The sequence below is a fragment of the Hyphomonas sp. KY3 genome, assembly GCF_017309975.1.
In the GTDB taxonomy this organism is placed as follows: domain Bacteria; phylum Pseudomonadota; class Alphaproteobacteria; order Caulobacterales; family Hyphomonadaceae; genus Hyphomonas.
The window spans coordinates 331,563-389,233 of sequence record NZ_CP022271.1 but is presented as its reverse complement, the minus strand read 5'-3'; the positions used below and the strand labels follow the sequence as shown (position 1 = coordinate 389,233).

The following is a 57,671-nucleotide window of genomic DNA, read 5'->3' as shown; positions in this document are numbered from 1 at the left end:
TCGGCATAGCGTGTCGGTCCCGCGTTGTAGGCGGCGAGGAAGCCCGGCGATCCAAAGCGGTCATGCAATTCGCGAAGATAAGCGGCGCCCGCGAGAATGTTGTCGCGAGGATCGAACGGATCGCGCCCCAGACCGTACCGCGCGCGCAGCTCATCCCATGTGCGGGGCATGATCTGCATCAGTCCCATCGCGCCTTTCTCAGGACTTACGGCGTGTGCATCGCCGGCGCTTTCCTTGCGGATGACGGCGAGGATCCAATGCGCCGGGATGCCGAATCGCTGCGCAGCTTCGGCGACATAGGCAGCATAGAAATTGCCGCCCTGTTCCGTCCCGGACGACGCGGTTTCTGCTGATACGGCGTGAGAGACAACCACGCCGGAGAGCAGACCGCAGAGGAGGAACTTCGCCATCGTCGCGCAGCGCCGAGACGGTCTAGCCGCGCTCATCGCGTTTCTCGGGACGCTTTGCGGGGCGATTCCAATAGAGCGCCCAATGTCCGTCTTCTGCATCGGTTTTGAAAAGATTGGCGCGGATCGGAAACGCAAAGGTCGGGTCGTCGATCTGCAAAGAGATGTATTCGCCGGCCTTCTCGCCGGTGCGTTTCCAGCCGGCGCCGATCTCCGGTCCGTCGTCATCGCCGTGATGGATGCGATAGTCGGGCGCGTTTTCGCTGTCTGATGGCGTTGCAGGAACGAGCGTGAGTTCTCGGTAGAAAATGAGCGTGTGAAGGCGTCCGGTGAAGCCAGTGTCCGTGCGGGTGAATTGACCGATCTGAGCCATAGGGAAGTTCCTTTCATTTGCGGTCGGATGAATTTGGAAGAGCGTCGGCGTCGCGATCGGCGCGCCAGACATAGCGGTCGTCGCCGTCTTCATCGGTGAGGATCGGAACGGCGCGTCCGATCACGGCGTCCGCCGGGAGCGCGCCGAAATAGCGACCGTCGAGACTGTCGGGATGGCTGGGATTCAGGAGGAAGAGTTCCGTCTTGGCGACGATGTGGCAGCCCTGCCAAACGGGCAGATCTCGGCCGAGGCGGTCGCTTGGCTGCGCCTGCGCCACGGTGATGTCGTCGACAGTGACAGCGGCGCCATCACGGCAGACACGCTGTCCGGGAAGCGCGGCGATATGCTTGAGAAGAGGCACGCCTTCGGGCAGATAGCCGCGCTCGTCGAGATAGATCGCAAGCGATTTCGGCGGATCGACAACGACAAGATCCCCGACGGATAGGTCATCATCCGAAGCAACGGCGTAGAGGCCGATGGGCGCGCTCGCGGAGGCGTTCCAGATCAGCTTGGGGCTTACATGGACGAAGGCCAGTCCGCCGATCGCCAGCACCGAGAAATAAGTCGACATGACGTAACCGAACCTAGTCATGACGCGCTCCCCGCCGACGCGGCGCGCCGCCTCTGTGGATCGGGCGGACAGGTTTGGCGCAGGAGCCAGGCGCGATGTTGAGCGGCGGTGTAACAGCGCGGCTCCATGCCCACAGACAGTCTGTTGTGGGCGTGACGCCAGTAGTCCGGCGCGGCGTCCGCCGGGTCGATGCCGAGGGCTTCAATCGCATCGATGATCTGGAGAACCCGTTCGACCTTGGGCCAGCCAGATAGGCGCAGCAGACTATCGCCGCCGGGCGTCACCTGCGGCACGGTCGCATAGGGTTCACCAGCTCGCGGCGCGCGCAGGATGTCGATCCGGCTTTCCGCTGTGCCAAACTCATTCGCTTGCCAGCGGACGAAGGCGAAGACGGCGCCGGGGCCGAAATTGACGGTGCTGCGACTGCGGCTCTGGATCGTTGTCCGGACGATCCGGCCGAAACGAATCCAGTGCTCGACCTGCTTCTCGATCCAGACGAGCTCGGCTGTGGTGCCGCCGCTCATGAGCGGGCCTTCCGCGCATAGGCGGGCGAGATCGCGGCATGCCGCTTGGCCGGCAGGACTTCGTCGCCGGTGTCATCCGAGGTCGAGCTCTTCTCCCCGCGGCTGACCCAGGCTTGCAAATCCTCGATCGCGTAGACGACACGCCCGCCGATCTTCGAGTAGCGCGGTCCCGTGCCGTAGGTGCGATGTTTTTCGAGCGTCCGCCCCGAAAGGCCGAGAAAACGGGCCGCTTCAGGCGTTCTTAAATAGCGTGGGGGAAGTCCGGCATTGGGATCGGGCATGGGTCGCGTCTCCGGTTAGGCCATCCCGCTGCGGGAAGCGCGGGACTGTCGGAGACGAGAAAAGCGTAAGATGCGCGCCGGGAGGGATGACGATCAGAGCGGACAGAAAACGTCACCCCAAATGATCGGCGGTATCGGTGTTTCGTCAGACTCGATCAGAACGGGATTTCGTCGTCCAGGTCCGCGGCCGGCGCCCGCCGGGAAGCTTCGATGCGTTCGATAAACGCAAGCGATGCGAGGACACTGTCGATGATGAATTGCGCTTCCGAGACGTCGAGGAGCTCATTGTCATGGGCGAAAGAGCGCTTGTTGCGCGCCTGGTTCAGACCGTCGAACAGTTTGTGCTGGACGCGCAGCGTTGGCAGCGCGAACTCACTGACGGCGCCTTCATCACGCAACGCCTTGCCGTATGCGCCGAATATGGCGTCGAGTGGGGTCTTTGCATCGACGGCCTGACTGCGCGATGCGAGCAGATCGCGGAAGCGTTTGACGCAATAGGTATGCACACGGTCCAGCGCGACATCGGGCTTCTCTGCGACAAGATCAGCGGCGATGGACGCACGCAGTTTGGGAAGCGTGGTGTCGCGTGAGAAGTCCTTGAATGCGTCGTCGAGGTTAAGCGCAGACGCGTTTTCCAACTCGTTCGTGAACTGTTCAAGCCATGCTTTCAGGCGCTCTTCCTTGGCAGGATCGGTCTCCACATATCCGTCGAGACCGCAGCGATACGCCCACAAGACGCGGAGAACTTGGGCGACGAGGCGCGGTTCGGCGACCTCGACAAATCCTCGGAGTGTCTTGCCTTTGCTGGCGCCTTCCACTTGGAAGCGTTGTTGGAAAATCTGAATGTCGAAATTCTCCTCAAACCACTCAGCCATGGTTCGGTCGGAGAAATCGAGGACATAGCCGCCGCCACTGTGAAAAATTTGGTCGAAGACAGCCCGTTGCTGGGATGGTAGCCGGCGCGTGCGTCCCATAATCCTCGGGAGGCTTGAGTCGAGTGTTGGCGAAGGTTGAATCATCCGATGAACATAACGGAAACTTCTCGAATGACACATGCGCTGTTAGATAGCAGCAGTTTCAGTGGTATGTGCCCTTAAGAAGCTGGCGGTAGCCGTGATCGATCATTCTTCGGCCGTGCATGGCGAGACGTGCAATTTGCGCCTTAAGCGAGCTCGTTTTCCAGGGTTCAGCGGCCACGCGATCGGCGCCAAAGAAAACTGTGGCGACGGCGCGATAGCTGGCGCCGCTCTGGCGTCCGTCAATTGTTCGCAGGGCGCGTTTCAGGCGGTTGCGTCGCTGCCGCGTGATTGGCGGATCGGCAGCGCGATCGATAAGTTGGTGATACAGTCGATCAGCAGCGGCGAGCCGAACGGGCCAGTCGTCATCGAGCGGAAGTAGGAGGCCAACAGGCCGATCACCGACCTGATCGCCGACAAGATTGACACCATATTTCAGCCGAATCCATGACAACCCGTCGCCGTCGATCTTGCGATCCACGATATGTTCGGGAGGTATGGATGTGGTTAAGCCGATGTCCGGCAGAACGGCGATGAGTTGGACCACGGCAGGCGCAGCGGATGGGAGCCAGTAGATCGGTGCGTTGAGCGCATTGAGCTTTGGATCTGCAGGGAAATCGTAACCCCCAGTCGGCTGGAGCGCCGCCGCCCTCCCGCATCAGGTCATAGTCCTCGCGATAGTGCAAGTTCCGCCGAAGGCATTCCCAGGCCAGTCCGGAAATGCCGAGATCATCGAAATGATCGTATTGGTGATCGTCGCGCCAGTCGGTCGGCATGGCGAACTCCTCCCAATCACGCGCCGAAATGTGGAGCAGCATCAGTTGTTTGGGATGTTTCTCAATAAATCTGCGATTGCATAGTATGGCCGCAGGCATCGTGTGATGCGTTGGACGCATCAGCGCACTTCTCAGCCTGTGGGAAGGCCATTCTTCAGAAGGTCTCGATAACCTTGCTCGGTCATCCAGCGAGCGCGTGACAGGTGACTGTCATGGACACGGCGGGCGCGTTCCGGTTCCTCATCCGCATCAATGCCGAGTAGAAGCGACGACACTTCTTCTAGCGATGCGCCAGCGTCGTTCGCGTCGAGAAGCCGCATGTAAAGCGCGAAGTGATCACGGTCATAGACGGTTACGGCCGCGTCGTTCGGCGGGGTGTCGGCGATCGTGAGCTGGGTGGCGGGCATCGGTGTCCTTGCGGGTCTGGCGCGATTTATTAATGAACCGGAAACCATGAAATGCGCAAGCGCCGGCCGGTTGAAACTTCCAGTCCTGGCTGCGAGCAGCCCGACGGGCCAGCTCCAGTGTCGCGTATTATAATACGTCGCATTAAAATACGCGATCCGCATTTTACTGGCGGATGGATATTCGGGAAGTTTTCGGCGCGAACCTTCAGTTTTTTCGAGAGAAAGCCGGTCTGAGCCAAGCCGCTCTGGCGGACAGGATGGGCGTTGACCGTGCGCATATAAGCGCGATGGAGCGTGGCCAGCAAAATGTGACGATCATCACGCTCTGGCATGTGGCCGAAGCGCTCGACGTCAAACCGGCGGCGTTTCTGGACGATCAGCGAAAGAGCCGAAAGGCATGATGACAGCCCCGCTCGGCAAGACCGGGCAGGGCTGTCGAAAGCGTTAGTCGCCGTTCTGGCGACGGGACCGCGACCAGATGAGGCTGTAGCTCTCTTCGCCCTCGATGACGGTGTCGTCGAAGAGGTTGGCGTAAATCGGAGCGGTGAAGCTCGGATCGTCGAGCTTGAGGCTCAGATAGTCGCGGCCTTCGTTTGAGCGTTTGGACCAGGCGGCGCCGATCTCGGCTCGGCCGACGAAGACGCGGTGGCTGGGGGCGTTGTCGTTCACGCGATCCTCTTCCCGGATGATCCGGACATTCTTCGCCTGAACGCTGAGGGTGACAATTTCGCCGACGAATTCGTTGGCGGACTTCTTGAAGGTTCCGATGGTGGCCATGTCAGTTCTCCTTTTGGCTTCCGAGCCCGCGCCCTTCGCGGCCTCGATGGTGATCGACACGGCCGGGACGACCGCCGACGCAGTCCATGGGACCTGCAGCGCAAGCGGAGGACGGCGGAGGCGGAGTTTCTTGTTCCGCGAGGAATGGGCGGAGCCCAGGGGAAGAAAGTTCGCCTCCGCCGTTGCGGCCAAGGCGGTCGAGGCGTCAGCCGTTCCCGGCCAGATCAGTCCATGAGAGGCCGTGATGGGCGTGGGTGATGAGGCTCAGGAGAAGTTTGTCAGTGGCCAACGATGACCGAGAATTGCCGGCAACATGCGTCTGGCGATGAGCGATCAACATGGTTTCAGATAGAGAGATGGGATCAGGCCGGTGAGGGTTGAACGAGATCGCTTCATCCCGGCTTCGCGCGCTAAGAGCCGGATTAGGCCTGTTCTGTCAACGCGCGGAAATGCCCGCGAAATGCGCCAGGCGCGACTCCGGTATCCGCTCGGATGCGCCTTGATCGCAGAGCGACACGTTAGATTGGCCTGAGCGACTCAGCCTTCTCGGGCCGCGTATCCAGCATGATGCGAGTCGACGCCGCCGGACTGCGTCTCCGATCCTGCAAGGGATGCGATGCGCACCCATGCCGTCGCGCCGACGATGATCGCACCGATGCTCGCGAAGATGAGGGTCCGCGCCTCGCCTGCGCCGCCGGTCTCAGAGAGCCCTTTGACCGCGTGAAAGCCGGCCAGCCCCGCCGGCAAGGCATAGAGCGCACCGATCGCCAGGCGGATGGTCGGTGACCGGATCGTGGCGAACGCGACTTGCCCGAGGATAAGAGCGACGGCACCGGCGACCAGGGCGACGGCGATGGCGCTGATCGGCCCCGCGCCGTTTTCAAACGCATAGTAGCCGACAGTGACGGCGACGAAGAACGGAAGCGCATAGACCGCCAGGCTGAATAACAGCCAGCAGAGAAAGCCGAGGCCGACAACGCTCAGCAATGCGGACAGAAACATGGGCGGTCTCCTTCATGGATGGAGCGCCTCCACCAACCGCCACGGCGCTTTTCGAAGCATAGCGCAAAGCGGCGCGCGCCGGAACCTTCCGGCGTGCGCATCAGGTGATGCATCCTAGGCATCACGCTGCCTGCGCAGTGTTTTTCTTCGGCCTGAAATCGAAGAGCGGGACGCCGAGTTTCTTGGCCTTGTCGGCGAGATTGTCGGTGATCCCGGAGCCCGGAAAGAGGATGAGGCCGATGGGCATCGCCTCAAGAAGCGCGTCGTTGCGCTTGAACGGCGCCGCCTTGCCGTGGCGCTTCCAGTCCGGCTTGAAGACGATCTGCTGGCATTTGCGGTTATCGGCCCAGCAGGCGGCGATCTTCTCGGCGCCTTTGGGCGAGCCGCCATGCAGGAGCACCATGTCGACGTGCTTGGCTTTCACACGGTCCAGCGCATCCCAGATGGCCCGATGGTCGGTGACGTCGAGCCCGCCGGAAAACGCGACCCGTGGTCCGGTCGGCAGAAGCGGTTCGATCTCGGCGCGACGCTTCGCCGTCAGATAGTCTCGGCTGTCGATCATGGCCGCGGTCAGCGTGCGGTGGCTGATCCGCGATCCCGAATGCGGACGCCAGGTCTGGCCGATATGGGTCTCGAAGTGGTCGGCGGCGACATCGCGCATGAGCTCGTAAGCGTTCCGCCGCTCGATCAGCGTGACGCCCTGAGCCGTCAGGGCTTCAAGTTCGACGGAGCGTACTTCCGAGCCGTCCTGTTCGCGTTGCGATCGTTTCTGGGCCTGCTCATTGTCGTCGAGGTCGCGGTCGACGCGGGCTGCTGTGCGATGAAACAGGTTGGTCACGGACCAGAGCAGGTCTTCGAGATCCGGTTCGAGACGCGTGTCTTCCAGCGTGTCGGCGAGCGCGTCGAAGATGTCGGCTATCGCACCCTGGAGGGCGTCGGCTTCGGGCAAGGGTCTCGGGTCGGGTTCGTCGGCGAAAGGCCGATAGCCATAAAGCTGCAATTCCTCGAGTACAGCCGCAGTTGCGGAGTTGGCCATTGGTTCGGTGGTCTCGGCGGTCATTGGATCGTCTCCTGTTCGGCGTGGGCCGCGCCTCTCGCGGCCTTCGCGAGCGACGGGAAAGCGGGGGCTGGCCGGGACTGCACCGCCGGTCACGGCGGCCGGAGCCAGCGGCGGAGGACGGCGGAGGCGGCGATCTTTTGCTTCGCGATGCAAAGCCGGGCCTCTATGCCCGGCTGCGGAAAAGAGTGCCGGCGCAGCCGTTGCCGGCCCGGCCAGTCTCCGCTCCGTCTCGCTCCTCCCGGAAGGCCGAAGGCGAGGCTCTCGAATTAGGAGGTGATCTGACGATAGCGACCAGACCAGTGACGGGCCTGCTCAGCCGCTCAGTGTTCGTTGGAAAGCAGCCGTGAGAAATCGGCCGTGGCCAGTTGCTGACCCAGATGCGTCCTTAGGTCGTCCCGTCCGAGCTTGCGGAGGTCTTCGTTGAAGTCGCCGCCAAGAGAAAAAAGCCGGATTGTTTCGACACCGACGGCTCCTGCGCGTTCGATCAGATTGGCGGTGGCCATGTCGCCTGCTTCGTCGGCGTCGGTGGCGATGTAGAGACGCTGAAGCCCGGTCGGCAGGATCAGCGCGGCGAGATGATTGGCCGACAACGCGGATATGACGGGCATGTTGGGCAACGCCATGCGCACGGAGAGCGTGCTTTCCAGCCCTTCGCCAGCAGCGAGGATGTCGCTCGCGGTTCCGATTCGCACGCCATGGCCGAGCAGGTTCCCCATCGCCTTGCGTGATGGATCGAGGGGCGCCTTGCGAGCCGTCACCGGATCGAGCCAGGTGCGATGGACGCCGGTCAATTTGCCGTTCCCGTCCGTGACCTTCGCGAGCAGTGCTGGCCAGGTCTCCGGTGGGGTGTTTTTGGGCTGACCTTCGCGCCAATAGTAGCAGTGCGGATGAAATCGCAGCGCTGCCGCATCGCCAAGCCCGGAAAGACCGCGTCGATGAAGATAGCGCTCGGCGAGCGTTCCACCGACCGGTCTTCCCATGGCGAAGAGGCGCCGTGCAGCCTCCGGCGATCTTCTGGGCGCGACCACGCGTTCGCGAGTTGGCGGTTCAGGTCGTGGGAGGCTCAGGAAGATCCTCGCCTCATCGAGTGTCTCGCCGAAGGATTGCAAATGATGCGCGGCGGCAATGAGATCGAGCAGATCGCCATGCTCGCCCGTGGCGGCGTCGGTCCATTTCCCGGCGGCGCCCGGACCGTGGGCTGGTCCCGTCAGGCGAACATAAAGACTGCGTCCGGGCGTGTTCTCCACATCGCCAACAATCCAGTAGCGGCCCTGCCTGCGGCCGTTGGAAAGATAATGACGGCAGACGGCCTCTGCTTCGCGCCCGAGCCGTCGCGCAATATCGGATGTTGTATCGGTCATGCACGCCTCCACGGTGACGCAAAAAAGGAGCCCGCCACGATGGGCGGGCTCCAGGGGCGGCTGCGGGAGCCACGGGGGGATGGCTCCCGGTCACTCGGCCGCAGTGGCGAAGGCGTTGCCGGTGACAGGTTCATCATCGGCGACGACGGCGGAATCGCCCATGGCCGTTTCGCCGCCGTCCTCCGCCGATTGCGCTTCGCTCTCGGGAAGAACCGGCATGCGCAGGACTTCGGGCAGCCAGCCGGTTCCTTCGAGTACCTCTTCGGCCGCCGCGACCATCTCCGGCTTCTTGAGACCCGCGATGCGGGCGGCTACCTCATCGCCCTTGGCTTCGCGCACGGCTTCGAGGATGCGGGCCTTGGTGACGCGCGCGAGATAGCTCTCGCCCGTCGGCGTCCAGCCTGCCGCCGCCATGTCGAGCCCGAGCGTCGCCGCCAGCACGTCCGCGTGGGCGAGTGCTCGCGGTCGGCGATTGTAGGGCTCCTGAAGGGCATTGACCGTCATGGCGACGCAATGCGCGAACAGCGCCTCACGGCTGTCGCTGTCGAAACCGACGAGTGCGTCCCACAGATCTTCAGGCGCCTTGGGAAGCGTCGTGAGCCAGCTCTTCGTGCGCGCATCGACGCTGAGCGCATAGGCCGTGTCGCCTAGGCCCGGCGCCTGGGCGCCGAAACCGGCACTGTGCGGCGTGATCTCGACACAGCTATCCAGCGGATAGTGATAGAAGAGCCGCAGCGTCATCGCATGCAGGGCGGCGAGGAAAGCCGTCTGCGGATCGTTGGCCAGCGCGTCGCGAAGGGCGAGCGTGCGATGCGCCGTCAATTCCATGACGAGACGATCGGAGAGCGGCTTCAGACCATCGTCTTCCTTTTCGGCCTCATCGCTGGAATGCGCAGGCGTGGTGTCATCGACCTCCTCATCGGCGGAGGTGTCGATCCCATCGGCCTCATCCTGCCCATCGGTCTCGACTTTGGGTTCGTCCTCTGGACGGACATAGCCGCGCTCGACGCGCAGGCGGCCGTCATGACCGATGCTAACGAAGACGCCCGCCATAGCGATTTCGTCCGGCTCGAAGCGGACGGGCCGCTCCTGCAAGGCTTCCATTGCCGTTTCGATCTCGCCGAGCCGGATGTCGATATCTTCCGGGAACTCCTCGGCGTCGGCGTACTCGTCTTCGAGCTTGTCGTATTCGGCCTTCAGCGCGTGGAAGCTCGCGATCTCGTCCTCGCTCATCGGCTCGGTCTCGCCGATGATCCGGCGCAGACCGTAGGTATGGCCGTATGGAAAATCTGTGCCGATCTCGATCCATTTCCAGCCCTCGGCGCGGATCGCTTCCGCATCGGTTTCGAGCTTTTCATCGACGAGTTTCGCAAGCAGGCCTACATCCTGCAGCCAGCCGCCATCATCGGACTGGAAGAGATCGCGAAGGATGGCGCCGCCGGCCGCCTCATAGGCGTCGAGCCCGATGAACTGCGCCCGCCGGTCGGTGGCGCGCACGGCGCCTTCGGTCAGCATGCGGCGGATTTCATAGGGCTGCTTTGCGTAAGTCCGCTTGATCGACTCCCAGACCTGTTCCTGGCGCTCATGGTCGGGATTGACCGTGAAGGCCATGAGCTGGTCGAGGGTCAGTTCCTCCTCGGCGTAGACCTCGAGAAGCGACGGCGCGATGGCGGCGAGCTTGAGCCGCTGTTTGACGACATTCGTCGAGACGAAGAAGGCCGCCGCGATTTCTTCCTCGTGTCTGCCTTTCTCGCGCATCGCCTGGAAGGCGCGAAACTGGTCGAGCGGATGAAGCGGCGCACGCTGAACATTCTCGGCGAGACTGTCTTCTTCGGCGAGGCCGTCCGTGCGCACGATGCAGGGCACGGGCGCAGTGCGGTTCAGCCGCTTCTGCTTGACCAGAAGTTCGAGCGCCCGGTAGCGGCGTCCGCCGGCCGGGATCTCGAACATGCCGGTTTCAGCGCCGTCCTCGTCCAGCACCGGCCGGACGGTGATCGAAGACAGAAGCGTACGCCGGGCGATATCCTCGGCCAGTTCCTCGATCGAGACGCCAGCCTTCACGCGCCGGACATTAGACTGGCTCAGCACCAGCTTGTTGAAGGGGATGTCGCGCGAGGCGCTGAGAGTGATTTTCTGAAACTTGGTCATGTCAGTTCTCCGCGACGGGCTGGCCGAAAGCCTCTCTCTCGACCTCCAAACCCGTCACGAAAAACCCGGCCCGCCTCTTCCTCTTGAGGAAGCGACGGACCGGAGAGGCGGAGCGCTGGCCGCAGCTACGCCGCGCGCTCCAGAAGCTTCTTCGCCTTGCCCTCCATATCGAGCCGGGCGTCCTGCTGCGGTTTCGAGCGGGCGACGGCGGTGATGCCCTGCACGAAGTCGAACACGGACTCGGGTGGGCGGCCTTCCTCGGCGAGGACTGTCTCGACGATCCTGGCCGTCTCCGCCTTGGAGAAGCCCCGCTTGCGGAGGAAGTCGGTGCGGTCATCGTCACTGCGGGCGACGATCCGCTCGCGCGCCGCACGGATACCTTCGACGAAGGGGCGTGGCGAGGAATCGGCGAAGCGGGTCAGAGCCGGCGCCGCCTCGTGTGCGAAGCGATTGGCGGCGTATTTGGAATGCCGGATGCTGATTTCCTGGAAGTCCTCAACGCCCCAGAGATTTCGGTTCTGGCAGACGGCGCGCAGATAGAAACTGGCGATGCCTAGTGTCTTGGCGCCGACCTCCGAGTTCCAGCAATAAAATCCCCGAAAATAGAGATCGGGCGATCCATCCGGCAGCTTGCCCGCCTCAATCGGGTTCATGTCGTCGACCAGGAAGAGGAAGACGTCGCGATCGGAGGCGTAGAGCGTCGTCGTATCTTTGGTAATGTCGACCATCGGGTTGTAGACGCCGCTCGACCAGTCGAGCGTGCCCGGCACTTTCCAGCGCGTGTCACCGGTTCCGTTGCCTGCGATCTTCTGCACGGCGGCGACGAGTTCGTGGTCGTAGATGCGGCCATAGTCCGGGCCGGTGACGGCGCGCAGCTCCGTGCGCCCATCCTCGGTTTCCAGCGTCTTGATCTGCTCGGCTCGGTGCGAGGTGAGCCCGTATTGCAGGTTGATGCCCGCAAGCGGCGCCGGGAGCTGGCGCAGATAGGCCGCCGGCGCGCTGACCAGGCTGGCGAGCTGGCCGAAGCTCCAATGGGTGGCGTGGACCGGCGCGTCGGCTTCGGGCAGGACAAGCGCCAGGTTTTCCGGATCGTCGCGATGGGCTTCGACGCGGATCGCCGCGCTCTCGACCGTCCGCGTGCGGCTGCGCTCGGCGCGGCTCTTCACCGAGGCGTAGAGCTCCGACAGGGACAGATAGCGCTCGTCATCCGGCCGCGAAAACCATTCCGAGGAGACGCGGCTGATCCGCTCTCCGCTCGAGATATCAACTTTGTAGCCGCCGCTCGCGTCGCGCCGGCCGTACAGGGTTTCAAGGTTGGTCATGGGTCAATCTCCGCGACGGGCTGGCCGGGAGCCTCTCTCTCGACCTCCAAACCCGTCACGGCGAAAGCCGCCGAACTCTTACTCTCTGGGGGCGTTGCGGGGTCTCCCCGCAGAAGGGGTCGGCCGAGACCTAGGCTCGGCCGCAGGGGAAGGCTTTCCCCAGCCAGACTTCCAACCAGCGGTCAACGAGATACCAATCAGCGGAACATTGGCTCCCAATTAGCCGAAGCGGTGCTTCCGCCCCGCCCACAGCCCGGCCCGGAGGGCGACGCCCTTTCTTCTAACGATCTCGGACAGGTTCCCTGAGTGGGGCGAGGCTTTGTCTTTCCTTTCGCCATTCCATGTGATACAAAACCTCACACTATGGATGCTGAAGTGCGAGAATATATATCGATGTCCCGAACTCGGTCCCAACGCGAGATAGCCCGCGATCTCCTCGCGGCGCGTGGGATTATGCGCCTCGCGGAACTCAGAGAAGCCGGTGTCACTGCCGCAACCGTCAGCCGCATGGAGAAGGATGGCGAGGTCATCCGCCTGGCGCGCGGGCTCTACCAGCTTCCCGACGCAGAGCTCGATGCAAACCACAGCCTCGCCGAGGCGGCCAAGCGCTTCCCCAAAGGGGTGATCTGCCTCGTCTCGGCGCTCGCCTTTCATGGAATCACGGATCAGCTTCCCAAGAAGGTGTGGATAGCGATCGGCCGGAACGACTGGACGCCGAAGCCGAGCGATATGCCGATCCGTGTACTGCGTTTCTCGGACGATCTGCTTGCCGAAAGCGTCGAGACCCACGTGATCGAAGGCGTATCGGTAAAGGTATTCGGCGTGGCAAAGACTGTCGCAGACTGTTTCCGTCATCGCGGCAAGATCGGTCTCGCCGTCGCGCTCGAAGGCCTGCAAGAGGCTCTGCGGCAACGTAAAGCCACACCCGCGGAGATCGCGAGGGCAGCGGATACAGGCGGGGTCGGGACCGTGATCCGCCCCTATCTGGAGGCACTGACCGCCAATGGCTAGGGAGATCAAGAATATCGGCGCCTCGGTGCGCGCCCGGCTTCTCAGGCTCTCCAAGGCGAACGGGCAGAGTTTCGATCTCGTGCTCACGCGCTTTGCGCTGGAACGCCTTCTCTTCCGCCTCAGCCGGTCGCCCCATGCCGATCGTTTCGTGTTGAAAGGCGCGATGCTGATGATGAGCTGGTTCGACGATCCGCACCGCGGCACGCGTGATCTCGATTTGCTGGGTTTCGGCGATCCGAGCGAGGACGCGATGATGGCGACATTCCGGGAAATCCTCGCCCAGGATGTCGAGGACGGCGCCGTGTTCGATCCGGACACGCTACGCGTCGATCGCATTCGCGAGGATCTCGACTATGGCGGTCTCCGGCTGCGCGCCATCGCTACGGTTGGCGGCGCCCGGATCAACCTCACGATCGATATTGGTTTTGGCGATGCGCTAGAGCCCGGGACGGAAGTCGTCGACTACCCGGTCATGCTCGACCTGCCCGCGCCGAGGCTGCGCGCCTATGCGCGGGAGACGGTTATCGCCGAGAAGTTCGAAGCGATGGTGGCGTTGGGCCGGGCGAACAGCCGGATGAAGGACTTCTACGACATCTGGATTCTCAGCCGCTCATTCAGTTTCGATGACGACAGGCTTGCGCAGGCGATCGCCGCGACCTTCGCGCGGCGCGAAACGGCGATCCCGTCCGAACCGCCCGACGCGCTTACGCCGGCATTTGCGGCGGACGAACAAAGGCAGCGACAGTGGCGCGCCTTTGTCGAAGACGTTGCCATTGATCCAGGGCCTCTTGCGCCGGTCCTTGAGGAACTCGCTGACTTCCTGATGCCACGGGCCAGGCGGGCAAACGAACTGAGTCAGTAGTGACAGAGTGGATGGTTGCACTGAGGAGAACACTCAGGGACGAAAGGATTTAAGGGGGGCTTATGCTGAATCGTGGATCGGAGTGGCGGAGATGGGAGCCACATATCCATGCGCCGGGTACCGTCATGAACAATCAGTTCAGCGGGCCGAACGCATGGGACGACTATCTCACGGCGCTTGAACAGGCGACGCCGGTCATCGAGGCGATTGCCGTCACTGACTACTACGTGACCGACACTTATCGGGAAGTCCTACGACACCGGGATGCGGGCAGACTCCCGAACGCAGCCCTCATCTTTCCGAACGTGGAGGTGAGGCTCGACGTTGCGACTTCGAAAGGTGGCTTCGTCAATCTGCACCTGTTTGTTAGCCCCGAAGATCCCCAGCACATCGATGAGCTGCAACGGCTATTGTCTCGTCTGCAGTTCAACGCGATGCAGGATCGGTTCGACTGCACGCGGGCCGATCTGATCAGGTTGGGTAAGAAGGCGGATCCGAACATTGCCGACGATGGAGCCGCACTCGCCTATGGCGCTAGCCAGTTCAAGGTCAATTTCCAGCAGCTTCGGGAAGTGTATGCGGAGAGCGGCTGGGCGAAAAAGAACGTTCTGATCGGCGTGGCAGGCGGGGCGAACGATGGAACATCGGGCGTTCGAGAGGCCGCCGATCAAACCATCCGACGTGAGATCGAAGGCTTTGCCCATGTGATATTCGCCAGTAGCGAAGCGCAGCGGGAATTCTGGCTAGGCCGCAAACCTTCAATGTCTGCCGATGAAATTCGTAAAGTGTACGGTGGCCTCAAGCCGTGCCTGCATGGAAGCGATGCACATGACCTCGAGAGTGTTGCCTCGCCGTTCGGGGACCGCTTCTCCTGGATCAAGGGCGGGCTCGAATTCGACGCGCTGCGGCAAGCATGTATCGACCCGGGCGACCGGGCGCATGTCGGGAGCGAGCCGCCAGCGTCGGCAACGCCTTCGCAGGTCATTGCCGGGATCGAGGTTCTAGATGCGCCGTGGATGAAGACGTCGACCATATCGCTCAATCCGGGCCTGGTCGCGATCATCGGAGCCCGCGGTTCTGGCAAGACGGCGCTGGCAGACATGATCGCAGCCGGCTGCGATTCGATTCCGGACGATGCCTGGAAAGCCGACGAATGGGCAAACCCCTCCTTCCTCGTTCGCGCTCGCCCACTTGTGGGTGATGCAAAGGTAAAGGTGAAGTGGGCGGCTGGAGACCCCGAAACGCGCGCCCTTAATGGCTCCGACGCCAACGGACCGTTCAGCTATGAGCGCGTGCGATATCTGTCTCAACAGTTTGTCGAGGAGCTCTGCTCGTCAAACGGCCTGACCGACGGGCTGCTCCGGGAAATGGAGCGTGTGATTTTCGAGGCGCATCCTGATGAAACCCGGGACGGCGCGCTGAATTTTGCGGAGCTGTTGGAACAGCGCGCATCACGGCATCGTCTCGCTCGCGCGAGGGAGGCCGAAGCTGTCGCCCAGATCTCTGATCGCATCAGTACAGAGCTGGAGAAGGAAAAACTCGTCGCCAGCTACGAGGCGGAGGTAGCGAAGAAAAAGAAGCTGGTTGATGCCTACACGGCCGACCGCGCCAAGCTGGTGTCGAAAGGCAGCGAGAAAAGAGCTCAGCGACACACGGAGCTGGCCGGTGCGGCCAACCAGGTCCGAGCAAAGCTTCGCCGGTACACAGGGCGGCGACAAACATTTCTTGCCATGCAGGATGAAGTGAAGGACATGCGCCGCAACCAGGCGCCTGAAGCGCTTCGCCATGCTCAGTCGCGCCATGAGCACAGTGGAATGACAGACGAGCAGTGGGCCGCCTTCCTGCTGGATTATACGGGACCGGTCGATGACAATCTGAGCGGCTATGTGAAATGGGTCGATGGCGAAATCGCCAAACTCAAGGGCACACCACCGCAGCCCGGCGACCCGAACACCCCCTATTTTCCCGACGACACCGATCTCACCACGCTAACCCAAGCGGTGCTGGAAGCCGAGATGGCGCGGCTGGAAAAGCTGGTCAACGCCGACAAGGATGCACAACGTCGCTATGCCGCGCTCTCCAGCAACATCGCAACCGAAACAGCGGCACTGCAGACGCTGACGGAGAAACTGAACGATGCCAAGGGCGCCAAGGACCGCGCCCGCCAGCTACAGGCCGATCGTGAAGCAGCCTATGGCAGGGCTTTTGATGCGCTGGTCGCCGAGCAGTCTGTTTTGGAAGAACTATACGCGCCCTTGATGGCGCGGCTTGGCGCATCCTCGGGCACCTTGAAGAAGCTCTCGTTCTCCGTCGCACGCATAGCCGACGTGGAACAATGGGCAGATGTGGCCGAGGATGGCCTTATCGACCTGAGAAAAACTGGCGCCTTCCGAGGGAAGGGAACGCTTCAGCAAAAGGCAAATGAGGTACTGAAATCCGCTTGGGAAACCGGAGATTCCGCCGCGGTTATCGGGGCGATGGCGGAGTTCCGACGGCTATACCAGAACGATCTGCTGGACCATTCACCGGTTGCGAGAACAGACCAGGCCGAGTTTCGTGTATGGTCGAAACGCTTCGCTCAATGGCTGTTCAGTACTGATCATATCGAGATCCGATACGGGATCGAATACGATGGTGTCGATATCCGTAAGCTGTCCCCGGGCACGCGCGGCATTGTCCTTCTGCTTCTCTACCTTGGTTTGGACGACAAGGATGACCGGCCGCTTCTCATCGATCAGCCGGAAGAGAATTTAGACCCGAAATCGGTATTTGATGAACTAGTACAGCTATTCACAGAGGCCAAATCACATCGCCAGGTGATCATGGTCACGCACAATGCTAACTTGGTCATAAATACTGACGCTGACCAAATCATCATTGCAGAAGCCGGTCCGCATCCCCACAATTCGCTTCCGCCGATCACCTATATTTCCGGGGGATTGGAGAATGCAGAGATTAGAAAAATGGTGTGCGATATTCTCGAAGGCGGCGCAGGGGCTTTTCAGGAGCGCGCCAGACGTTTGCGTGTGAGGCTCGACCGATGATCGTCGCGGACAATGAGACGGCGGTCGACCTTCTGTACTACGAGGCGATCGCCAAGACGGTGGTCCGTCTGGTGAGCGAGAAGTCGGATGAACCCCTGAGCGTAGGCGTCCACGGTGACTGGGGCGCCGGCAAATCCAGCGTCCTCATGATGGTGGAGGAAGCGTTTTCCGACGATGATCGCGTGCTCTGTGTGCGGTTTAACGGGTGGCTGTTCCAGGGCTTCGAGGACGCAAAGGCCGTTCTGATCGAAACGATCGTCGAGGAACTGCGCCGCAAACGCCCCATGTCACAGAAAGTCGCTGAGCAGGCAAAGAAGGTCTTGAGACGGGTCGACTGGATGAAGCTCGCGCGCAAGGCGGGAGCGTATGGCTTGACGTTGGCCACCGGGATTCCCCATCCCGAGACGATCAAGGATCTTGGCGAAGCCGCGCGAAGTCTCCTCGGAAAGGGCGCCGAGGATGTGTCGCCGGAGAATCTGGCTGCGCTCGTTAAGGGTTCGGACGAGTTCTTGCGCGAAGTCGCCGAAGACAGTGCGCCTGAACAGATGCACGCGTTCCGGGAGGAATTCGCCAGACTCTTACAGGACGCCGAGATCGATCGCCTTGTGGTCCTTGTCGACGACCTCGACCGATGCCTCCCGAAAATTGCGATCGAGACACTGGAGGCGATCAGGTTGTTCCTGTTCGTACCACGAGCGGCCTTTGTCATCGGGGCGGATGAGGGGATGATCGAATACGCCGTGCGGCAACATTTCCCGGACCTGCCCGTGGTTACCGGTCCGGCTTCCTATGCCCGCAACTACCTTGAAAAGCTGATTCAGGTTCCATTCCGTCTGCCCTCGCTCGGATATGCCGAGACGCGGATCTACGTGACTCTGCTCCTGGTGCTGAACGCGTGCGGTGAGGAATCGGACGAGTTCCAGAAACTGACCGGACTGGCGCGCGAGCTATTACGCCGACCGTGGAAGGGTCCCGGTCTTGATCGCAAAACGGTCGAGAAGGCCTTAGGCGGTGTTCCGGTCGACGTCGAGCGAGCGATGGAGTTGGCCGGGCGAATCGCGCCGATTCTGGCGGACGGTGCGCGGGGCAATCCGAGGCAGATAAAACGCTTCATCAACACGATGATGCTTCGTCTGGCTATCGCCGAGGAGCGCGGCTTCCGCGATGAATTGAACATCTCGGTACTCGCCAAGATCATGCTCGCGGAGCGCTTTGCCCCGGAGCTCTACGACGCGATGGCGCGCGGTTCTGCCAACACTGGGGCGTCGGAGGAGCTCGCTGCGCTCGAAGCCGTGGTCGCGGCCCCATCCTCCGGCCTGGAGACGAAATCGGCGGACGGAAGAGAGAGGGCTCCGTCTACGGAGGCGTCGCTACCCGATTGGCCAAACATCGAATGGGCGAAGCAGTGGGCCGCCATCGATCCGCCACTCGCCGAGAACGATCTCCGGCCATACGTTTTCGTAACCCGCGACCGGCGAAGCGTTTTTGGCGCGGTCACATCTCTGGGTGAACTGGACGAGCTCGTCGCGAAGCTCCAAGGCTCGCCCCTACAGGTGAAGCAGGCTGCGGCGGAAGTTGCTAGGCTTCAGTCGATCGAAGCGGAACAGGTCTTCGACGCGCTGCGCGCCAAGGTGCGGGATACGGAGGACCTTGCCCAAGAGCCTGTGGGCGTGAAGGGGCTGGCCGAGATGGCGCGTCAGCATCCGTTTCTGCAGCGACCGTTGCTTTCTTTCGTGCAGGACCTACCGGTCTCGAAGCTTGGTCCATGGGTCGTCAGCGGTTGGGTTTCGGCGTTTAGTGAGGCCGACGTTGCTTCGGACTTTGCGACGACGCTCAAAGGCTGGGCCGATCAGGATGACAACAAGCCGCTAAAGGCGGCGTCGTCCGCAGCGATGAAGCTCTCCAGCAAGCGAAAGCGTACCTGATGGGAACGTCCGGAACATTCGGCGGCTCCAAAAGCGGGCTGGTTCCGAGCTGGGTCGACGAGCCCGCGTCGCCGCCCGCGGCAGCTCCCGATAACGCTGAGCCGGAATCAACAGACGGCGACGGGGCCAACGGACCGGATCACAACGGAGAAGCGCCGACGGGGGTGGTACCGGCCCGGTCATACCCGCCCATACCTGCGGTTCCGGCGAGTTCGGGTCTCGGGGGCGCACGCGGGAACATAACAAGGGGTGCGCGAACGTCCGATGAGCGAGCCCTGCGGCGAGGTGCGGGCCGATATGTACGTGCGAGTGGCGGCGGACGAGCTGCGGCGAGCCGCATGCCAAACTCCCGCGCCGTGGCTGGCGGCGTGGCCGGCCTCGCGAGGAACTTCGCCAGCCAGGGGCCGGCAGAGGCGCTGAGGCGGTTCAATCTTGAGGGCATGGCGGGGGCTCCCGCCGAGGAGGTGTTCGTCGCTTTGACGGATATGCTGTGTCCTGCAGGCGGCACCATAGACGAAGCGATCGCGAGGGACGCGATGCTTGAGACAGTCGCCGACCTGGCTGCCTCCGGTGTCGGGAACTTCGACGAGCTCTCCGCAGACGATTTGCGCGAGTTCTTCATCGGGGTGGTGAGCCGTTCGATCGAAGGTAAAATTCTCAATGAGGTAGGGACCAACGCCATCGCGGCGCCTTCGGACATCAGCGGGGTCGAACGCGCGCAAGCCATGTTGCATGACTTCGTCGAAGGTTGTGTGCGCGATGAGTTCGACGCGCGCGGGACCGATCTGAGCGACCTGGATGCGGCGGCCATCGATAGCTTCGTCGACGACCTCTACGGCGCCGCACTCGACTTGGTCGAGGCATTAGGAGACGACGGATGAGAAGGTTCAGTCTGATCGGTCGGCTCGGTCCCGACGACAAGCGTAAAATCAACTTGGTCCAGTCCGATTCCGACGTATTCGAGATCGATTTCCTGGACGGTGACCTGCGCATGGGCTTCGGCATCGGTCACGCGTTGGACCAACTCGCCTCCCTCGGGCTGCACCCCTCGGAAAGGAGCATTGACCTCGTCGTCCTCGCCGCGCTCGTTAACGCTGGTGACACGAGAGTCTCCCGAAAACTGAACGCGCAAGACGGCTGGACCCGCGAGATCGATCTCTACGTCCCGGTATCTGCTGCCGCGGCTTGGACCGCGAGCACTGGGTTGATCGAGTCGATGTTGCGATTCCTCTCCGGGGATCGGTGGCGTGTCTTCTTCCGTGACCGGACGAAGAGGACCAAGACTCTTGTTGTCGCTCCGAAACGCTTGGCGATCGACGGGCTGACAAAGGTCAGCCTCCTGTCCGGTGGTTTGGACAGTCTCATCGGCGCAGTCGATCTCCTGGGCGGTGGTGAGCGCCCACTGTTTGTCAGTCATTACTGGGACAGCGAGACTGCCAAAGCCCAAGCCTATATCCTCGATCGGTTGGAAACCCGGTTCGGGAAAGAGGCCTTCAAGAGCCTCCGGGTGCGGCTCGGGTTCGACAAGCACCACCTCACCACGGGGGAGACGGAGAACACGCAGCGGGGTAGATCCTTCCTCTTCTACTCGCTGGCGACGCTGGCTGCGTCGGCGATTGATGGACGGACCACCATCGACATACCGGAGAACGGCCTCATCGCGCTCAACGTACCCCTAGACCCCTTGCGTTTTGGGGCGCTGAGCACGCGGACGGCGCATCCGCACTTCATCGCGAGCATGCAGAGGCTAATCGACGCTCTCGCCCTCGATGTCGAACTGAACAACCCATACAGGCACATGACGAAGGGCGAGATGGTCGCGAACTGTGCCTACAAAGCTTTCCTTGAGAAGATAGTGGCGAACTCCATGTCATGCTCGTCGCCGGCGAAGGCGCGTTACAAAAAGCTCTCCCCTCGGCACTGCGGGTACTGCGTCCCGTGCCTGATCCGTAGAGCTTCGCTCGAAGTCGGTCTCGATGGAGACGATGAGACGCTCTACACGGTTGAGGATCTGAAGGGGCATATCCTGGCCTCCAACCAGCCCGAAGGGGAGCACGTCCGATCCTTCCAACTGATGGCCAAGCGAATCAAGGCGAAACCGGGCCTCGCGAAGATACTGGTCCACAAGCCCGGTCCGCTCCATGACGAGCCGGATGAGATACCGGACTACGCCGACGTGTTTCGACGTGGCATCCTTGAAGTCGCCGAGCTCCTGAAAGGTGTTCGGGCACGGCCGGGCGGGTGACCATGCGGCCTGACTACGTGGATTTCCATACGCATCTCGACCTCTATCCCGACCTCGCGCGAGCGATTGCGGCCTGCGATCGCAAGCGTGTAGCGACCCTGGCGGTCACGACGACCCCGAAGGCGTTTGAAAGGAATGTCGAATTGTCCGCAGACAGCGACTTCGTAAGGGTTGGGCTCGGTCTGCATCCGCAGCTCGTCGCTGATCGGCATCTTGAGATCGACCTGTTCGAGAGGCTCTTGCCGCAAACGCGCTACGTCGGGGAGATCGGGCTTGATCGCGGACCCGCCCACTACCGCTCTTTCGAGCTGCAAAGGTCGGTCTTCGGCAGAATTCTTCGAGCCTGCGCTCAGCAAGGCGACAAGATCTTGAGTCTGCACAGCGTCAGGGCGACGAAACCGGTCCTGGATATGCTCGACGAGCATCTACCGCCAGATCGGGCGGGCGTCGTCTTGCATTGGTTCACAGGCAGCAAGGCCGATGTGCGTAGGGCCGTTGACCGTGGCTGTTATTTCTCCGTAAACGAGGGCATGCTCGCTTCCGCGACCGGCGAGCGCGTATTGCGCGAAATACCAATCCATCGTGTGCTGACCGAGACGGACGGCCCCTTCCTCGCACGCGGTGATAAACCGATCAACCCCGGCGATGTTGGTCGTGCCGTCGAAATGATTGCTTCCTTCGTCGACTCGACAATCGAGGACGTCCGTTCCCAGATAATCTCAAATCTCAAGAGTCTCGTGCAGAACGACTAGATGGCGGCTTCTATTCCAATGGACGTCCCGCGGCATACGATTTTCAATGAAAGCTATTGGTGGTCCGCCGCTTCGGTCCGCAAGATCTCAATGGCCTGCGCGTAGTCATCGGATTTAAGCCAGTCGGGCGTCCGCTCTTCAAGCCTGCGCCAGATCTCAACATCGTCAGACGTTCGGATGCCGTGACGTACATTCTCAAGAAAGTAGCGCTCAAAACCGTCATTCTGACCTAGCCACGCATCGGCGACCGAATTTGCTCCAGGCGGCACAGTGGCCGGCTTGGTTGAGGTAGCTAGTAAAACATCGATATCTGCGGCGCCCTTGCTCGCAACCTCCGGCCACTTGATATCAAGATTGCCATCAGCGTTCACGATAGAGAGGCCTTCCGTTCGACGCGTCCGGAAATGGGTGTTCCAAGCCTGTGCCAGCGCTTCTCTGGCTTCGTCACTCCCAAGCAACGCCCCGACGCAGCCCCAACCACTGCCGATCGCGCCTGATTGGGAGTTGGGAGCTTCCGCCTTCCACAGGGCCTCGACTTCGTCTTTCAAGTCATCGATCGTCTCAATCTCACGCTGACATGGCACAAGAGCCGCCATACCTGACGGATCGTTCCGTCGAAACGTCATCGTGTAGGTGTTGCCACGCGAGGCCGACTTGCGCCCGTAATAGATAGGTGCGCGCACCGGGATACTGGCATTCATGTCCAGCCGCCTCTTGCGCCAGTTGTCCCGCCCGTTTTCTTTGTCCCAGTACAGGGAGCCTGTGATCAGGATTCCGCATTTCATCAAGAACAACCTAGCACATAGATGCTGATTGGAATTGCGCTAACGATCGAGATGGTATGGCGATTGTCTGTCATTAAACCGTCATTCGTACTGTGCGACGAGCCGAGGCCTGCGCTAGCGCCTATTTTCGCCTGATCTGCTGAATCAGTCTGTTTGCGTCGGAACTGAGCTGGCTGCTCTCCAGCGTTTCGATCAGGCGCCCCGGGAAATTGATCTCGTACCAAACCTTCTTTTTATCGCGATGTGCCGAATACCCCTCATGTGACATCATCCCCCAGTGTTCCCAGAAGTATTTTTCACCACCCACTCGAAGCGTGAAATCCGGCAGAAAGAAGCTGCCGTCTCCAGCATAGAGCGGTTCTTCATATGTAAATGGGATACCTGCTTGATGGAGCAGGTTTGCGATGATCACCTCGGATTTCGACCGCACCATGTCGCCGCTGAGTGCTTCGTGGATCTTGCCGCTTTCATACCAGTCGCTTCTAGCCAACAGCCGGTCATCAACGGTCCTGAAATGGCCGAAAAGCGATGACGAAACGAGCACGCTCTGAGCGTTCTCTTTGCGCCGTGCGTCCAACAATGGTGAGAGATTACCTTGGACGTACAGTCTGCAATGGCCCTGGGCGCGCGTCAACGCGGTGTATAGAAGCTCCGCACTGAGGGGGCGTCGAGACGCCGGGAGGACAACGAATGTCTGCTCGAACTCGCTTCCCTGGGACTTGTGAATAGAGATTGCGTAAGCGAGTTCGAGATTGTTCTCGACGCTCTCGGATGTGAACTTACCTTTTGTCGCTGTTGGGATTTCGCGACCGTAGTTTACGCAAATCTTCTCCTTTCGCGCGAATTTAACCTGAAATCGTTTCAGGCGCTTTTTGCTGTAGCCCGCGAAGACCTTCTTAAGGTCCGCCCGGTCGAAATTATGGGGCTCGACATACCCGATCTCTCCGTTAAATAACTCAACTTGGCGTGCTTTTCCGACAGAGAAATCAAAGGCCCATAGCCCCCGCCGAGATGTTCTGTTCTGGATCTGGATGACCTTGTCGTTCAACGTGATGCCATCAACTGCACCTACCCGATCGATCAGGTCGTTTGTCAGAACAGATTGAAGCTCAATATTCAACGCCTCGACGCCATGAAGCTCTCCGCGGTGGGGAGTCAAAACTTGCAAGCGCTCCGGGCTGTTTTGAATTATCTCATTGCGCCACAATTTATAGATTGGCGGGTCCGCCTCTTCTCGAGGTAAGACCGAGACTAGGTCTGACACCAAGCTAGCCACGAGGTCATCGGCCGAGTTCCAATAGACAACATCCAGATCTTCGTCGATCTTCCCGCCTTGGTGCACCTTCTGAAGGAGGTGTTCTGCCTCAGGCGTCGTTTGTTGGCTTTGCACGGCGGAATCGACCAGAAATAGCTCTGCCAGATCGAGGATGCCTTGACCTTTCCCGTCGAGCCTATTTTCCATCTGACGCATATTGGTCTCAAGAACCGCGAGATTATGCGTTTCGGACTCGCGCAACCATTCGATGATATCCGAGAAGACGCGCCCCCTGCCGATCGGAGGAAGTTGATTGTGATCGCCAACGAGGATCAGACGCTTCACGTTTTGCCATTCGATTGACCGGAAGAACGTCGCGGCGAGCGCAAGATCAAGCATCGATGTTTCGTCGATGACGATCGTGCCTTCCAGGTCAGAGCGTTTCCCACCCCATCTCTTGAAAGTCAGGTTGTCATTGAGCCAGCCGTTTGAAGCCAAGAAGGAGTGGATCGTCGATACTTCAACACCAGCTATCTTGTGACGTTCGAATACGGCCCGTACGCGGTCCGTTGCCTTGCCGGTCGGCGTCATCACATGGATCGGCGCGCCAACTCCCTCGACCTGCCGGATGCCTTTAACTATGGCGCGGATGATGGTTGTCTTGCCGGTGCCCGCACGACCGGACACAACCGACAGAGGCAACCTAAATATTTGAGCGCATTGCTCTGCTTGGGCTGCCACCGCTTTCTGGTATTCCTCGCCACCTTTCTTTGAAAGGGTCGATTCATCATCGGAAACAGCACGCAGCCAAAACCCATCCGGGAGTGGGCGGGACAGAGCGATGGCGGGCCGGTCGAAAAGCTCTGTGAGCGCCTTTTCGACCCTACGCTCATCCTGAAATACCTGCTTCAGATAGAGGTAGAGGCGCTCGTCCTCCTTCTTTAGGACCAACGCTTTTTCGAGCGAATCTCGGTCAACTTCAAAATATCGCAGGCTGAAATTATGCCGTTTCCATTCCGGCATCCGATCCATTCGGGCATTGATTTCCTTCAGAATGATATCCGCCGGACGGAACGTCTGGTTGGGCTCGCGCCGCAATTGCTCCACGCACAGCGAACGAAGCCTACGAGGATCATCAAGGAGCATGTCGCATAGTATCTCACCGCCGAGTTCTGGTGACGGAAAGACCCCGCGATCGATCGTACTCCACGGGATGGTGTCTTCGGGCGCATCTCCGACAAAGAGTTCGCTTAGCAGATAGGGGTCTTCGACAATTTCCTTCAGGTTTTCAGGCAGGCCATGCGCAGTACGCTTCTGGCCAACAATGCTTTCAAGCTGATCGAGATAGAGGTCGACGCGCACCGCCACTGTTTTGAGGAATATACGCACACCGTCTTCCAGCAACTGCCAGGAACGCGAGACACGTTTCGCCACTAGCCCAGTCAGTTCGAGTTCGGGGCAATCCTTGCCGCTGTCGAGAGCATCAAAGAAAAGCTCGTAGGCTTTCTTCTCCTCCCTTCTGTCGCAATACCATTTGGCGTTGTTGATGCTGACTTCCGCATCGAGAAGATCCATCACGGTAAGCAGGCCAGGATATAAGCCGCGCCGCTGCCAAAGCTTGCCGATCTGCGCCTGTACCCATTTTTCGCGAAGGTCCCAATCTTCCTGGGCGTCTCCGATCTCTTTGAGCCGGCCTATGGCATCGAGCAGTTGCTCCAGCATCCCGATGGCCGTATCATCGGTGAGGTGACGCGCACCGTATTTGCACGTGGCGGGATTTTCAGGTGTGACGAGGATCTTCTCGAGAATTTCGGGTTTGTCGCGATAGGAGTGATAGGGAATGCGGAAACCTTCATCAGGGTAGTAGGACGTCACATTGCGCGCCCAAACCATGCCCTGAGCGAAGCGCTTTTTGATGTCGTCCGTGGCGTTCGGATAAAAAAGCGGTTTGCCGACCTGTTTTACTCGCGAGACCCCGACGATCACATATTTGGGGTCATTCTCGTCGGTGAACGGGTTGGAGTGGTTGGCATAGTAGAAGATCAGGCTTTCGCCATCGTCCAGTTCTGCGAAAAATTCGTCCGCGCCTCTGCGTCGCTTATCGTTATCGAGCCGGCCGTCAGTATAAACCTCATCGCCATACATGGCTTCATACGGCCAGACGCAGACGGTCGAAGGCGGGATATCCCATTCTTCCCGATCAGCACCATCGTAGAAGAAGTCTGGTGGATTGGAATAGCCGCGGATCGCGTCGGGCCCAAAGGCATTGATGCTGTATATGCAGGGTGGCATGTCGTCACCCTTGAGCTTGCAGACCGCTTGGCCGGCGCAAGCCGTTTCCCTCCCCAAGTTCCGCTCTCGGTGGATCACGTCCCCAGGATAGGACTTCAGGCCAACGCAGTAGGTGTTGAGTTCTGGCTTCGAGCAGACGCGCCCGTTCCATCCGTCGTCATGCCAGGCGATGCGGGCAGTGAGATGCGTGGTCATGTGGCCGATGCCTCCTCTTCAGATTCAGCAACGACCTCGGAAATCTGGAACTTCTTGAGCTCTTCGGAGTACGAGTTCCGGTCGAAAATGAACAGCAGCTCTGAGGGCCGTACTTCTTTGCCGTTAATATAGATGCGCCCCTCTTCCTGATCGTGGGTGATCGAGGTTGATACATCCAAGACTTCGTTGAAGGACGCGAGTTCGAGACGTTGCTCGATGAGATCGAAACGGAGTTTCGTCAGGGTCAGGTCGATGTTAAACTTATTGAAGGCATGCCAGAGCAGGCTGATGACGCTTTCAAAAATCGACACAAATATCCGGATATCCGTTTGCGACGGCATGTCCTGGCTGTCGTGCTGCCCATGTCCGGCAATGCCGGTTCGGTTGCGAATTTCCGCAAGCGCACCGACGATCCCCGAAAGGTTGCCAGCGATCCCCTCATTGTCGAAGCCGCAAGACGACAACGCCTGCTTGACCAGCTTCGGCAGCTTCAGATCATCATAAGGAATGCCGCGTTCAGAGAGGATGTGTTTGCAGATAATCTCGATGACGCATTTGCAGTAGTCGATCGTCTCCGGTTCGAGAGTCCCCAGCGCCGCTTCCGCCTTGTCGATCGTGGTCGCCAGCCGCGTCAGCCCGAAGACTTTCTGAAAATCGTGCGCATGTTCCAGAGGCGAAATGATCACACCGAGCCATCCCCGCCTTCCGCGCTGAAAAGCGCCTTCACCTCAAGCATGGCGGTGCCGACTGACATTTCTGTCAACCTGAGCTTTTCGATCTTGGGACGCCACTCGTCGTCAGCGCGGATGTATTGCAGAACCTGCGCAGCATCAGCTTCGACCCCCAGCGACTGAAGGTGCTCCATGGCATAATCGACCGTTGCAAGGGTTTCCCATTCCTCATTTTTCTTGAAGCGGAAATGTTCGGCGACCCACCGGGCCGGGTCTCCGAAGCCATACTTGGCGAACCAGTGCTCCATCTCCTCGGCCGCTGGTCCCGGCACATGGCCAAACCCAAATCGACCGCGCATCTCGCGAAGCCAGCTCTTTTGCTTCGCGATGGCGATACCGCCGGAATACTTCATGGACGGGTTGTAGGGACCGGCCGCCTTCTTGAGATACTCCATTTGACCGACATGCTCACCATTATGCCGGCGTGCGAAATAGACCGCCTTCTGTAGACGGAAATTGCCGATAGGTTCACCGCCGGCGTCGAAGAAGGCTTTGACAATGGCACCGACCAACACGGCTTCCTTAAATTTCGTGTCTACCTCGGAAGTCACTTCTGATTCCGCGCGCTTGTCCGCTTCCGAGGGGAACACGTCATGGGCGCTTTTGGCCCCTGGGATTTCAGAGGTATTGGCCTGTTCCGGCGCAGCGATACTGGGTGTGTCCGCACTAAGTCCCACTGGTTCCACTGCACCACCACCATCTGGGTCCGTTTCAGTCAGTACGTGAACCAGGGAGGCCATCAGCTCGGCGCCCAGTCGCTCGCCCTCACGTGCCTGCTCTTCCAGCCGGTCGCACAGCGCCATGAGTCTATCCACGTTGACGACAATGCGCTTTTGTTCGGCTAGGGGCGGAACCGGAACCAAAAGCGTTTCAATCCCACCAACTCTAAAGTGCTGAACCGTCGACCCAACTGGTTTGTCTTGAACGCGGTCCATCAATTCGGGATCTCGCAGCGAATATAGCAAAAACTTCGGTTCAATAGTTCCGGGAATTATGCTTGCGAGCATCAATCTCTGGCCGAGGCAATATGTATATTGATCATCCAAAAGGCAGACCTCACCCATTGGAGCTTCGCGCGTGATGATTAAATCATTTGCCGCAGGCCGATACCTCTCGGTCCATTTGTCATAGGTTTCGTCGTCAACAAATTTGACATCCGCTAGAATTAATTTTCCATCGCGAATGTTGTTTGTACGGAGGAGAGTAGCTCCCGATGTAGAATACTTTGCAGTCTTATTTCGGCAATCGACCACCCAACGACAGCACTGCATGAGGGTCGCCCACTGCCAATTTGTGGGAAGTGCTGGGAGAGCGTCTGGAATTTGTTGATTGTCTAGCTTTCTAGATTGTGTAGCAGCTTCGTTTTTCGTTGGTAGATTTTCGGACAGTAACTTTGAGCGCTGTGCGCCTATTTCATCCAAAAGCTCGCTAGCTGATCCATCTGTTGGCAAATGCTCAGTGAGCTGGCCGAACGCCGCTGAGTGGAGAATCGCTCTCCGCAAAGCCTTGATCGTCTCCAGCTCGTCGAACAGCTCGCCGAAACGGGGGACGAGCAAGGACCAACGGTCGGCGCTTTCCTCCGGCGTTCTGGCTTCGGTCAAATGATGCAGGGCGGAAGCGGCGGCTGCGCGCTTCAGCCCCGTTTCTTCAGCCTGTCGCGTCTCCAGTTCGTCGCACAGCGCCATGAGTTCCTTAACCTTTGCGACAATGCGTTGCTGCTCCGGAAGGGGCGGGAGGGGGAAAGACGATAGTGCAAAATAGTCCGCCGGGACGCGCTTTTGCCCGGCGGTGCCTGTCATCCTCGGTACGCCCGCCTGGATGAAACTTTCGGATTTCAAGAATGCTAGGACGTAGTCTTCCTCAACGACGTGAGCCAATTGTCGGAATACGTGTAATTCCGTTGTTCCCGCGCCAAGATCATTCGGCAAACCGGTTATTGCTGCAGATTTTCCGTTCTCAAAACAGGGGGTAATCTTAGCAAGAACAACGTCACCGTTTGCTACGTGTGTGTAGCCGCTCTTGATATCCGCCCATTTTCGTTCTTCGAATCCGTGCGGGAGACCGAACTTAGCTTCGATTTTGGCCATGGGCACAAAGCCCGCCGCAGCTTCGTCTGGCGCCTCATTTCGAGGAGAGATCAGCCCTAGATCGCCAAGACATGTCGTAACCCAATTTGCAGGTATCAAGTTTGTTGGGGTACGGTCTTCCGCTTTCCCAAAATACCTTGGCTTCCGAATTTCTCCTGACTTAACCGCAGATCGGATCGCTATGGCCGCAGCTTCGACGAGCGCTTGCGCATGTCCGTCCTCTGGTCGCCGATCCGACAGTCTTCCGGAGATCGCTAAATTCAGGACCAACTCTCGTAGCTTCCGTACGCCATCGGTTCCGGCCGCGAGTCGCCCAAATTCTTCTAGAAACGTTTCTGCAAGCATCAGGCGGCCGTCGATTTGGTAAGCGCTTCGGCCAGCGCCATCTTCAACTGTTCCTGTGTGGCGGCGAGTTGCTTACGGTTCTCCTGCCATGCGGCGAGCAACTCCGCCGGGTCCTTGTGACCATCTTCCTTGCGGTGCGGATTGGAGATGTCGAGATTGTAGCCATTGGCCTTGATCTCTTCAGCGCTCACCTTCCAAGCGCGGTCATTCTCCTTGCGTTCAGCACGCGTCTTGACGTCACCCCACCAAGCCTGCTCGCTGTCTTCGCCCCTGAATTCCTCGATGCGCATGGGCTTCGTTTTGGAGTAGTTTTTGTAACCCTCCGGATAGGGGTGCTCATAGAACCAAACCTCCGAGGTCGGATTCAACGCGTTGCCTTTTCCATCCTTGTGGCATTTCTCGAAGAACAAGAGGTTCGTCTTGATGCCGGTATATGGATTGAAGACACCGTTCGGCAGGCGGATGATGGTGTGCAGGTTGCACTCCGTCATCAGCTTCTCCTTGATGCGCGTCTTGATGCCTTCGCCAAAGAGGGTGCCGTCTGGCAGGACTACGGCGGCTCGGCCGCCATCTTTCAGAAGCTCGATAATCAGCACCAGAAAAAGGTCCGCTGTCTCACGCGTCTGGAACGCCTGTGGCACGTTCTTTTCGATGCCATCTTCCTCCATGCCGCCGAAGGGTGGGTTGGTGACGATGACATCGATCTTGCCCCGCCATTTATGATCCTTCAGGGGCGTGGAGAGCGTGTTGTCGTGCAGGATGTTGGTTGGCGCTTCGATGCCGTGCAGCATCATGTTGGTAACGCACAGCAAATGCGGCAGCGCCTTCTTCTCAACGCCTAACAGATTGTTCTGGACCGTCGCCCGGTCCTCGACCGTTTCGACATATCTCTCGATGCGGTGATCCATCACGTGAGCCAGAAAACCGCCCGTTCCGCACGCGGGGTCCAGCACCAATTCATCCAGTTGGGGATCGAGCATGTCGACCATGAACTGGGTGACGGCACGCGGAGTGTAGAACTCGCCGGCATTGCCAGCGCTTTGGAGGTCCTTCAGAACTTGCTCGTAGACATCACCAAAGGCGTGCTTGTCGCCAGTGTTGTTGAAATCGATCTCATTGATCTTGTTGACGACCTGCCGGATCAGCGTGCCATTCTTCATGTAGTTGTAGGCATCTTCGAACGCGGCGTGCACGACGCGCGCGCGATCACGTTCCGGCCCTCCGAGCGACAGGTTCTTCAGCTTGGGGAAGAGCTGATTGTTTATAAAATCCAGCAACGCATCGCCGGTGATGCCTTCGGGGTCGGTGGCCCAGGCAGACCAGCGCAGATGATCTGGGATCGGGGACTTGTAGTCATCGCTGAGGAGCATCAGCGACTCTTCCTGGTCATCCAGAATCTTCAGGAAGAACATCCAGACCAGTTGTCCGATGCGCTGAGCATCGCCATCGACGCCTGCGTCCTTGCGCATGATGTCCTGAATGGATTTGATCACTCCCGATACATTCGGCACGTTTTACGCTCCCTCGCGATATAGTTCGGTCTGCAGCCCTCTGACGGCAGCCTCATAAGCTGATTTGCCGCCAAAGACGCCCCTCACAATCTCAACCGGGGTCCCGATTTCATCGAATGGCTTGAGCTGTAGAACCTTGGCATTTTCCAGCGGGCCGAAATCTTCGTCCGCATATTTGTCGAGAAGCGCTTCCAGCACGGCCCGCGCTTTGCCCTCGAATTTTGCAAAGTAGTTGCGTTTCTTTACCTGCTCTGCCCGCTCTTTGCGGGTCAGCGGCGGCTGGCCATAGGCAACGTGGCAGAGCAAATCGAAAGTGCTGAAAGCGTCGCCGTTTTTCACTTCGTCGCGCAGACCATCGAGCGAGACACCCAGCGACTCCAGCTCTTCGATAATCGCCTGCTTCTTTTCCGCTTCATCCCAACGACGGAGAAATTCATCGAGAGTCTTGTAGTCTTTTTGGAGCGTCTTTTTCGCGTAGGAGCGCAGTGATTCCGTGATCAGCTTGCCGTCCGGCCCGAGATATTGAACGCGCTTTGAGAGAACGCGGACTTCGACACCATCGACGTAGAACTTCCGCGGTCGGTCTTCGCCGCCGAACGGATCGCCAAGAACGCCACCATCAATTTCGGACTGCTCTTCCTCGCCAAATTTACCGACCGTCGTGGTTGTCGCATCATCAATTTCGTCCGGCGGCACGGGTGGGTCGTCTGCACCCGGTTCATAGATCTGGACCGGGTCGCCGTCGAAGTCAGGATCTGCGAACAACTCTGTCGCTCGCTTGAAGTCCATGATGGTAAAATACTGCTTGCCGTGCTCCTCATCGATGCGCGTGCCACGCCCGATGATCTGCTTGAACTCGGTCATGGACTGAATTCGCTGATCCAGTACGATCAGCTTGCACGTCTTCGCATCCACACCCGTTGTCAGAAGCTTCGACGTTGTTGCGATGACCGGATAGCGCGCTTTCGGGTCGATAAAATTGTCGAGCTCCGCCTTGCCGAGCGCATCGTCACCGGTGATCCGCATAACGTAGCGGTGGTTTTCAGCCACAAGATCGGCGTTCGCATTGGCGAGCGCCTGGCGCATGCGTTCAGCGTGCTCAGTGTCCTCGCAGAACACGATGGTCTTATCGAAGCGGTTTGTGGCTTTCAGAAATTCTGTGATCTTCGAGGCGACCAATTTGGTGCGCTCATCAAGAACCAGCGTCCGGTCGAAATCCCTCTGGTTATAAATGCGGTCGTCGACTTCGTTGCCATAGCGGTCGAGTGTTCCCGCTTCCGGTCGATAGCCGGTCAGGTCCTTATCGAGGTCGTAACGGACGACCTTATATGGAGCCAGAAAGCCGTCTTCGATGCCTTGGCGGAGCGAGTAGGTGTAAACCGGTTCGCCGAAGTAATCGATGTTGGACACATCCTTCGTTTCTTTCGGCGTTGCCGTCATGCCGATTTGTGTTGCGTTCGAGAAATACTCGAGGATTTCGCGCCAAGCGGAATCGGCCGCCGCGCTCCCGCGATGGCACTCATCGATGATCACCAGATCGAAAAAATCACGCGAAAACTGCTTGTAGATGTTTGCCGCTTCGTCCGTCCCGGTGACAGCCTGATAGAGCGAAAGATAAATTTCGTAGGACTTATCGGCTTGGCGGTTTGTGATCTTCGTCATCGCGCCGCCAAACGGCTTGAAGTCGTTCGTCTTCGTCTGATCAACGAGAATATTACGATCTGCGAGGAACAGAATCCGCTTCTTTGCGCCCGCCTTCCAGAGCCGCCAGATGATTTGAAACGCGGTGTATGTCTTCCCAGTCCCTGTCGCCATGACGAGGAGAAGCCGGTCGCGTTGCTTTGCAATTTCCTCAACTACGCGATTGACCGCGAGTGTCTGATAGTAGCGCGGTGCCTTACCTGAACCGTCATCGAAATAGTCTTGGTTTACGATAGGGTTCTCAGAGGAAGCGAGTCCTTTCCAAGCTGTATATCGCCGCCAAAGCTCATCTGGTGACGGTATCTCATTCAGCGCAAGTTCTTGTTCGACGTCACCGCCTGTGACCGACCTATCGTGCAGGAGTATGCTCTTCCCATTCGTTGAAAAAACGAAGGGAATGCCGATCATTTCAGCATACTCAAGCGCTTGCTGCATGCCGGCACCGACCGAATGCGAAGCATCTTTGGCTTCAATAACAGCCACCGGGATATTGGGTTTGTGATAGAGGATGTAGTCTGCGCGCTTCTGCTTGCCGCGGGATGTTAGTTTTCCGCGAACAATTATGCGCCCAGCGGTTAGACTCACTTCTTCGCGGATCTGGGTATGCAGGTTCCAGCCTGCGGCGGTAAGGGCGGGCGTAATAAACTTGCTGCAAATGTCGCGTTCACTAAGCCCGTGCATTCCCGTTGCCCCCACCCCCTGCTGTCGTTTGGTCTTTGCGGTCCTTCTGCGCACAAAGCCGCTCGTACTCCTCCACCGAAACAACCACCACCACACCGCGTCCGTGCTTCTCAATGCACACGGGTTCCGCGCGAGCGGTATCGATCATCAAGCCAAACGCGTTTTTCGCTTCCCTTGCGGACATGGTCTTCATAACTGGATCCGTTACGCCCCGTTTGCGCCATTTAGCCCGAAATGGCTCCTTTTGCCAACATCAAAGCGGCGCTCTGAAGCAACGCGTTGTGTCCCAAGAACTCCACACTGAAGGCCATTTTGGTAGAAGGTGCACGCAAGCAGCGGGTTCAATTTCCAGCAGAAGGCTATTGAATGGCATCGACCAATAGCTGGTTGATCGCGCTCTGCCGGGATTGTCGATCCAGTGTGTAGGTGTTCCGCCTGAATTCGACGCCTTCAAGCAAGGCCTTCACGTAACCGGACGCGGTGTCCGCGGCCATGATCAGTGTAGAATCGAGCGTGTGGACGTATTTGCTCGTGACTGATCCTTTGGCATGACCGATCAGCGCGGCAATTGTGATCTCGGTGAAACCCAGATCGTTCGCGATGCTCGCGAAACTGTGCCGAAGCACGTGAGGCGTCACATCCCAGAGCGGCGTATCCTTGAACAGCTTCTTCCAGCTTTGCGGGAAGTTTCCGACCGCGTTGTCGATGCCCTGGCCGGGAAAGACATAGGTGCCGGTTCTCTTCGGCCGTTCCTTCTCCAGGTACTCCACAACGGGGAGACCTACCGGACGAACCGATGAGCCCTCCTTGCTATCGATCAGGCGTAGACAACTTCCCTCAAGATCAACCTCGCTCCATTTAAGATTCATGATTTCTCCGCGACGGCAGCCCGTCAGCGCGATCAGCCTGAGGATATCAGCGTGTATGCGGTAGTTGTCGCTCTCCTGCGCCTCCCGAAGAATGCCGCCTAGAACCCGGTACTCGGCTTCACTGAGTCGACGGTCGCGGACCTGATATTTCGGTTTGCGGAGACCATGCGTCGGGTTGTGCTCAATCACGCCAGCCTCGACGGCATACGAGAGGATTCCACCAAGCAGACCCATTGTCCGGATCGCGGTGCCGCGGCCGCCGCGAACGATAGCCTTGCCGCGAAGCTTTTCGGTTTTCATGGTTACGCGTGTCTTGCCGGCGATGATGTCCTTCATAAGATTGTTCATGTCCGGCTTGGTGATGTCCTGCACACGTCGCGTCCCTAGCAGGGGAATGATGTGCCTGCGAATACGGCCGACATCGGTGGCGATGGTGGTGTCCTTTTTGGGCATGCCGCCTTTTCCGAGAATGAGACCGGCTTCCATATCGGCGATGTACTGCTCGCAGAGTTGTTTGATGGTAAGCGCCTTTCGGTCTTCTTCTCGTTCTTCTGCGGGATCTTCACCCTGAGCAACCCGGCCGAGTTGCGCTTTCGCCTCACGACGCGCGGTCTCGGGCGTCCACACGCCATGAAGGCCGATCGTGTAGCGGCGCGAGCGGCCACGAGACCGATACTGGATCACATAGCTCCGCTTCCCTGACGCGAAGACGCGAAGGCCAAACCCTGGGAGTTCATCGTCCCAGATTACGTAGTCCTTGCTGCCTGTCTCGGCCGTATCGACGACCCGCTTGGTGATCTTTGCCATGGTCCCAGTCCCTGCCAGACCCGACTTTCGCGTAAGCACCACGTAAGCACTTGGCGGCAAATTCGGGCGTATTCTCGGATAGGGACTTCGGAGACAGGATCCTGAAAATCAATGTATTTCAGGTGATTATCGTGCCCTAGCGTGCCCTATCGCGCAATTCGGATAGGGCAATGAACCAGCTCCGAAGGCAGAGGTCAGAGGTTCGAATCCTCTTGGGTGCGCCATTCCTCATCTTCAGTCGCAGAAAAGGCGCGGCCTCGGAGCAGTCTTTGACGTGAACTCCCTGCAGGCATGCGCTCCAAGAAATACCAGAACGATATTCGATGAATTATTGAATAATAATGTATGCGGCACTAATTAGCCCGGATCGGAACGCCGACAGAGTAAGATGCGGGGCATACTCATGGGACTATTCGAAAGATACCTCTCTATCTGGGTATCACTCGCCATTGCGATTGGGATTGGCCTGGGGCAGATCGTGCCTGGCGCGTTCGAAGCACTTGCCCGCTTCGGATATGCAAATGTGAATTTCGCTGTCGCCCTGCTCATCTGGGCCATGGTCTGGCCCATGATGATTGGCGTGGATTTTTCCGCCATGCGCCGCGTCGGTGAGAAACCGAAGGGGCTGATCATCACACTGGTTGTGAACTGGCTTATCAAGCCCTTCACTATGGCGGCCCTCGGCGTTCTTTTTTTCCGCCATGTCTTCGCGCCGTTCATCCCCCCCGGAGACGCGGAAGGCTATATTGCCGGCCTCATCCTTTTGGGCGCTGCCCCCTGCACGGCGATGGTATTTGTCTGGTCACATCTGACACGTGGCGACCCGAATTACACACTGGTTCAGGTCAGTGTGAATGATGCGGTCATGGTGTTTGCCTTCGCACCGATTGTCGCTTTCTTGCTGGGAGTCACGGATATCGCCGTGCCGTGGGAGACGCTGCTCCTGTCGGTTGCGCTCTATGTGGTCGTTCCCCTGATGGCGGGCATTCTGGCTCGTAATGCCCTTAAGAAGCGCGGGGGTGAGGAATCGGTGACCGCCTTCACGCGCCGTATCAAACCCCTGTCGGTGATCGGCCTTCTGGCTACCGTTACACTCCTGTTCGGATTCCAGAGCGAAACGATCCTGGCGAAGCCGATCATCATTGCGCTCATTGCCGTACCAATTCTCATTCAGTCGTATGGTATCTTTGCACTCGCCTACGCGGCCGCCTGGGCATGGAAAGTGCCACACAAGGTCGCCGCGCCCTGCGCCATGATCGGCACGTCCAACTTCTTCGAACTGGCCGTCGCGGTGGCGATCAGCCTGTTCGGGCTGAATTCCGGAGCGGCGCTCGCCACAGTTGTCGGCGTGCTGGTCGAGGTGCCGGTCATGCTGTCGCTGGTAGCCTTCGCCAATCGCACCCGCAATGCGTTCCCGGAAACTTGAGAGAGCTCTCACGCAAAGCCTCACTTCTGAACGCGAACAGGTTTGCATGAGTGGAGCAATCAACTGATCTGCCCGAGAAAGACCAACACACAGATGACCTCCACGAATGACCTTCCTGCCCTTCACGAAGACAGTTTTCGCGAGACCGACCCAGACGCCCTCCTGACCCCTGCGCTCAGCACACACAAGCCACGTATCCTGCTTCTGCATGGTTCTTTACGGGAGCGGAGCTATTCCCGCCTGGCAAATGAGGAAGCCGCTCGCATTCTGGAAAAGCTCGGCTGCGAGACTCGCATGTTCGATCCCGATGGTCTCCCGCTCGCCGATGGGGCGGAGGACTCCCACCCAAAAGTACAGGAATTGCGAGATCTCGTCGTATGGTCGGAAGGAATGGTCTGGTGTTCACCGGAGCGGCACGGTGCAATGTCGGGAGTCATGAAAACCCAGATCGACTGGATTCCCCTCTCTCTCGGCGGTGTCCGCCCTACCCAGGGAAAGACACTGGCCGTCATGCAGGTCTGTGGCGGGTCGCAGAGTTTCAACGCCGTCAATCAGCTACGCATTCTGGGACGCTGGATGCGGCTCATCACCATTCCAAACCAATCGTCTGTCGCCAAAGCATTCCTGGAATTCGACGAACGCGGCCGCATGACCCCCTCGCCATATTACGACCGAATTGTCGATGTGATGGAAGAACTCGTGAAGTTCACGCTCCTGACCCGGGACCGTGCAGACCATCTTGTTGACCGCTATTCAGAACGCAAGGAAAGCCCCGCCAAACTGTCCGAACGAGTCAATCAGAAGAAAATCTGATAGGGGCATTCCAACCATAGCCGAGCTCAGTCTGTTTCGGCTATATCCATGTCAGTGGGACGCAATCGGTCAGCCAATGCGCCAATGTCGCTGGTCGTGAAATTTTCGATCAACTGTCTGGCCTCCAGCACCGCCTCTTCGTTTCCCTTGCTGCCGTCTGCCACTTCACCGGCGAGGGTCAGCAGAGGCATGTAGAGCGCTTCGGTCTCGCCCTTGATCGTGACGGCAAATGCTTCGTTCTGATTGGCAATCCTTTCCCATTCGCCGCGAACGCCAGCCCAGAAGTCTGCGGTACCGCTCCAGTAATCTGTTGCAATCTCGGTCTCGAAATCGCTGTCTCGGCGATATGTGTTCAGGCCAGTCTCACGCGCCAGCATGTGTGGCTGACTACCGCTCAGGACGAGCTTTCCATTGTCCTGCTCATGCACCCAGCCCCAAGACGTAACGACGTGCCGGTTCATCGCATGGATGGCGTGGTAATCATCGCGCGTGGTCATGTCGCGCCGCGGTAGCGGGCGCCATTCATGTGGCGGCTGCCATGTGGCAATCCCATTCTCGTGCGACCATGTCGCAACAGCCCCGTATCGCGGCGCATCATCGACCTGGTAGACCGTCTGAGACCAAGTACCGGCTCGCTCGGATGCTGGCACGTCACGCCACTCCCAGGCATTTCCGCCAATGAATATCAGCACACGCTCAGGCTCATACTGCCAGTCCTGACGCCAGTGCTTGATCGCCATCTTGTGCTCGCCGCCTACGACCAGAATATGCTGTAGGCTGATGAAGTTTCCGCGATCCTCGACAACGAGGACCACCTCATCCCCACCAGACACTTTGCGAGGCTTCAGAAAATAGTCATCGTCGAAGGCGACGGTTTCGTTGAAGTCGAACTTCACCTTGTAGTTTCCCGCCATCGCCAGGATAGCTTCACGATCTGCCTGGAACTGAGGATCCCTCAAATCGGTCGCCGCAGGATGCGATATCACATTGGAAACATCAGACCGCGCCGGCAGCGTCGTACACGCAGCAAGCAATACGCCTGCCAGTACGGAAATGGAAAGTACGATCCGATTCGTCGCAATCATAGGGTGCCCTCATTCACGTCATCTGTCCGACACGGGTAAGAGCGCGACCTAGCATTGGTGAAAATGATTTGCAATCGCAAACTTGCGTGTGACGCTTATCCCAGTTCTCCGACGTCCAAAAAGGGCGCAGCGTCGAGCTCTTCGGCATCAAGCAGGCCAGCCGCGCGCTCAAGAGCCGCTACCAGCATGGATTGTTGCCAGTCAGGGAGTTTGTCGAATCCGGCAGCGAATGTTTCGTGCAGCGGGTCGGGCGCAACCGACAGAGCCTCTTTACCCGCAGGCAGCAGATTCAGCCAAACACGCCGACGGTCGGTGTCACACCGGCGCCGTGCGATCAAGCCGCGTGCCTCCAGCTTGTCGACAAGGCTGGTGATGGTGGCATGTTTCAGCTGTGTGGCCTCTGCCACCCGGCCTGCGGAGATCTCCCCCTGCTCATCGAGCATGCGCAAGACCGTCATTTGCGACGGAGTAAGGCCCGCCGTCTGAGCCAGCCGCTTGGACGCCAGTTCTGTCATGCGCTGTATTTTACGCAGCGCGATCAAGGCATCATCGGACCGTGTGCTCACCTGACGACTCCTATTGGGGCGCGAGGTCGGGTCCCAGCGCGGCTTTCAGTGGATCAAGGTGTGCCTCATAAGGGCGCCACTGCTCAACCCCGCTTTTGTTGATCGGACGACGAACCTGCTCGGAGCTGGCCGTGCGCACGGCCCGGTCAGTCTTGTGAAAATTCACACAGGCCTGATCAAACGGCAAACCACAATAATCGAGAATCCGCCGAACCTGGCCTTCCAGGTCTTCCAGGACATCCTCGTGCTGAACGCGCAGGACTCGCCCTTCCGGGAGAACACTGTCCCAATGCGCCATCAGATCGACATAGCCGCGATAGTAGTTTCCAATATCATCGAGGCTGTAGGTGAACTCCTGACCTTCCGCGAAGAGTTGCTTGAAGCCCGACCAACAACAATCCATCGGGTCGCGCCGCGCATCGATGATCTTGGCATTGGGCAGGATCAGATGAATCAGGCCGATATGCCGGAAATTGTTCGGCATCTTGTCAGTGAAGAAAGCCGCTCCCTGACGATGGATGCGTGTCATCTCAATATATTCCTCACCGAGCGCAGACAGCTCATCGGCGGGAAGTTCATGCAGGATACGCGGGTAGCGCTCACGGTCTGTCAGTTGCTTGCGCCCCCGCAGGCGATGAGCAAGTGACAGGATATTGGGAAGCTCAAGCGTTCCGTCCACGTCTGGGTGCGACGCGAGAATCTGTTCGATCAAGGTCGAGCCCGCCCGCGGCAGGCCAAGAATGAAGATCGGGTCTGGCGCGGGGCAGCCCTTACCGGCCTGAGCTTCAAACAGGTCAGCCGTACAGATCGCTTTTTGCGCGTCGAATTCCGCATGCATCTGGTCGGTCGTATAGCGAACCGTCTGGTGCTTCAGCGCGTTGCCCTGCGCATAGGCTAGGAATGCGGCGTCATGATCGCCGCGATCCTCATGGGCCTTGCCAAGCGCAAACGCGATGTGGACGCGGGACATATGGTCAATATCGAGTGCAGCAAACTGGGCTTGCATACGGGCGAGTTCATCATCGCCGAATGTGTAGGTCTTGAGATTTGCGAGACCGTACCAGGCATCCCCCTGCCCCGGCGCAACATCTGTTGCCGCCTTGTATGAACTGATTGCCTCTTCGGTTCGACCATAGGTTTTGAGCGCATGTCCCCGCGAGACCAGCGTAGCAGGATCACCGGGGATTTTCTGTAGCACCCGTTCAAAATGGTCCAGCGCGGTTTCATAATCACCCGCCTGCATACTCTCGATGGCGAAATGCGACTGGAATAGCGGATTGTCCGGATCACGCGCCATCAGAACTCCAGCCTGCTCCAGCGCTGCTGCAAATTTTTGCCGCTTGCGCAACACCTGAATATAGTCGAGCCGCAACTGCACATTGTCCGGATCAAGATCGACCGCGCTTTCAAGCAGGAATTCTGCATCCTCCTGAACACCGAGGCGGGACCCGATATCCGCCAGCAGGCGCATGCCTTCGACATGGGTCGGGTGCTTCTGGAGAAACGCTCTGGCGATTTCCTCCGCCCGGAAGACGCGGCCCTCATGAATATGATTTGTCACCGCTTGCAGCTCACGCGGAAGCGCGCGTACACGGTCTGCCTGCGCGCGGGCGTTGGTCGCCGCGTCCGTATTGCCCGCCTGATGGTACAGGTCTGCTAGCGCAGACCAGCTTGCTATCAAGGCAGGATTGTAGCGGGTCGCGCGCTCAAAAGCGCCGACGGCTCCGGACAGATCTCCGAGCTTGCGCTTGAGATGCCCCTCTTCCTGATAAGCGCGGCCGAAATCCGGTGAGAGCGACTTCAACGCGTCCAGATGCGCGAGCGCGTCCGCGCTGCGACCTTCATAGCGCGCGCAAACTGCCGCCATGTAGAGCGCTTCCTTATGAGTCGGCTCGCCAGCAAGAAGCGCATCGGTGATTTGTCGGGCGGTTGCAAAATCGCCAGACTGTATGGCTTTCTGCGCGTCCCGCAGGGCGAGGTCCGGATCAGCGATAGCGGTCATCTTGGTGCCTGAAGTTCCCGTCAAATAAAAGCAGCGCCCTGAACCTGTCAGGGCGCTGCTTCAGTATCAAGTAGGCGTATGTCCTAGTAGTCGTAGGAAACGCGAATACCGATTGTGCGCGGGCGCATTGGTGTGATGCGTTCGCGGTCATAAACGAAGCTGCCACTAAGCTCGGCATACTCGTTGGTCAGGTTCGAGGCGAAGATCTCCGCGCCCCAATTGTCGCCCGTGACGCCCATCGAGCCACCCAGGGTGACATAGCCATCAAGGTCCATCTTGTTGATCTCGATGACATCACTGACGGAGTCGTCGGAGAACACGATCTGCGGCATGACATGCGCGGTGAGGCGCTGGCCAGCCACTTCCTGCTCGAGATCCCACTCATACCGAACACGCAGATTGCCCTGGTAGGCTGGAGCGAAGGCAAGGTCGGAACCTTCTACAACGTCATCTGTCGGCACGAGCACTTCGGTGATCTCGGTGTCGAGAAGCGAGAACGCACCTGCAATGGTCAGGCCGTCAACCGAGGCCGGCGCCCAGGTGAAGTCGCCTTCAAGGCCCTGGATCTCGGCATTGGCTGCGTTGTCGGAGAAGAACAGGTTCACGATCGAAGGATCGAAGATTGTGGTCTGCAGACCTTCAATGTCGACGAAGAAGGCTGACCCGTTGAAACGCAGCGAATTGTCGAACAGTTCGGTTTTCCAGCCGAGCTCGTAATTCTTCACTTCGTCCGTATCGACAGCATATGGCACGGTGTAGCCGCCTGGGCCGGAAGCACCGCCCGGACGGTTCAACAAGCCGGCACGGAAGCCTTCCGAGTATGTGGCGTAGAACATCACGTCGTTCGACGGCGTCCACTCGCCCGTCAGCTTGTAGATCATACCGTCGGTTGACGCCTTGTCCGGCGTCCCTGCCGGGCCGTTCGGGCCATACAGGAACGAAATGTTCGTACCGAACACTTGCTGGTCGGTATCTGCGAACAGGTTGAAGAAGGACGAGTTGGCACTTCCTTCAAGGTCAACTTCGACGTCATAGTATCGTGCGCCAGCCGTGATGGCGAACTGGTCAGAGATGTCGAAGGTGGTCTCGCCGAAGAGGCCCATCTGCTGATCGGTGCGCAGAATATCGTTTCGGAAGATAACGCCTTCCGGGAACGGACCGGCAACGCTGTAGTAACCGGGGGACGCACTGCCGATTTCGCCTGTTACGTCCGTTTGCGTCAGCGGATAGTTCGGGGCAAAGCCGATCGATCCGTCTGTATAGGCCACCTGCGTTGAGCCCGGATAGACGAAGTCATTACGCTCAGCCAGCTCCAGGTCGCTGTAGAAGGCGCCGAAGGTGGCGCGCCAGCGATTCTCGCTCGGCGTATTGAAGCGCAACTCATGCGTCTGCACTTTCGTCTCACTGTGTGAGTTCACGAACAGGTTCGGCGCGTAGCAGTTGCCCGTCGGCGCACCCGCTGGATAGGTGACCGAGTAGTCACAGATATAGTAAGGCAGGTACTGGCCGACGAAGAGATAGTCGGAATAATCGACCGTCTGGTCTGTCGTGCGGTCCGTATACGCACCGGTATAGAGCGCCTCAAGCGCGCCGATGCGGCCTTCCAGCGTCCATGAAGTGTTGTGGAACTTGTCTTCGATATTCTCCGGTGTGAAACGGACAATATCATAGTCATCCAGTTCGGGATCTGCGGCAAACACACCGTCGGACTCGATCTGCTGCTGAGCATGCGTGATCAGCAGGTCCCAATCTTCATTGATCTGGTACATGCCGCTCAGGCGAAAGCCCTGATAGGTGACATCATTGATGTCATTCTCGACAATGTTGCTGTTGTTTGCGTCAACGAAATTGACACCAGACAGATCAGCGCCTGCCTGGAAGCCTTCGCGCTGGGCACTCACGGGCACGCCATTGCCACGCACAGTGCCTTCGGTACGGAACCGGGCGGAGTCGCGTACAGACAATGTGCCGCCGACATTGTCGATGTAGCCACCTTGAGTGTCACTATAGACGACCCCACGCAGCGCCAACTTGTCATTGACGGGCACATTGATCATGGCCTCGACACTGTTGCTCATCTCACCGCCATCGGTGAACGAGGTGGACGCATTGAACCCGGCATCAAAGCCACTGAAGGACGGCTTGTTGGTAATCATGCGGACCGTACCGGCCTGCGAGCTTGAGCCGAACAGTGTGCCCTGAGGTCCGGACAAGACCTCTACGCGCTCGATATCGGCTGCATAGACGTCCAAATTCCGGCCCGGCTGGGCCAGCGGCTGCTCGTCGAGATAAAAGCTGACATTGGGGGCGAGACCGGCGACGCCTGCAACCGTCAGGTTTGGCGTGGTGGATGCGAGACCACGAATATAGATTGTATTCTGACCGGGGCCGGAACCACCTGCCGTGACGCCAGGCAGCTGGACAAGATAGTCCGAGAAATTCTTGACGCCGAGCTCTCTGAGCTGCTGCTCGCCGAGCGCCGTAACTGCGACGGGCACGTCCTGTGCGCTTTCCGAACGCTTGGTCGCCGTGATGGTCACTGTTTGAAGCCGTTTCGCGCTCGCTGGTTCCGCTGGAGCGTCCTGCGCCAATGCAACCGGCGCGACCAGTCCAGCCATCGCAATCAGCGAGGCCCCGTACTTGAGTCTATTCATGTGTGTTCCCTTTGGGTCGTCTCCAGCCATGGCGCGCCAGAATAAGCGGCGCGGCTCGGTACACATGGCTGCTCGATGGTTCCGAAGTACATTTTTATTTCGATGATAGAAAGGTTTCGCCCAGCTATTCGTCGGGTAACTACGGGAATCTTATGCAAACTGTTGCATCAAACCCTCACTCTTCACGATAGCGCGGACAGTTTCCTCAGAACAATGCTTTGATAATCGACGTACTTGCGGCACAAGCCCGGCATGGACACACAAGCCCCCGACACGCCGTCAGACCTGATCCCCGAGGACGAAGAAGCCCTTTTTGTCTACGAAACCGATTACGAGATCGGGCAGGACAATATCGAGGTCGCCGGGCTGAATATTCACAATCCTGTTTTCTTCCTGAGTGCCGGACTGATCATCGTCTTCTCCGGCCTCACGCTGCTCTTTCCGACAGTTTCGGCGGAGTATTTGACAGCGGCCCGAACCTGGACGCTGCAAAGCGCTGACTGGCTCTTCGCACTCACCGCCGTGCTCGTATTCGGCTTCTGCATCGCGCTCACCATCAGTCCACTAGGAAAAATCCGGTTGGGCGGACCGACCGCGACGCCGGACTTCAGTATCATGTCCTGGGTGGCGATGCTGTTCGCGGCCGGCGTGGGTGTCGGATTCATGTTCTACGGCGCAGCCGAACCGCTTGCTTATTATACTGACTGGTATGGCATGCCGCTGAATGCCGAACCGCTTTCAGCCGAAGCGGAACGGCTCGCGTATAGCGCCACGATCTTCCATTGGGGGCTCGCGCCCTGGGCGATCTATGCGATTGTCGGGCTCGCACTCGGATTCTTTGCGCACAATAAGGGCCTGCCTCTCAGCATCCGTTCGGCTTTCTATCCTTTGCTCGGTGAGCGGGTCTGGGGTTGGCCGGGGCATATCATCGACCTGTTTGCGGTTGTCTCGACTGTGTTCGGCCTCGCAACGACCATCGGCATCGGCGCAACGCAGGCGACCAGTGGGCTAGCTTACTTGCTCGGCTTTGAGCCCAATGTCGGCATCCAGATCCTGCTTATTGTCGTGATGACAGGGCTTGCAGTCCTGTCCGTTCTTCGCGGTCTTGATGGCGGCGTCAAACTGCTCAGCAATATCAATATGGGCATCGCCTTTGCCCTGCTCGTCTTCGTGATCATTGCCGGACCAACCATCCTGATCTTTACCGGTATGGGCCAGAATTTGCTCGCCTATATGACCGACACGCCCGCCCTCACCAACTGGATACGGCGGCCGGACATCGCCTGGTTTCATGACTGGACCATATTCTATTGGGCCTGGTGGATTTCCTGGTCGCCCTTTGTCGGCATGTTCATCGCCCGCATTTCGAAGGGGCGGACAGTGCGCGAATATTTTGCGGTCGTTCTGTTTGCACCCGTCACAATTGGCATCATCTGGTTTACCGCGTTCGGCAAAACTGCGATCGCCCAATTCAAGACCGGCGAAGGCGAACTCGGCGAGGGCATGGGCAGCGCGTCTCTCGTCCTGTTCCAGATGCTGGCAGACCTGCCCTTCTCGGCCGTCACGTCAGCCGCAGCCATCCTGCTGCTGGTCGTCTTCATCGTGACCTCGGCAGACTCCGGCGCACTGGTCGTCGACACGATCACCAGCGGCGGCAAGACAGATTCTCCCCGGCGCCAACGCGTATTCTGGGCCTGCTTGATCGGCCTGACAGCATCGGCCCTGCTCTATGGCGGCGGCACGGATGCGCTGCAGTCACTGCAGGCGGGCACAATCACGGCGGCCCTGCCCTTTACGCTGATCCTGCTGACCTGTTGTCTCAGCCTCTATATTGGCATGCGGGACGAATATCGCAGCATGAACCAGAGCGACGCGGCGGGGTTCTAACAGCCCGCCCTGCACTCAACAGTTCTTCCAGATGTCTCGGCAATAACTTGTATACACCCAGCCATTGATGTTCACGACGGCCCTGTGGTCCTGCCCCGTTGCCCCTTCACCCGGAAACCAGCCAGCATGGCCGTAAACCACCTCGCCTGCATCCAGCAGCAGGGTCACGACATGGCCATCGAAATAGTATTGCCCCGCAACGGGCCCTTCTGTGCCGCCACCGGGAAGAGATGACGCGCGCACATGCCCGGCCATGAACCGTCCATCCGGCAGGAAAAGGATGTCCCGCGGCTGAAGCTCGGACAGGGGAAGGTTCCCGGTTAAAACCTCATCGAAGCGCGCCCGGCCAATACCGATCCGCAGGTCCAACAACTCCCCTTTTGCAAACTTCCGATAGGTTTCGGCCTTTCGGTAAGTGAAACGCCCACGCTCGAAGGAAGCGCCCGTCCAGTCCGAGCTTCTTGAAAGACTCTTCATGTCCAAATCATCCGCAGATCCGCGCCAGAAGTACCGCTCGCATCCGAGCATGACCTTCCACGGTGACTCGACCTCATAAGGATCAAATAGCGCCGCATCCCAGTTCATGCAGGTGATCGCGCTTGCAGCAAAATCCTGCGATCGCTTCGGGAAGAGCACCAAAGTCTGGGTTTCGTCCTTGCCCGCAAAGCTGACCGCGTCGAAGCCGCCGCTGTCGATCATGCGCACCATGCCAACCGGCTTGCGATCCGGCGATACACGCTTTCCCAGCCCCTGAGCGCTCATGGCGGCCCGCACCTGGTCGCCCGTCATGCCGGCTTCGGAAACCTGAGCGCGGCCCATCAGGTACTCTATGACCTCCTGCATGATTTTATTGGACAGCACGGAAATACTCATCGCCGATGGCCCGGACGGCACGCCACCCAGTATCTTGTCCTCCTTGACGGCCTCATCAAGAATCAGCGCGCTTTGCAATCCCCCCGCTTCCCAGTGCCCCATCGAGAGAAGGGTGCATCTGGCGACCGGTCCCCCGCTGCGCGCGGAGAAACCTGCGAACGAGGTTTTTGTCTCGGCATTCGCCAAGGATGGGCAATCGGCCCGCCCGGCGAAAAAGCCCTTCACATACTCAAACTTTTCCTCATGCGTCAGGTTTGGCCGCACATCGCTGACGATGCCAACATTGATTCCCGGCAGGTCCGGTCGTGTCAGATAGATACTGTTGGGGGAAACCTCGACCGTCCATCCGGCCATTGGAATGTCCTGCGCACTCGCCGTCGGCAAGGCAGTGGCGAGCACGGCCATTCCAGCCGCGACACAAAACGAACGCATAAGAGTCCCCACACTTAGTTGCTTGTCGCAACAGTGTTCAACACGCGCGCGAACAGGGTCAACCCAATCCCCCGGAAAAACCGAAAGGGGCTCGTTTCAAATGTTCAAGGAAGGAAAATGGCACACCCGGAGCGATTCGAACGCCCGACCCCCAGATTCGTAGTCTGGTGCTCTATCCAGCTGAGCTACGGGTGCCTGCCGTTTGGAAGGCGGACACATACAGTGAGGAATCGGGGGATGCAAGCCTGTTTGCCACGCAACTGTCATTCCTCTGCAGTGGCGGCATCCCCGGCAGGTGCAATCCCTGTTACAGCGCTGATCCAACCCGAATATGCGCTGACCCGCATATAGATTCCCGGACTGTCCGGCCGGGCACACCCCAGTCCCCAGCTGACCACGCCTATCTGGACCGGGCCATGCTCATAACTGCGCAGCATGAGTGGTCCGCCGCTATCGCCCTGACACGAATCCACGCCTCCTGCGCCCGCGCAGATCTGCGTCTGGGGATCCACCGCCACACCAGTCAGCTCGTCCTGCAATCCATACTCAGAAATGCGTGCGGCGGTTTGCTTCTGGCAGGTCTGCGCATCGACCAAGGGCACATAGCCCTCCTGCAAAATCAGGCTCGGCGCGGTGACATGGCGACCCGTCCGACTGGTTCCAGCTTCGCTGCGAGCGGTTTCGCCAACCTTGCCATATCCTGCCACGAGTGTGTCGGCATATGACCCCGTCATATCAATGGCTATCGCCGTCAATCCATCAAGCGACGCTACTTCACCTTCCCAGCGGCCTTCGATACGTAACAGGGCCAGATCATGTCCGCGCTCGGGATTGCCGGAATCATAGTCCGGATGAACAACGATCCTGGAGACCGGAAACAGTGCGCTCGATGGCACATCCATCAACGAGCCGCGACCTATGGCCAGCCCGACTGGCCCAAACCGCTCCATCGTGCGACCGGTTGCATCCGGAAAATACTGGACTGCACGTCCGTTGCTCTCAACGCGAATTCCTTCAACGCAATGTCCCGCCGTTATCGCCCATTCCGGAGAGATCATGGTTGCGCCGCATTCGTGGAACACGGACCGTCCTTGCAAGGCCTGCAGCGACGCCATGCCGGGCCAATCCGCAGGATCTGCTTCCTGACCACCCACAACACAGGCCGTGGCCAGCGCCAGCAATCCTGCTCCAATTCCGATCTTCCACCCGCGCTGCATACGCCTGTCCCTCATCAGCGATTGGCTTCATGCACCCCCCGTGCAATGGCCCGGGCGAGTGTGGAGGCGGCCAATTCTCCGATCCTCGCAATGAGTATGGCACGCTTCTCCTGCGAGGCAATCTGGCCTGACGACATTACGAACAAGGCATCTCCATCAAACGGCGCAAAGACCGGCCGGATGGCACGAGAGAAGCCGGACAGCGCCATCTGCGCCACCCGCTTCGCTTCACTCGCTGTCAGAATTACATCCGTGGCGATGCAGGCGATGGTGGTGTTCTGGCCGAGCGCCGGGTTGGACTTCGCGGCGCCCCAATCCTCTGCATCGGCAACATAATCTCCGGGTGGACGCTGGCCCCCGAATTCCCCATCAATCTCGAAGGGCCACGACCAGAACGCTTCTGTGCCGGGCATGAAGACTGATCCGAAACAGTTTACCCCGGCCAGCGCGCCGACGGTAATACCGTCATGCGTCACGATACTGGCAGAACCGGTCCCGCCCGCAAACGCCCCCGCCCGCGCACCATAGGCCGCCCCGGCCTGACCAAGCGCCAGCTCTGTGCCACGCGAACGATACGCCGCCAGACCGAGGGCCGCATAAGGCGAAACTTCGCCCCAGTCCTTGTCGCCACCATTGGAAAGATCATAGAGGATCGCCGCTGGCACAATCGGCGTTCGCGGCACGCTCGTTAACGGCACGAGCGCGAAACCGCGCCCCTCCTGCTTCAGTCCTGACGCCACGCCGTCTGCCGCTGCGAGACCGAATGCGCTGCCGCCGGAGAGACAGACCGCGTCGATGCCATCGACCAGCATGCCCGCCGATAGAAGGTCGGTTTCGCGCGTGCCGGGGCCTCCGCCGGACACTGCCACCGCCGCGATCGCAGGTGCATCCGGCACGATCACGCTGACACCTGAACGGACACTGGCATCCTCAGCCTGCCCAACCTTTATGCCCGGCACGTCCGTAATGGTATTTCTTGCGCCTGGTTTTGCCATAAGCTGCGGCCCTGTCTTTCCCTTGTGAGGCATGTTTCATAAGGTCTGCTGCAACACACGCCAAGCTGAAGGGGCACTTTATGAGCCGTTTGCCGATTCTCCTCGCCTGTATTGGACTCTCCGCCTGTGCGCCGGGCGACGATAGACCGTTCAACGCGACCGAAGAAGCGAGCCGCGCTGCTGAGGCTGCCGCCCAGTCCGTAGAAGAAGGTGTCACAGCGGCTGAAGCCCCAGCCACGAACGCCTGGACGAAAGGCGCCATGGTCGCCGCAGCGGACCCTCGCGCGGTCGAAGCGGGTCTCGAAATGTTGCGTCAGGGCGGATCGGCGATTGATGCGGCCATCGCCGTGCACTCAGTGCTTGGATTGGTCGAACCTCAAAGCTCCGGCATCGGCGGTGGTGCCTTCATGGTTTACTATGATCGTGCCAAGGACGAGATCACCGTTTTTGATGGACGTGAAGTTGCCCCCGCATCCACGACGCCGGACCATTTCATGAAGGATGGCAAGCCGCTTGGGTTCCTTGAAGCCTGGCAGTCCGGCAAGGCCGTTGGCGTGCCCGGCCAGATTGCGCTCTACAAGACTTCTCACGAAGCGGCTGGCAAACTCGAATGGGACGCCTTGTTCCAACCAGCCATCAAACTGGCTGAAGATGGGTTCGAAGTCTCACCACGCCTTGCCGGCCTGCTGGCCAATCCGCGCCTGCGCGGCGCAGTACGGCTCGACGATCTGCCTGCCTCATCCGAGTACTTCTATCCGGGTGGAGAGCCGCTGCCCGTCGGATTCATCCGTACCAATCCGGACTATGCCGCGACATTGTCTGCCATCGCGGATTCCGGACCAGCCGCTTTCTACGAAGGCGACATTGCACAAGCCATCGTGGACGCGGTCAACGGGGATGCTGTTCCGGGCGATATGAGCCTCGAAGATCTTTCGACCTATTCCGTCAAAGTCAGGCCAGCCCTTTGCGGTGATCGGGCAGATCACTATCGCATCTGCTCGGCACCACCCCCTTCTTCCGGCGGCGTGACGCAGAACATGATCATGGGACTCTATGATTTGCTGGAGCCAACCGACGAGACGAGCATGACCGAAGAAGGCTATCTCAAAGCCTTTGTCGACGCCCAACGCCTCGCCTATGCGGACCGCGATCATTATCTGGCCGATGCTGATTTCGTCCCGGTACCCTCAAAAGACCTGATCAATCCTGCCTATCTGCGCGTCCGCGCCAAAGAAGCCTTCGCACCGGATGCGGCCTCCTTCCCGGGTGATCCCGGCGTTGCGCTTGGACGAGACCCAATCCGCCCGCTCTGGGGAGAAGACGCCACCGAGCACGCGCCCGGCACCACGCACATCTCCATTGTGGATGCAGATGGCAACGCCGTCTCCATGACCGCCACCGTAGAAGCGGCTTTCGGCTCGTCCCTCATGGTTCACGGCTTCATGCTGAACAATGAGCTGACAGATTTCTCCCGCGAGCCGACAAAGGGCACCAAGCCCGTCGCGAACGCACCCGGCCCATTGAAACGGCCTCGCAGTTCGATGTCTCCAACAATCGTCTTCGATCCCGATGGTGACCTGTTCATGGTCACCGGATCACCGGGCGGCAATTCCATCGTGGCCTATGTCTCGAAAACGCTTGTTGGGGTTCTTGAGTGGGGCAAGACGGCTCAGGAAGCCATCGAACTGCCGAACATTATCGCGCGCGGTGATACTGTTGGCGTGGAAATCGATGTTCCAGGTGGCATGGAAGCCGCCGAAGCCTTGCGTGAAATGGGATATGATGTGGAAGAACGTGAAGGCGAAAATTCCGGCCTTCATGTCATCATTGTGAGGGAGGATGGCCTGGAAGGCGGCGCCGATCCGCGCCGGGAAGGCGTTGCGAAGCATCTGGATTAGGCTTCATGGCCAAGCTCTATTTCTCCTATGCCGCAATGAATGCCGGCAAGTCGACGATCCTGTTGCAGGCGGCCTACAACTACCGCGAACGCGGTATGGAGGTACTTCTCCTCACATCCGCGCTCTACAAGGATGATGAGGAAGGGCACATTTCATCCCGGATTGGCATCGGCGCCGACGCGGTTCTCTATACGGCGGACACGGATTTGTATGCGCTTATCGGCGATGCGATGGCCGGTCACAAGATGAGCGCGATATTCGTCGATGAGGCGCAATTCCTGACCAAGACGCAAGCTTGGCAGCTCGCGCGTGTCGCGGACCATCTGAATGTACCTGTGCTGGCCTATGGCCTGCGAACAGATTTCCAGGGAGAACTGTTCGAGGGGTCCGCCGCGCTGCTGGCGATTGCCGACTCGCTGCGGGAGATCCGCACGATCTGCGAGTGCGGCCGGAAGGCCACGATGGTTGTGCGGCTTGGTCCGGATGGAAAAGCCCTTACCGAAGGCGAACAGGTCAGCATCGCAAAGGCGACTTACCTCTCGCTTTGCCGCCGCCATTGGGAGGAACGCATGGGACGCTTCCCACCTGCACCTTGATCAGGGAGACAATTCAGCAGTCAGGGCATCTGCGAGAAGCCGTCCGCGCGCGGTAAGGGCGAGCCTTGGTCCGTCTTGCACCATCCAGCCTTCTTCAACAAACACATCGATCTTGGCCTGCGAGAGTGTCCGGCCTGAAATGCTTTCGATCCTTGTCCGGTCGATCCCGGATGATGGTCGCAATCCCATGGCCAGCAACTCTCTTGCATTGTCTAGCGGGTACAGCTTGGACGCCTCAGACCATCCCGACGCAAGAGCTTGCACGTTTGCGATATAGGCCGCCGGCTGACGCTCAGCCTCTGAGGCATAACGGTTTCCACCTACGCTGAGCCGACCATGCGCACCAGGACCCACACCGATCCAGTCACCGCCATTCCAGTAGATGTTGTTGTGACGAGACTGGTATTTTTCCGACATGGCATGATTGGAGATCTCGTAAGCAGGCAAGCCGGCTGCAGAAAGCACATCTTGCGTCAGCTCGTACAAATCGGCCTGGTCATCATCGTCCATCGGAGTCATCTGGCCGCGAGCCGCCGCCTTGCCGAAGGCCGTACGCTCCTCGATCGTCAGTTCGTACAGGGATATATGGGGCGCACCATACTCCAGAACATCTGCAAGCTCCGCCTGCCACTCATCCTCTGACTGGCCGGGTCGGGCATAGATCAGGTCGATTGAGACATTCGGGAATATCTTCATGGCCCGCTTCAAGGCTGCGCGCGCGACGTCGCTATCATGATCACGGCCCAAAAAAGCCAATGCATGATCCCGAAGAGATTGTATGCCGATGGAAAGCCGGTTGATACCTGCCGCCTTCAGCCCCTCAAGGTCCATGCGCATGATGTCATTCGGATTGGCTTCAATTGTAATTTCAGCATCGTGTTTCAGGCCGAAACTGTCACCGGCAGCAGTGACCAGCCCGGCAATGGCGTCGGGGGCCAGCAAGGACGGCGTCCCTCCCCCAAGATAAAGACTGTCCGCCGCCCCATGCTCTGGCATGCGCGGACGATGGATCGCAATATCTTTCCGGATTGCCTTCAACAAGGGTTCCAGGTCGCGGTCCTTGGCTGCGTACACATTGAAGTCGCAGTATGGGCAGATCTTCGCACAGTACGGCCAGTGGATGTAGACTCCAAATCCATATTGTGGACCGAACTGAGCGAATTCCATCGTCACGATAGCAGCGCCGCTTTGAGCTTCTCGACCGCCCGTGCGCGGTGGCTCATCGCGTGTTTCAAAGCGGGCTCCATTTCGCCAAACGTAATCGATTCCCCTTCTGCGACAAAAACAGAATCGTATCCGAAGCCCTTGTTCCCACGTGGCGGCCAGGTCAGCTCCCCATGGACTTCGCCCTCAAACACCTCCGCATGACCGTCTGGCCAGACAATGGCCAGCGCGCAGACAAATTTCGCCGAACGGTTGGTGGCGCCAATATCATCGAGTTCGCGCTGAACTTTCTCCATCGCCTTGCCAAAGTCGCGCGGTTCGCCCGCCCATCGGGCTGAGTAAATGCCCGGCGCGCCGCCCAAAGCTGTAACAGACAGGCCAGAATCGTCGGACAGCGCCGGAGCACCCGTAGCCTCAGCCGCCGCCCGCGCCTTGAGGATTGCATTGCCGGCAAACGTCGCTTCGGTTTCTTCCGGTTCGGGCAAGTCGAGCTCAATCGCCGAGACGACCTCAAAGCCCAGAGGCGCGAACAGATCCGTCAGCTCGGATACTTTGCCCTTATTATGGGTCGCCGCGACCAGCCGTCCGGGCGAGAGCCTTCGAATCATGCTAATTTCACCCATTCTGTATTGGCCCTATTCTTGCTTTTGTCATTAAAGTATATATCGTTATTCGGTAAGCCTTGCGTCTTTAGCGATAAAGTCGAGCGGCTCCATGTCAACAACGCCGGAAGGTGAAAAGATACGCATGAGTACAAACGCGGGAAACTCCATGGCCGCCATCATGACCGTGCTGGTGACGATTGTCATGTGGATGACTGCCCTCATCGGCGCAATCGTTATCCTCGCAGCCGGGATAGAATTGATCTCCATGTTGTCAGGCAATCCAATCAATATTGGCGGCATCAAGATCGACGACCATGATATCAGCGTGCACGAACTCAGCGCCGGCCTGCTCGGCGCCGTCGTGGTGGTCGCTGCGGTCGTCTTTGTCTGTCTTGAATTGCGCAAGATCCTCGCAACCCTGTCTGCAGGTGACCCGTTCGTACCGGATAATGCTGGTCGGCTCACGCGAATCGCCATTGCCATCGCCGTGACACAACTGATGCGGTACGCGATCGCATTGGTGATCGGACTGACAGCCGAAGGGGCAAAAATACAATTGTCTTTCGACCTTATCGCATGGGCATCGGTTGCGGCGCTCTTCATCCTGTCCCAAGTCTTCCGTGAGGGCACCCGCCTTCGCGACGAAGAAAAAATGACAATTTAGGAGCACAGGATATGTCCATACGCGTAACCCTCGACCGAGTGCTTCTAGATCGCCGCATGTCTCTGACGGAGTTATCAGAACGCGTTGGCGTAACGCTGGCCAATCTTTCGATCCTGAAAACCGGCAAGGCCAAAGCAGTGCGGTTCTCCACACTTGAAGCCTTGTGCCGGGAACTGGATTGCCAGCCAGGTGATTTGCTTGTCTTCGACGACGAGGATTCGGCGGACCATGAACAAGTCGCGGCCGAATAGGTGACGCGTCTCCGCCTCCTGCCGTTCGAACCAGGCGATGTCGTTTCGGTCCGGTTTGGAGTGGTCCTGTCGCATTATGGCGTAGTGACCTCCCGCGGGACAATCATCAGCAATTCCCGCCTGCATGATGGTGTCGTCGAACAAAGCCCCGATCAGTTTTCGACCGGTCGTGAGATTCGCCTGCACCGTCGCTACAGCTCGCTGGATGGCCACCTCGTGGAAAGCCGCGCCCGTCGCCAGCTCGGCCGTGACTATGATCTGTTCGGCTCCAATTGCGGCCATCTCGTCCGCCATGCGCACCGCCGCAAGCCGACGCCAATGCAGATTGGGGCAGCGACTGTCCGCGCATTGGGCGACATGCTATCCAGCAAGCGAAATCCTTACTGACTCAGACAAGGAACGTCGAAGGCCTTTCGGCGTAGCTACAGCATGACCCACAAGATTGCCTGCGCGATGCTCGCCCTGATCCTGCCCCTTGCTGCGTGTGGCGGTGACAAGGAAGTCGGCGAATTCAAGAATGACTGGCTCGGCAATGAGATCAAGATCAAGCAGTTACAGGATCCCGATATTCAGGGCATCGTCTGCCATCTCTCTTATTTTGATCGTGGCGTCTGGGACAGGCTTGGCAAGGGCAACTGGTTTGAAAACCCGTCCAATTCCTCGATATCATGCCTTCAGTCGGGCCCGATCCGCATTGGTCGGATTGATCTGGACAAGTCCGGCGAGGAAGTGTTCGACCAGAACCAGAGCCTGGTCTTCAAGCAACTTGCCGTCCGCCGGATTTACGATGCCGATTCCGACAGCCTGATGTACGTCTCCTACAGCCGCAAGATCGTCGACGGCTCTGCCAAGATGAGCCTGTCGACCGTGCCGCTGTTTGGGCGTGATGTGACCTGGCAAAATGGGAAGCCGGCTTCCGGCAATTAGTCCACCGACACATGTTTTCGGCAATTACGTATGGACGCCGGACAGTTCGGCGCCCATGTGCGGCTGCATGACAATGAGAGTCCGATCTGCTGATGATCGTCGCCGCGAGATTCAGGAAAACGCCACGCGCCTCGGCATCGACGAGGCGTTCATTTCCGATCTTGTCGAGCGGTTCTATGCCCGCGTCCGCGCCCATCCCCTTCTGGGCCCGGTTTTCGAGCAAGAGATCAGAGACCAGTGGCCATCCCACCTCGCCAAGTTGAAGGATTTCTGGTCCTCGGTGTCCATGAACACGGGTCGCTATTCCGGCAAGCCTTTCCCGGCCCATATGAAATTGACGGGCATCACGCCCGCCCATTTCAATATCTGGCTCGCCCTGTTCAGATTGACGCTGGAAGACCTGTCGCACAATCCGGAAACGGTGGACTACTTCATGGAACGCGCCAATCGCATAGCCCGCAGCTTCCAGCTCGGCATGTTCGAACTGGGCAACGGCCCCGGCATTTAGCCCAGCGCGGCCTTCTGCGCGTCGAACAGTTCCATACAGCCTTTTTCCGCGAGTCTCAGCATTTCATCGAGCTCAGGACGGGTCATCGGGCGCTCTTCGCCGGTGCCTTGCACCTCGATAAAACCACCATCGGAACTCATCACGACATTCATGTCGGCTTCACCGCGCGAATCTTCCGGATAGTCGACATCCAGAACCGGGTGGTCCTGGTAGATGCCCACAGAAATGGCGGCCGCCTGCTTTGTGATTGGATCCGCAGAAATCACGCCTTCGGCGCGCAGGTAGCGACAGGCCATGGCCAAGGCAACAAATCCGCCGGTGATCGAAGCCGTGCGCGTGCCGCCATCGGCCTGCAACACGTCACAATCTATGGTGATCTGGTTCTCGCCCAGCGCCTTCAAGTCACACACTGAACGCAGGGAGCGACCAATCAGGCGCTGAATTTCCTGCGTGCGACCGGACTGTTTGCCGGAGGCTGCTTCCCGCCGACCGCGTGTATGTGTTGCGCGCGGCAACATGCCATACTCAGCGGTGACCCAGCCCTTGCCCTGCCCTTTCATCCAAGGCGGGACGTTCTTTTCCCAACTGGCGGTGCACAGGACATGCGTGTTGCCGAACTTGGCGAGGCATGAGCCTTCAGCATAGCGCGTGACATTGGTCTCCAGCGTCACGTCGCGAAGCTGGTCAAAAGCGCGTCCGGATGGACGAATAAGCGTGCTCATTTTGAATTCCTCATTGCTGCCCTGCCTGATTGCGGGTTTTGACGCGCCTGTCTACACCGGGAGAGAGGTTCATAACCGCCGGGGGAATCATGCCGACAGATATCGAGATCGCCAGAAGCGCCAAGAAGCGCCCTATTCACGAATTGGCCGAAGCGCTCGAGATCGATCCAGAAAACATTATACCCTATGGCCATGACAAGGCGAAGATCGCAACCGGTCACCTGACGGCGATAAAATCAAAGCCCAATGGCAAGCTGATCCTGGTCACCGCGATCAACCCGACACCTGCTGGCGAAGGCAAGACCACAACCAGTGTCGGACTGACAGACGCAATGAACCGGATCGGCGAGCGCACCTTGCTCTGCCTCCGTGAACCTTCGCTCGGCCCCTGTTTCGGGATGAAGGGCGGAGCCACAGGCGGCGGCCAGGCGCAAGTGGTGCCGATGGAGGACATCAACCTCCACTTCACGGGTGACTTCCACGCGATCACCTCCGCCCACAATTTGCTGGCGGCCATGATCGACAATCACGTCCATTGGGGCGGGGACAGCGGCATCGATCCCACACGGATCACATGGCGCCGCGTCATGGACATGAATGACCGCAATCTGCGCAGTGTCGTAACGGGCCTCGGCGGCAGCCCGAATGGCACACCGATGGAAACCGGCTTCGACATCACTGTCGCATCCGAAATCATGGCAATCCTCTGCCTGGCAAAGGATGCCCACGACTTGCAAGCCCGGCTGGAGCGCATGGTGATCGGCTATCGCCGGGGGCGCGTGCCTGTCACGGCGAAAGACATGAATGCGGTCGGTGCCATGATGGTCCTTCTGAAGGACGCCATGCTGCCCAATCTGGTCCAGACCCTGGAGGGCAACCCAGCACTCATTCATGGCGGCCCGTTTGCCAATATTGCGCATGGCTGCAGCTCTGTGATCGCCACGCAGGCCGCACTCAAGATGGCAGATTTCGTCGTAACAGAAGCTGGCTTCGGAGCAGATCTCGGCGCTGAGAAGTTCTTCAATATCAAATGCCGCCAGGCTGGCCTCGCGCCCAGCGCTGCGGTGCTCGTCGCGACCGTTCGCGCGCTGAAGATGCATGGCGGCATCGCCAAGGAAGACGCCGGCACCGTCAGTTACGACTCGCTCGAAAAGGGCCTTGCCAATCTTGGCCGTCATATCGAGAACATGAAACAGTTCAACGTCCCGGTCGTCGTGGCAATCAACCGGTTTACCTCGGACACATCCGGTGAAATCGCCGCAA

53 protein-coding genes and 1 tRNA gene (2 of these 54 cut by a window edge) are annotated in these 57,671 nt (G+C 59.1%); 20 read left to right on the top strand and 34 right to left on the bottom strand.

The genetic code is table 11. From position 1 onward, the window contains the following. The 8 genes from CFA77_RS02045 to CFA77_RS17260 form a co-directional block, all read right to left on the bottom strand. Window positions 1-410 carry the 5' portion of a lytic transglycosylase domain-containing protein gene (locus CFA77_RS02045; protein ID WP_206992044.1) on the bottom strand. It extends 277 nt beyond the left edge of the window, so 410 of the gene's 687 nt are visible here — the first part of the coding sequence; its start codon is at window positions 408-410; the stop codon falls past the left edge of the window. Between the two features lie 22 nt (window positions 411-432). Further along, the gene (locus CFA77_RS02040) at window positions 433-780 is read right to left on the bottom strand and encodes a DUF736 domain-containing protein (RefSeq protein ID WP_206992043.1); all 348 of its coding nucleotides are present in this window, start codon (window positions 778-780) and stop codon (window positions 433-435) included. Between the two features lie 13 nt (window positions 781-793). Further along, window positions 794-1,372 carry a S26 family signal peptidase gene (locus CFA77_RS02035; RefSeq protein ID WP_206992042.1) on the bottom strand — a complete coding sequence of 193 codons (579 nt, stop codon included), beginning with the start codon at window positions 1,370-1,372 and terminating at the stop codon, window positions 794-796. Continuing rightward, a complete protein-coding gene (locus CFA77_RS02030; protein WP_206992041.1) occupies window positions 1,369-1,875 on the bottom strand; it encodes a DUF2840 domain-containing protein in 507 nt (168 codons plus the stop codon). The genes CFA77_RS02035 and CFA77_RS02030 overlap by 4 nt, the downstream gene beginning before the upstream one ends. Next, on the bottom strand, window positions 1,872-2,156 hold the full coding sequence (locus CFA77_RS02025; RefSeq protein WP_206992040.1) for an AlpA family transcriptional regulator: 285 nt from the start codon (window positions 2,154-2,156) through the stop codon (window positions 1,872-1,874). The genes CFA77_RS02030 and CFA77_RS02025 overlap by 4 nt, the downstream gene beginning before the upstream one ends. Before the next feature lie 155 nt (window positions 2,157-2,311). Beyond that, entirely contained in the window at window positions 2,312-3,130 is an 819-nt protein-coding gene (locus CFA77_RS02020) for an abortive infection family protein (RefSeq protein ID WP_206992039.1), read from the bottom strand. Between the two features lie 103 nt (window positions 3,131-3,233). Then, window positions 3,234-3,653, bottom strand: coding sequence for a DUF2285 domain-containing protein (locus CFA77_RS02015; RefSeq protein ID WP_371822967.1), 420 nt, complete (start codon window positions 3,651-3,653; stop codon window positions 3,234-3,236). Next, window positions 3,571-3,885, bottom strand: a complete 315-nt coding sequence (locus tag CFA77_RS17260; RefSeq protein WP_371822985.1) for a transcriptional regulator domain-containing protein — start codon at window positions 3,883-3,885, stop codon at window positions 3,571-3,573. Before CFA77_RS17260 ends, CFA77_RS02015 begins: the two co-directional genes overlap by 83 nt. On the opposite strand from CFA77_RS17260, the gene CFA77_RS02010 reads away from it, so the two are divergent. Then, on the top strand, window positions 3,853-4,032 hold the full coding sequence (locus CFA77_RS02010; protein ID WP_206992038.1) for a hypothetical protein: 180 nt from the start codon (window positions 3,853-3,855) through the stop codon (window positions 4,030-4,032). The two genes, CFA77_RS17260 and CFA77_RS02010, sit on opposite strands and share 33 nt — an antisense overlap. Before the next feature lie 47 nt (window positions 4,033-4,079). On the opposite strand, the gene CFA77_RS02005 is transcribed toward CFA77_RS02010, so the two are convergent. Further along, window positions 4,080-4,355, bottom strand: coding sequence for a DNA -binding domain-containing protein (locus tag CFA77_RS02005; RefSeq protein WP_206992037.1), 276 nt, complete (start codon window positions 4,353-4,355; stop codon window positions 4,080-4,082). Between the two features lie 173 nt (window positions 4,356-4,528). Between CFA77_RS02005 and CFA77_RS02000 the strand changes: the two genes are divergently transcribed. Then, window positions 4,529-4,756, top strand: a complete 228-nt coding sequence (locus CFA77_RS02000; RefSeq protein ID WP_206992036.1) for a helix-turn-helix domain-containing protein — start codon at window positions 4,529-4,531, stop codon at window positions 4,754-4,756. Window positions 4,757-4,799: 43 nt separating this feature from the next. On the opposite strand, the gene CFA77_RS01995 is transcribed toward CFA77_RS02000, so the two are convergent. From CFA77_RS01995 to CFA77_RS01970, 6 genes are all read right to left on the bottom strand, one after another. Beyond that, on the bottom strand, window positions 4,800-5,132 hold the full coding sequence (locus tag CFA77_RS01995; protein ID WP_206992035.1) for a DUF736 domain-containing protein: 333 nt from the start codon (window positions 5,130-5,132) through the stop codon (window positions 4,800-4,802). A 537-nt stretch (window positions 5,133-5,669) separates the two neighbouring features. After that, entirely contained in the window at window positions 5,670-6,134 is a 465-nt protein-coding gene (locus CFA77_RS01990) for a hypothetical protein (RefSeq protein WP_206992034.1), read from the bottom strand. A gap of 121 nt (window positions 6,135-6,255) precedes the next feature. Beyond that, a complete protein-coding gene (locus CFA77_RS01985) occupies window positions 6,256-7,194 on the bottom strand; it encodes a DUF2493 domain-containing protein (RefSeq protein WP_206992033.1) in 939 nt (312 codons plus the stop codon). A gap of 320 nt (window positions 7,195-7,514) precedes the next feature. Next, on the bottom strand, window positions 7,515-8,555 hold the full coding sequence (locus tag CFA77_RS01980) for a toprim domain-containing protein (protein WP_206992032.1): 1,041 nt from the start codon (window positions 8,553-8,555) through the stop codon (window positions 7,515-7,517). 90 nt (window positions 8,556-8,645) lie between these two features. Further along, the gene (locus CFA77_RS01975; protein WP_206992031.1) at window positions 8,646-10,703 is read right to left on the bottom strand and encodes a ParB/RepB/Spo0J family partition protein; all 2,058 of its coding nucleotides are present in this window, start codon (window positions 10,701-10,703) and stop codon (window positions 8,646-8,648) included. 125 nt (window positions 10,704-10,828) lie between these two features. Then, entirely contained in the window at window positions 10,829-12,025 is a 1,197-nt protein-coding gene (locus tag CFA77_RS01970) for a DUF932 domain-containing protein (protein WP_206992030.1), read from the bottom strand. A 393-nt stretch (window positions 12,026-12,418) separates the two neighbouring features. On the opposite strand from CFA77_RS01970, the gene CFA77_RS01965 reads away from it, so the two are divergent. From CFA77_RS01965 to qatD, 7 genes are all read left to right on the top strand, one after another. Further along, entirely contained in the window at window positions 12,419-13,036 is a 618-nt protein-coding gene (locus CFA77_RS01965; protein WP_206992029.1) for a type IV toxin-antitoxin system AbiEi family antitoxin domain-containing protein, read from the top strand. Continuing rightward, window positions 13,029-13,898 (top strand): nucleotidyl transferase AbiEii/AbiGii toxin family protein, encoded by an 870-nt coding sequence (locus CFA77_RS01960; protein ID WP_206992028.1) that lies wholly within the window; start codon window positions 13,029-13,031, stop codon window positions 13,896-13,898. Before CFA77_RS01965 ends, CFA77_RS01960 begins: the two co-directional genes overlap by 8 nt. 62 nt (window positions 13,899-13,960) lie before the next feature. Then, window positions 13,961-16,942, top strand: a complete 2,982-nt coding sequence (locus tag CFA77_RS01955; protein WP_206992027.1) for a TrlF family AAA-like ATPase — start codon at window positions 13,961-13,963, stop codon at window positions 16,940-16,942. After that, on the top strand, window positions 16,939-18,867 hold the full coding sequence (qatA, locus tag CFA77_RS01950) for a Qat anti-phage system ATPase QatA (protein WP_206992026.1): 1,929 nt from the start codon (window positions 16,939-16,941) through the stop codon (window positions 18,865-18,867). The genes CFA77_RS01955 and qatA overlap by 4 nt, the downstream gene beginning before the upstream one ends. After that, window positions 18,867-19,748 (top strand): Qat anti-phage system associated protein QatB, encoded by an 882-nt coding sequence (qatB, locus tag CFA77_RS17240; protein ID WP_305798373.1) that lies wholly within the window; start codon window positions 18,867-18,869, stop codon window positions 19,746-19,748. Before qatA ends, qatB begins: the two co-directional genes overlap by 1 nt. After that, window positions 19,745-21,112 carry a Qat anti-phage system QueC-like protein QatC gene (gene qatC / locus CFA77_RS01940; protein WP_206992024.1) on the top strand — a complete coding sequence of 456 codons (1,368 nt, stop codon included), beginning with the start codon at window positions 19,745-19,747 and terminating at the stop codon, window positions 21,110-21,112. Before qatB ends, qatC begins: the two co-directional genes overlap by 4 nt. A 2-nt stretch (window positions 21,113-21,114) precedes the next feature. Then, window positions 21,115-21,864, top strand: a complete 750-nt coding sequence (gene qatD, locus CFA77_RS01935) for a Qat anti-phage system TatD family nuclease QatD (protein ID WP_206992023.1) — start codon at window positions 21,115-21,117, stop codon at window positions 21,862-21,864. A gap of 53 nt (window positions 21,865-21,917) precedes the next feature. On the opposite strand, the gene CFA77_RS01930 is transcribed toward qatD, so the two are convergent. From CFA77_RS01930 to CFA77_RS01895, 8 genes are all read right to left on the bottom strand, one after another. Continuing rightward, window positions 21,918-22,565, bottom strand: coding sequence for a hypothetical protein (locus CFA77_RS01930; RefSeq protein ID WP_206992022.1), 648 nt, complete (start codon window positions 22,563-22,565; stop codon window positions 21,918-21,920). A 205-nt stretch (window positions 22,566-22,770) separates the two neighbouring features. Beyond that, window positions 22,771-26,391, bottom strand: a complete 3,621-nt coding sequence (locus CFA77_RS01925; RefSeq protein ID WP_206992021.1) for an ATP-dependent RecD-like DNA helicase — start codon at window positions 26,389-26,391, stop codon at window positions 22,771-22,773. Next, entirely contained in the window at window positions 26,388-27,077 is a 690-nt protein-coding gene (locus CFA77_RS01920; RefSeq protein ID WP_206992020.1) for an abortive infection family protein, read from the bottom strand. Before CFA77_RS01920 ends, CFA77_RS01925 begins: the two co-directional genes overlap by 4 nt. Beyond that, window positions 27,074-29,554, bottom strand: coding sequence for a restriction endonuclease subunit S (locus CFA77_RS01915; protein WP_206992019.1), 2,481 nt, complete (start codon window positions 29,552-29,554; stop codon window positions 27,074-27,076). Before CFA77_RS01915 ends, CFA77_RS01920 begins: the two co-directional genes overlap by 4 nt. Then, on the bottom strand, window positions 29,554-31,065 hold the full coding sequence (locus CFA77_RS01910) for a class I SAM-dependent DNA methyltransferase (protein ID WP_242517451.1): 1,512 nt from the start codon (window positions 31,063-31,065) through the stop codon (window positions 29,554-29,556). Before CFA77_RS01910 ends, CFA77_RS01915 begins: the two co-directional genes overlap by 1 nt. A 3-nt stretch (window positions 31,066-31,068) precedes the next feature. Then, entirely contained in the window at window positions 31,069-33,447 is a 2,379-nt protein-coding gene (hsdR, locus tag CFA77_RS01905) for an EcoAI/FtnUII family type I restriction enzme subunit R (RefSeq protein ID WP_206992018.1), read from the bottom strand. Further along, window positions 33,434-33,640 (bottom strand): type II toxin-antitoxin system prevent-host-death family antitoxin, encoded by a 207-nt coding sequence (locus CFA77_RS01900; RefSeq protein ID WP_206992017.1) that lies wholly within the window; start codon window positions 33,638-33,640, stop codon window positions 33,434-33,436. The genes hsdR and CFA77_RS01900 overlap by 14 nt, the downstream gene beginning before the upstream one ends. Window positions 33,641-33,806: 166 nt before the next feature. Next, on the bottom strand, window positions 33,807-35,123 hold the full coding sequence (locus CFA77_RS01895; RefSeq protein ID WP_206992016.1) for a site-specific integrase: 1,317 nt from the start codon (window positions 35,121-35,123) through the stop codon (window positions 33,807-33,809). 403 nt (window positions 35,124-35,526) lie between these two features. On the opposite strand from CFA77_RS01895, the gene arsB reads away from it, so the two are divergent. Then, window positions 35,527-36,549 (top strand): ACR3 family arsenite efflux transporter, encoded by a 1,023-nt coding sequence (arsB, locus tag CFA77_RS01890; protein ID WP_206992015.1) that lies wholly within the window; start codon window positions 35,527-35,529, stop codon window positions 36,547-36,549. A 93-nt stretch (window positions 36,550-36,642) separates the two neighbouring features. Further along, complete coding sequence (arsH, locus tag CFA77_RS01885; protein WP_034816956.1) at window positions 36,643-37,362, top strand: arsenical resistance protein ArsH; 720 nt, start codon at window positions 36,643-36,645, stop codon at window positions 37,360-37,362. 26 nt (window positions 37,363-37,388) lie between these two features. Here arsH and CFA77_RS01880 read toward each other — a convergent pair whose 3' ends face one another. The 4 genes from CFA77_RS01880 to CFA77_RS01865 all read right to left on the bottom strand — a co-directional run bounded on the left by CFA77_RS01880 (window position 37,389) and on the right by CFA77_RS01865 (window position 43,669). Beyond that, window positions 37,389-38,447, bottom strand: coding sequence for a DUF6607 family protein (locus CFA77_RS01880; RefSeq protein ID WP_206992014.1), 1,059 nt, complete (start codon window positions 38,445-38,447; stop codon window positions 37,389-37,391). Window positions 38,448-38,542: 95 nt separating this feature from the next. Further along, window positions 38,543-39,013: a MarR family winged helix-turn-helix transcriptional regulator gene (locus CFA77_RS01875; protein WP_206992013.1), complete on the bottom strand. Its 471-nt coding sequence runs from the start codon at window positions 39,011-39,013 to the stop codon at window positions 38,543-38,545. A 10-nt stretch (window positions 39,014-39,023) separates the two neighbouring features. Then, entirely contained in the window at window positions 39,024-41,015 is a 1,992-nt protein-coding gene (locus tag CFA77_RS01870; protein ID WP_206992012.1) for a tetratricopeptide repeat-containing sulfotransferase family protein, read from the bottom strand. 83 nt (window positions 41,016-41,098) lie between these two features. Continuing rightward, complete coding sequence (locus CFA77_RS01865; RefSeq protein ID WP_206992011.1) at window positions 41,099-43,669, bottom strand: TonB-dependent receptor; 2,571 nt, start codon at window positions 43,667-43,669, stop codon at window positions 41,099-41,101. 252 nt (window positions 43,670-43,921) lie between these two features. Between CFA77_RS01865 and CFA77_RS01860 the strand changes: the two genes are divergently transcribed. Further along, complete coding sequence (locus CFA77_RS01860) at window positions 43,922-45,556, top strand: BCCT family transporter (RefSeq protein WP_206992010.1); 1,635 nt, start codon at window positions 43,922-43,924, stop codon at window positions 45,554-45,556. A 15-nt stretch (window positions 45,557-45,571) separates the two neighbouring features. Here CFA77_RS01860 and CFA77_RS01855 read toward each other — a convergent pair whose 3' ends face one another. The 4 genes from CFA77_RS01855 to CFA77_RS01840 form a co-directional block, all read right to left on the bottom strand. Then, on the bottom strand, window positions 45,572-46,861 hold the full coding sequence (locus tag CFA77_RS01855; RefSeq protein WP_206992009.1) for a hypothetical protein: 1,290 nt from the start codon (window positions 46,859-46,861) through the stop codon (window positions 45,572-45,574). 118 nt (window positions 46,862-46,979) lie between these two features. Then, window positions 46,980-47,056: transfer RNA gene (locus tag CFA77_RS01850), tRNA-Arg, on the bottom strand. A 68-nt stretch (window positions 47,057-47,124) separates the two neighbouring features. Then, window positions 47,125-48,093: a serine protease gene (locus tag CFA77_RS01845; RefSeq protein ID WP_206992008.1), complete on the bottom strand. Its 969-nt coding sequence runs from the start codon at window positions 48,091-48,093 to the stop codon at window positions 47,125-47,127. Further along, window positions 48,093-49,073 carry a P1 family peptidase gene (locus CFA77_RS01840; RefSeq protein ID WP_206992007.1) on the bottom strand — a complete coding sequence of 327 codons (981 nt, stop codon included), beginning with the start codon at window positions 49,071-49,073 and terminating at the stop codon, window positions 48,093-48,095. Before CFA77_RS01840 ends, CFA77_RS01845 begins: the two co-directional genes overlap by 1 nt. An 80-nt stretch (window positions 49,074-49,153) precedes the next feature. Here CFA77_RS01840 and ggt point away from each other — a divergent pair, with 80 nt between their 5' ends. Next, window positions 49,154-50,971: a gamma-glutamyltransferase gene (gene ggt, locus CFA77_RS01835; RefSeq protein WP_206992006.1), complete on the top strand. Its 1,818-nt coding sequence runs from the start codon at window positions 49,154-49,156 to the stop codon at window positions 50,969-50,971. 5 nt (window positions 50,972-50,976) lie between these two features. Then, window positions 50,977-51,567, top strand: a complete 591-nt coding sequence (locus tag CFA77_RS01830) for a thymidine kinase (RefSeq protein WP_206992005.1) — start codon at window positions 50,977-50,979, stop codon at window positions 51,565-51,567. Here the strand turns inward: CFA77_RS01830 and hemW are convergent, their stop codons facing one another. Then, window positions 51,568-52,734 (bottom strand): radical SAM family heme chaperone HemW, encoded by a 1,167-nt coding sequence (gene hemW / locus CFA77_RS01825; protein ID WP_206992004.1) that lies wholly within the window; start codon window positions 52,732-52,734, stop codon window positions 51,568-51,570. A gap of 2 nt (window positions 52,735-52,736) precedes the next feature. Further along, window positions 52,737-53,345, bottom strand: a complete 609-nt coding sequence (rdgB, locus tag CFA77_RS01820) for an RdgB/HAM1 family non-canonical purine NTP pyrophosphatase (protein ID WP_371822984.1) — start codon at window positions 53,343-53,345, stop codon at window positions 52,737-52,739. Between the two features lie 133 nt (window positions 53,346-53,478). On the opposite strand from rdgB, the gene CFA77_RS01815 reads away from it, so the two are divergent. The 5 genes from CFA77_RS01815 to CFA77_RS01795 all read left to right on the top strand — a co-directional run bounded on the left by CFA77_RS01815 (window position 53,479) and on the right by CFA77_RS01795 (window position 55,686). Next, window positions 53,479-54,000, top strand: coding sequence for a DUF2975 domain-containing protein (locus CFA77_RS01815; protein WP_242517450.1), 522 nt, complete (start codon window positions 53,479-53,481; stop codon window positions 53,998-54,000). 11 nt (window positions 54,001-54,011) lie between these two features. After that, entirely contained in the window at window positions 54,012-54,251 is a 240-nt protein-coding gene (locus CFA77_RS01810) for a helix-turn-helix transcriptional regulator (RefSeq protein WP_027839066.1), read from the top strand. Further along, window positions 54,252-54,638: a hypothetical protein gene (locus CFA77_RS01805; protein ID WP_206992002.1), complete on the top strand. Its 387-nt coding sequence runs from the start codon at window positions 54,252-54,254 to the stop codon at window positions 54,636-54,638. 42 nt (window positions 54,639-54,680) lie between these two features. Beyond that, window positions 54,681-55,178 (top strand): CreA family protein, encoded by a 498-nt coding sequence (locus CFA77_RS01800; RefSeq protein WP_206992001.1) that lies wholly within the window; start codon window positions 54,681-54,683, stop codon window positions 55,176-55,178. Between the two features lie 67 nt (window positions 55,179-55,245). Next, window positions 55,246-55,686: a group III truncated hemoglobin gene (locus CFA77_RS01795; RefSeq protein ID WP_206992000.1), complete on the top strand. Its 441-nt coding sequence runs from the start codon at window positions 55,246-55,248 to the stop codon at window positions 55,684-55,686. On the opposite strand, the gene rph is transcribed toward CFA77_RS01795, so the two are convergent. Next, a complete protein-coding gene (gene rph, locus CFA77_RS01790; protein WP_256434947.1) occupies window positions 55,683-56,408 on the bottom strand; it encodes a ribonuclease PH in 726 nt (241 codons plus the stop codon). The genes CFA77_RS01795 and rph overlap by 4 nt on opposite strands. Before the next feature lie 89 nt (window positions 56,409-56,497). Between rph and CFA77_RS01785 the strand changes: the two genes are divergently transcribed. Beyond that, a protein-coding gene (locus CFA77_RS01785; RefSeq protein ID WP_206991999.1) for a formate--tetrahydrofolate ligase crosses the window boundary here: on the top strand, window positions 56,498-57,671 show its 5' portion. Its footprint extends 497 nt past the window's final position; the window shows 1,174 of its 1,671 coding nt (coding positions 1-1,174); the start codon lies at window positions 56,498-56,500; its stop codon lies beyond the right edge, outside the window.

Bases quoted from the DNA above. Each gene is read 5' to 3' on its own strand.
- CFA77_RS01930 (WP_206992022.1), bottom strand. From the start codon at position 22,565: ATGAATGCCAGTATCCCGGTGCGCGCACCTATCTATTACGGGCGCAAG.
- CFA77_RS01895 (WP_206992016.1), bottom strand. From the start codon at position 35,123: ATGGCAAAGATCACCAAGCGGGTCGTCGATACGGCCGAGACAGGCAGC.
- CFA77_RS02000 (WP_206992036.1), top strand. From the start codon at position 4,529: ATGGATATTCGGGAAGTTTTCGGCGCGAACCTTCAGTTTTTTCGAGAG.
- CFA77_RS01960 (WP_206992028.1), top strand. From the start codon at position 13,029: ATGGCTAGGGAGATCAAGAATATCGGCGCCTCGGTGCGCGCCCGGCTT.
- CFA77_RS01985 (WP_206992033.1), bottom strand. From the start codon at position 7,194: ATGACCGCCGAGACCACCGAACCAATGGCCAACTCCGCAACTGCGGCT.
- CFA77_RS01900 (WP_206992017.1), bottom strand. From the start codon at position 33,640: ATGAAGACCATGTCCGCAAGGGAAGCGAAAAACGCGTTTGGCTTGATG.
- CFA77_RS02040 (WP_206992043.1), bottom strand. From the start codon at position 780: ATGGCTCAGATCGGTCAATTCACCCGCACGGACACTGGCTTCACCGGA.
- CFA77_RS01830 (WP_206992005.1), top strand. From the start codon at position 50,977: ATGGCCAAGCTCTATTTCTCCTATGCCGCAATGAATGCCGGCAAGTCG.
- qatC (WP_206992024.1), top strand. From the start codon at position 19,745: ATGAGAAGGTTCAGTCTGATCGGTCGGCTCGGTCCCGACGACAAGCGT.
- hemW (WP_206992004.1), bottom strand. From the start codon at position 52,734: ATGGAATTCGCTCAGTTCGGTCCACAATATGGATTTGGAGTCTACATC.
- qatA (WP_206992026.1), top strand. From the start codon at position 16,939: ATGATCGTCGCGGACAATGAGACGGCGGTCGACCTTCTGTACTACGAG.
- CFA77_RS01800 (WP_206992001.1), top strand. From the start codon at position 54,681: ATGACCCACAAGATTGCCTGCGCGATGCTCGCCCTGATCCTGCCCCTT.
- CFA77_RS01855 (WP_206992009.1), bottom strand. From the start codon at position 46,861: ATGCGTTCGTTTTGTGTCGCGGCTGGAATGGCCGTGCTCGCCACTGCC.
- hsdR (WP_206992018.1), bottom strand. From the start codon at position 33,447: ATGCACGGGCTTAGTGAACGCGACATTTGCAGCAAGTTTATTACGCCC.
- CFA77_RS01870 (WP_206992012.1), bottom strand. From the start codon at position 41,015: ATGACCGCTATCGCTGATCCGGACCTCGCCCTGCGGGACGCGCAGAAA.
- ggt (WP_206992006.1), top strand. From the start codon at position 49,154: ATGAGCCGTTTGCCGATTCTCCTCGCCTGTATTGGACTCTCCGCCTGT.
- arsB (WP_206992015.1), top strand. From the start codon at position 35,527: ATGGGACTATTCGAAAGATACCTCTCTATCTGGGTATCACTCGCCATT.
- qatD (WP_206992023.1), top strand. From the start codon at position 21,115: ATGCGGCCTGACTACGTGGATTTCCATACGCATCTCGACCTCTATCCC.
- CFA77_RS02020 (WP_206992039.1), bottom strand. From the start codon at position 3,130: ATGGGACGCACGCGCCGGCTACCATCCCAGCAACGGGCTGTCTTCGAC.
- CFA77_RS01810 (WP_027839066.1), top strand. From the start codon at position 54,012: ATGTCCATACGCGTAACCCTCGACCGAGTGCTTCTAGATCGCCGCATG.
- qatB (WP_305798373.1), top strand. From the start codon at position 18,867: ATGGGAACGTCCGGAACATTCGGCGGCTCCAAAAGCGGGCTGGTTCCG.
- CFA77_RS01980 (WP_206992032.1), bottom strand. From the start codon at position 8,555: ATGACCGATACAACATCCGATATTGCGCGACGGCTCGGGCGCGAAGCA.
- CFA77_RS01815 (WP_242517450.1), top strand. From the start codon at position 53,479: ATGAGTACAAACGCGGGAAACTCCATGGCCGCCATCATGACCGTGCTG.
- CFA77_RS01880 (WP_206992014.1), bottom strand. From the start codon at position 38,447: ATGATTGCGACGAATCGGATCGTACTTTCCATTTCCGTACTGGCAGGC.
- CFA77_RS01915 (WP_206992019.1), bottom strand. From the start codon at position 29,554: ATGCTTGCAGAAACGTTTCTAGAAGAATTTGGGCGACTCGCGGCCGGA.
- arsH (WP_034816956.1), top strand. From the start codon at position 36,643: ATGACCTCCACGAATGACCTTCCTGCCCTTCACGAAGACAGTTTTCGC.
- CFA77_RS01975 (WP_206992031.1), bottom strand. From the start codon at position 10,703: ATGACCAAGTTTCAGAAAATCACTCTCAGCGCCTCGCGCGACATCCCC.
- CFA77_RS01795 (WP_206992000.1), top strand. From the start codon at position 55,246: ATGACAATGAGAGTCCGATCTGCTGATGATCGTCGCCGCGAGATTCAG.
- CFA77_RS02035 (WP_206992042.1), bottom strand. From the start codon at position 1,372: ATGACTAGGTTCGGTTACGTCATGTCGACTTATTTCTCGGTGCTGGCG.
- CFA77_RS01840 (WP_206992007.1), bottom strand. From the start codon at position 49,073: ATGGCAAAACCAGGCGCAAGAAATACCATTACGGACGTGCCGGGCATA.
- rph (WP_256434947.1), bottom strand. From the start codon at position 56,408: ATGAGCACGCTTATTCGTCCATCCGGACGCGCTTTTGACCAGCTTCGC.
- CFA77_RS01970 (WP_206992030.1), bottom strand. From the start codon at position 12,025: ATGACCAACCTTGAAACCCTGTACGGCCGGCGCGACGCGAGCGGCGGC.
- CFA77_RS01955 (WP_206992027.1), top strand. From the start codon at position 13,961: ATGCTGAATCGTGGATCGGAGTGGCGGAGATGGGAGCCACATATCCAT.
- CFA77_RS01845 (WP_206992008.1), bottom strand. From the start codon at position 48,093: ATGAGGGACAGGCGTATGCAGCGCGGGTGGAAGATCGGAATTGGAGCA.
- CFA77_RS01990 (WP_206992034.1), bottom strand. From the start codon at position 6,134: ATGTTTCTGTCCGCATTGCTGAGCGTTGTCGGCCTCGGCTTTCTCTGC.
- CFA77_RS01965 (WP_206992029.1), top strand. From the start codon at position 12,419: ATGTCCCGAACTCGGTCCCAACGCGAGATAGCCCGCGATCTCCTCGCG.
- CFA77_RS01860 (WP_206992010.1), top strand. From the start codon at position 43,922: ATGGACACACAAGCCCCCGACACGCCGTCAGACCTGATCCCCGAGGAC.
- CFA77_RS01995 (WP_206992035.1), bottom strand. From the start codon at position 5,132: ATGGCCACCATCGGAACCTTCAAGAAGTCCGCCAACGAATTCGTCGGC.
- CFA77_RS02030 (WP_206992041.1), bottom strand. From the start codon at position 1,875: ATGAGCGGCGGCACCACAGCCGAGCTCGTCTGGATCGAGAAGCAGGTC.
- CFA77_RS02025 (WP_206992040.1), bottom strand. From the start codon at position 2,156: ATGCCCGATCCCAATGCCGGACTTCCCCCACGCTATTTAAGAACGCCT.
- CFA77_RS02005 (WP_206992037.1), bottom strand. From the start codon at position 4,355: ATGCCCGCCACCCAGCTCACGATCGCCGACACCCCGCCGAACGACGCG.
- CFA77_RS01865 (WP_206992011.1), bottom strand. From the start codon at position 43,669: ATGAATAGACTCAAGTACGGGGCCTCGCTGATTGCGATGGCTGGACTG.
- CFA77_RS01925 (WP_206992021.1), bottom strand. From the start codon at position 26,391: ATGACCACGCATCTCACTGCCCGCATCGCCTGGCATGACGACGGATGG.